This window comes from Streptosporangium nondiastaticum (assembly GCF_003011965.1).
Taxonomy (GTDB): Bacteria; Actinomycetota; Actinomycetes; order Streptomycetales; family Streptomycetaceae; genus Streptomyces; species Streptomyces nondiastaticus.
In genome coordinates, this window is sequence record NZ_PXWG01000048.1 from 1 (window position 1) to 45430 (window position 45430).

A 45430-nucleotide genomic window follows, 5' to 3' on the forward strand; every position below is an offset into this window, starting at 1 on the left:
CCCCGGCCCCGGACCGCCCCGCCGCACCCACCCGTACCCTGGTCTGGTGCAGGAACGACACGACGCCCCCCTCGCCCCCCTGACCACCTTCAGGCTCGGCGGCCCCGCCCGCCGCCTGATCACGGCCACCACCGACGCCGAGGTGATCGCCGCGGTCCGCGAGGCCGACGAGACCGGAACCCCCCTGCTGATCATCGGCGGCGGCAGCAACCTCGTCATCTCCGACAAGGGCTTCGACGGCACCGCCCTGCGCATCGCGACCACCGGCTTCACCCTCGACGGCACCGCCCTCGAACTGGCCGCCGGCGAGAACTGGTCCGACGCCGTCGCCCGCACCGTCGAAGCCGGCCTCGCCGGCATCGAGTGCCTCGCCGGCATCCCCGGCTCCGCCGGCGCCACGCCCATCCAGAACGTCGGCGCGTACGGCCAGGACGTCGCCCAGACGATCACCGAAGTGGTCGCGTACGACCGCCGCACCGGCGAGACGGTGACGCTCACCAACGCCGAGTGCGCCTTCTCGTACCGCCACAGCCGCTTCAAGGCGGACCCCGCCCGCTACGTCGTCCTCCGCGTCCGCTTCGAGCTGGAGGACGCGGACGGCCTGTCGGCGCCCATCCGCTACCCCGAGACGGCCCGCGCCCTCGGCGTCGAGGCGGGCGACCGGGTCCCCGCGGACCAGGCCCGCGAGACGGTCCTCAAGCTGCGCGCCGGCAAGGGCATGGTCCTCGACGCGGAGGACCACGACACGTGGTCGGCGGGCTCGTTCTTCTGCAACCCGATCCTGACCGAGGCGGAGCACGCGGCGTTCCTGGCCCGCGTCGCGGACCGCCTCGGCGCGGACGTGACGCCGCCCGCCTACCCGGCGGGGGAGGGCCTCATGAAGACGTCCGCGGCCTGGCTGATCGACAAGGCGGGGTTCACGAAGGGCTACGGGGCGGGGCCGGCGCGGATCAGCACGAAGCACACGCTTGCGCTCACGAACCGGGGTTCGGCTACGACCGAGGATCTTCTCGCTCTGGCCCGCGAGGTGCGGGCGGGTGTCCATGAGGCGTTCGGGGTGACCCTGGTGAACGAGCCGGTCACGGTCGGGGTGGCGCTGTAAGCAGGGGCCTTTCCCCACCCCGCCCCTTCCCGTAACCGGGGGCGAGCCCCCGGGCCCCCGTATCGCGCTGAACGCGCTCGGCCTCAAACGCCGGCCGGGCTGGATGGTTGCTGGAACGGGCCGGCAACCCCGGACGGCACCACCGTGGACGGCGAGCGCCTCAGGCGGCGCCCAGCCACCCGTCGATCCCCGCCAGCAACCCCGCCCGGACGGGCTCCGGCGCGGCCGACCCCCGTACCGACTGCCGCGCCAGCTCCGCCAGCTCGGCGTCCGTGAAGCCGTGGTGCTCGCGCACCAGCTCGTACTGCGCGGCGAGCCGCGAGCCGAAGAGCAGGGGGTCGTCCGCGCCGAGCGCTATCGGCACGCCGGCGTCCCACAGGGTCCGCAGCGGCACGTCGCCGGGCTTCTCGTAGACGCCGAGGGCGACGTTGGACGACGGGCAGACCTCGCAGGTCACGCCCCGCTCCGCGAGCTTCCGCAGCAGCCGCGGGTCTTCGGCGGCCCGCACCCCGTGGCCGACGCGCGACGCGTGCAGGTCGTCCATGCAGTCCCGGACGCTGCTCGGGCCCGAGAGCTCACCGCCGTGGGGCGCGGCCAGCAGCCCGCCCTCCCGCGCGATCTCGAACGCGCGGTCGAAGTCGCGCGCGAGGCCGCGCCGCTCGTCGTTGGAGAGCCCGAAGCCGACCACGCCGCGGTCGGCGTACCGCACGGCCAGCCGGGCCAGCGTCCGGGCGTCCAGGGGGTGTTTCATGCGGTTCGCGGCGACGAGCACCCGCATGCCCAGCCCGGTCTCCTTCGACGCGCTCTCGACCGCGTCCAGGATGATTTCCAGGGCGGGGATGAGGCCGCCCAGCCGCGGCGCGTAGGACGTCGGGTCGACCTGGATCTCCAGCCACCCGGAGCCGTCCCGGACGTCCTCCTCCGCGGCTTCCCGCACCAGCCGCTGGATGTCCTCGGGCGACCGCAGGCACGAGCGCGCGATGTCGTAGAGCCGCTGGAACCGGAACCAGCCCCGCTCGTCCGTGGCCCGCAGCTTCGGCGGCTCGCCGCTGCTCAGCGCTTCCGGGAGGTGCACCCCGTACTTGTCGGCGAGCTCCAGCAGGGTGGAAGGCCGCATCGAACCGGTGAAGTGCAGGTGCAGATGGGCTTTCGGCAGCAGACGGACGTTACGAACACTCTCCATTCGCAGATCCTGCCGCATGCACCCGGCGTACCGGAAGGGACTTTCCCTTAACGGGCGCCGCACCGAAAACGAATACGGGCCCCCGGCACAAGCCGGGGGCCCGTCATGGAGCGGGCGCTCAGTCGCGCGCCTCCGCCAGCAGCTTCTGGATCCGCGAGACGCCCTCGACCAGGTCCTCGTCGCCCAGCGCGTAGGACAGCCGCAGGTACCCCGGCGTGCCGAAGGCCTCGCCCGGCACCACCGCGACCTCGACCTCTTCCAGGATCAGCGCGGCGAGCTCGACGGACGTGGCGGGCCGCTTGCCGCGGATCTCCTTGCCGAGCAGCTCCTTGACCGACGGGTAGGCGTAGAACGCGCCCTCCGGCTCGGGGCAGAGCACGCCGTCGATCTCGTTGAGCATGCGCACGATCGTGCGGCGCCGCCGGTCGAAGGCGGTCTTCATCTCGTCGACGGCGGAGAGGTCGCCGGAGACGGCCGCGATCGCCGCCCGCTGTGCGACGTTGGACACATTCGACGTGGCGTGCGACTGCAGGTTCGTCGCGGCCTTGATCACGTCCTGGGGGGCGATGACCCACCCGACGCGCCAGCCGGTCATCGCGTACGTCTTGGCGACGCCGTTGACGACGATGCACTTGTCACGCAGCTCCGGCACGACCACCGGCAGGGACGAGAACTCGGCGTCGCCGTAGACCAGGTGCTCGTAGATCTCGTCCGTCAGCACCCACAGCCCGTGCTCCGCGGCCCAGCGGCCCACCGCCTCGACCTGCTCGCGCGAGTACACCGCACCGGTCGGGTTCGACGGCGAGACGAAGAGCAGCACCTTCGTCCGCTCGGTGCGGGCGGCCTCCAGCTGCTCGACCGACACCCGGTAGCCCGTGGTCTCGTCGGCCACGACCTCCACCGGCACGCCGCCCGCGAGGCGGATCGACTCGGGGTAGGTGGTCCAGTACGGGGCGGGGACGATGACCTCGTCGCCCGGGTCGAGGATCGCGGCGAAGGCCTCGTAGATGGCCTGCTTGCCGCCGTTGGTGACCAGCACCTGCGAGGCCTCGACCTGGTAGCCGGAGTCGCGCAGCGTCTTCGCGGCGATCGCGGCCTTCAGCTCGGGGAGGCCGCCGGCGGGCGTGTAGCGGTGGTTCTTCGGGTCGCGGCAGGCCTCCACCGCGGCCTCGACGATGTAGTCGGGGGTGGGGAAGTCGGGCTCGCCGGCGCCGAAGCCGATCACCGGGCGCCCGGCGGCCTTGAGGGCCTTGGCCTTGGCGTCGACGGCGAGGGTCGCGGACTCGGAGATCGCTCCGATGCGGGTCGACACCCGGCGCTCGGTGGGGGACTGGACGGTGGGCTCGGAAGGAGTCGCAGCGGTCATGGGGGCATCGTTGCAGACGTGGGACGAAGCGGGCACACCCGTTTCACGGGCGGTTCGCGCGTGCCCCGGCCGAGCCGTGACCGAGCCCCGGCAATGCCCCGGAATGCAACGTTCCGACCCCGCTCCGGACCCGCCCCGGCACAAGCTGTTCGACGCACGCCCCCGGAGCACGTACACTCATCCACCGTTGGCCCTCACCGGCCGCGATCCGGCTCCGCACACACCGTGCGCACGCCCGGATGCGGTACGTTGGGGAAACCACAAAGGGTCGTAGCTCAATTGGTAGAGCACTGGTCTCCAAAACCAGCGGTTGGGGGTTCAAGTCCCTTCGGCCCTGCTACACGCATCGTCACCAGGGTGCGTGCGTGCGTACGTAGAGAAATGCACCGCCGTGCGGCTCAACCGGGCGCGGCACGGCTCACGACCCGGATTCAGGTGAGGACGTAGTGACGGAAGCCCTTGGCTCCACCGCGACGCCTGAGAGCGGTCGTCCCGAGGACGAGGTGGCCGCCAGGAAGGGCCGCCGTGGCGGGAAGCGCGGGAAGAAGGGCCCCTTCGGCCGCCTCGCGCTCTTCTACCGTCAGATCGTCGCAGAGCTCCGCAAGGTCGTCTGGCCCACCCGGGGCCAGCTGTCGACGTACACCACCGTGGTGATCGTCTTTGTCGTCATCGTCATTGGCCTGGTCACCGTGATTGACTATGGGTTCACCAACGCCGTCAAGTACGTCTTCGGCTGAATCCGCGGGTAGGGCGGCTGCCGTGAGGCGAGCCGCCCCTTTCGCACGTTCCACCCCTTGTAGCCAGGAAGAAGCAGCCACGTGTCTGACCCGAACCTGAACGACGCCGCCGAGAAGGCCGCTGAGGCGGCAGAGGCCGACGTGGATGCCACTGTCTCGGCCGAGGTCGAGGGCGACGACACCGCGCAGGAGATCGTCGAGGGCGCCGACGCCGCCGACGAGCTCGACGCCGAGGAAGCCGCCGCCGGCGAGCCGGCCGAGGAGGCCGCCCTCCACGTCGAGTCCGACGAGGCCGCCGAGGACGAGGACGCCGAGGAAGCCGCCGAGGAGGCCGCCGCGGAGGAGCCCGCCGCCGACCCGATCGAGGCCCTCCGCGAGGAGCTCCGCGGCCTGCCCGGCGAGTGGTACGTCATCCACACCTACGCCGGTTACGAGAACCGCGTGAAGACCAACCTCGAGCAGCGCGCCGTCTCGCTCAACGTCGAGGACTACATCTTCCAGGCCGAGGTGCCGCAGGAGGAGGTCGTCCAGATCAAGAACGGCGACCGCCGCACCGTCCGCCAGAACAAGCTCCCGGGCTACGTCCTGGTGCGCATGGACCTGACGAACGAGTCCTGGGGCGTCGTCCGCAACACCCCGGGCGTCACCGGCTTCGTCGGCAACGCCTACGACCCGTACCCGCTGACGCTGGACGAGATCGTCAAGATGCTCGCCCCGGAGGCCGAGGAGAAGGCCGCCCGCGAGGCCGCCGAGGCCGAGGGCAAGCCGGCGCCGCAGCGCAAGGTCGAGGTCCAGGTCCTGGACTTCGAGGTCGGCGACTCGGTCACCGTCACCGACGGCCCGTTCGCCACCCTGCAGGCCACGATCAACGAGATCAACGCCGACTCGAAGAAGGTCAAGGGCCTCGTCGAGATCTTCGGCCGCGAGACCCCGGTCGAGCTCAGCTTCGACCAGATCCAGAAGAACTGACACCTTCTGGCACACAAGCCACCGAACAGGTCAGACCCGCTCGTACAGGGGTCTGACCTCTCGGTTTTTGGCCCGGCCACGTTACCCGTTATCGTGGTGCGGTATGCCTGCGCGCACTGTGCGCATGGCAAAAAAACTCTCACTAGGACCCGGAGAGAGCAATGCCTCCCAAGAAGAAGAAGGTCACGGGGCTTATCAAGCTCCAGATCAGCGCCGGTGCCGCGAACCCGGCTCCGCCGGTCGGCCCCGCGCTGGGCCAGCACGGCGTCAACATCATGGAGTTCTGCAAGGCCTACAACGCCGCGACCGAGTCGCAGCGTGGCATGGTCGTGCCGGTGGAGATCACGGTCTACGAGGACCGTTCCTTCACCTTCGTGACCAAGACTCCGCCGGCCGCGAAGCTGATCCTCAAGGCCGCGGGCGTGGAGAAGGGCTCCGGCGAGCCGCACAAGACCAAGGTCGCCAAGATCACCGAGGCGCAGGTCCGCGAGATCGCCACCACCAAGATGCCCGACCTGAACGCCAACGACCTGGACGCCGCCGCGAAGATCATCGCCGGCACCGCCCGCTCCATGGGCATCACGGTCGAGGGCTGATCAGCCACCCCCCAGCAGTACCCGTGGAAGGGCCGGCGCGGCCCGTACCACGACTCCAATCCTGAGGAGAAGCAGTGAAGCGCAGCAAGACTCTTCGCAACGTGGACGCGAAGATCGACCGGGAGCGTCTGTACGCCCCGCTCGAGGCCGTCCGCCTGGCGAAGGAGACGTCCTCCGTGAAGTTCGACGCGACCGTCGAGGTTGCCTTCCGCCTGGGTGTCGACCCGCGCAAGGCCGACCAGATGGTCCGTGGCACCGTGAACCTTCCGCACGGCACCGGTAAGACCGCCCGGGTCCTGGTCTTCGCGACCGGCGACCGTGCCGAGGCCGCGCGTGCCGCGGGTGCCGACATCGTCGGCGCCGACGAGCTCATCGACGAGGTCGCGAAGGGCCGCCTGGACTTCGACGCCGTCGTCGCCACCCCGGACCTCATGGGCAAGGTCGGCCGCCTCGGCCGCGTGCTCGGTCCGCGTGGTCTGATGCCGAACCCGAAGACCGGCACCGTCACCCCGGACACGGCCAAGGCCGTGACCGACATCAAGGGCGGCAAGATCGAGTTCCGCGTCGACAAGCACTCGAACCTGCACTTCATCATCGGCAAGGTCTCCTTCGACGAGGCCAAGCTGGTGGAGAACTACGCCGCTGCGCTTGAGGAGATCACCCGTCTCAAGCCGTCCGCCGCGAAGGGCCGCTACATCAAGAAGGCGACCCTGACCACCACGATGGGCGCCGGCATCCCGCTGGACAGCAACCGCACCCGCAACCTCCTGGTGGAGGACGAGACCGTCTGATCCTGACCGGATCCGACGCCTCGGCGCGTTAGCGAACGAGCAGGCCCCGCATCTCCTGGCGAGATGCGGGGCCTGCTCGTTTTTTGACGCGGCTCGCTTCTGACGCGGCTCGTTTTTGACGCAGCCCGTACGCGTCCCGTACGCCCCCGGCCCCGCCCTCCGCCCGGCCCGTGAACTAACGTTCACATTGATCGCTTTTGAGTAGAGGGGGGCAAGACACATGCACGAGTCCACCTGGAAGCGCCTGAGCCTGTCGGTGACGGCCGTGGCCCTGCTGGCGGGCGTCGCGGCCTGCGGGGGCGGCGAGAAGGGCGACAAGGCCGCCTCGGGGGCCTCCGCGAAGGCGGAGAAGCAGCCCGCGGCCGGCGTGTCGGTCGAGGCCGTCAACGCGGCCTTCAAGAAGACGCAGGCCGCGAAGTCGGCCAAGTTCGAGATGACCATGAAGATGCCGGGCCTCGGGGACCAGCCCCTGACCGTCCGGTCGTCCGGCGTCATGAGCTGGGACCCCACCGCCGTGGACCAGCGCATGACCGGGCTGCCCGGCAAGGACGGCGCTCCCGCCGAGTCCCACTCCCTCACGATCGGCACCGCCACGTACACCGACATGGGTGAGGAGGGTGCCGCCAAGAACGACGGCAAGCGCTGGATGAAGGTCGACCTCGCCGCCATGGCGAAGGAGTCCGGCAACGACTCCAAGGGGCTCCAGCAGCTCCTGGGAGGCGGCCAGGGCCAGAGCCAGGACCCGGCCAAGCAGATGGCGCTCCTCAAGGCCTCGCCGAACGTCAAGCTGGTCGGCGAGGAGACGGTCGGCGGCAAGAAGGCCCAGCACTACAAGGGCACGCTCACCGCGGAGGAGGCCGTGAAGTCCAACCAGAGCCTCGACGGCCTCGGGGAGAAGGACCGGCAGGAGCTGCTGGACACCATCAAGCAGGCCGGCATCACCCAGTACGACATGGACGTCTGGCTCGACTCCGGCGACCTCCCCGTGAAGCTGGTCATGAACATGGACACGGCCAAGGGCCGGATGGAGATCAGCGAGACGCTGACCGACTACGGCACGCCCGTCAGCGTCCAGGCGCCCCCGGCGGACCAGACCGTCGATCTGCTGGAGAGGCTCAAGAAGATGAAGGAGACCGGCGACACCCCGTCGCTGCCCTCCTGACCTGCGCGGATGCGGTCGCCCGGGGGTCGATTTGCTTCCGGGCGCCCCGTTCACGTACCTTCTTCCAGAAGCCAAAGACCGCTGGTCGTTGCTGTGCCTCCATCCGGAGGTGTGGTGGCCGAAGGATCCGCTAGCTGCGGGCGACCTGCGCAGGTGATTTGAGGAAGCACTCCCGCGACGACTTCGGGTCGAAGCGGTCGAGTTACGCCCCGAGCGCCTGCGCCGGGGCGTTTCGTTTTGCCCAGGTCCCTTCGCGCGAGCGGTCCGAATCACCCGGAAGGAGGCCGAGGCTCATGGCGACGTCCGCCAAGGCTGCTGCGGTTGCCGAGCTGACGGACAAGTTCCGTAGCTCGAATGCCGCTGTGCTGACCGAGTACCGCGGTCTCACCGTGGCGCAGCTCAAGACGCTGCGCCGTTCGCTCGGTGAGAACGCCCAGTACGCCGTGGTGAAGAACACGCTGACCCAGATCGCGGCCCGTGAGGCCGGGATCACGCTGGAGGACCAGCTCTTCGCTGGCCCGACGGCCGTTGCCTTCGTCACCGGTGACCCGGTGGAGTCGGCGAAGGGTCTCCGTGACTTCGCCAAGGAGAACCCGAACCTCATCATCAAGGGCGGTGTCCTTGATGGCAAGGCGCTCTCCGCTGATGAGATCAAGAAGCTTGCGGACCTCGAGTCCCGCGAGGTTCTGCTCAGCAAGCTGGCCGGTGCCATGAAGGGCAAGCAGTCCCAGGCTGCCTCGCTCTTCCAGGCGCTGCCGACGAAGCTCGTCCGCACTGCGGACGCGCTGCGCGCCAAGCTCGCCGAGCAGGGCGGTGCCGAGTAATTCGGCTCGCGCATTGACCGGTGCCGCCTGGCACCGGTCGCAGCGGGCCGTACGCCCGCCGACATGTACATCCCGGCACCTGCCGATTTAGTGGAAGGACCGCCATCATGGCGAAGCTGACCAAGGACGAGCTGCTCGCGCAGTTCGAGGAGATGACCCTCATCGAGCTGGCCGAGTTCGTCTCCGCCTTCGAGGAGAAGTTCGACGTCACCGCCGCCGCCGCTGCGCCGGTCGTCATGGCCGGCGGCGTCGCCGGTGGCGCCGCTGAGGCCGTCGAGGAGAAGGACGAGTTCGACGTCATCCTCACCGCCGCCGGTGACAAGAAGATCCAGGTCATCAAGGTCGTGCGTGAGCTGACCTCCCTGGGTCTGAAGGAGGCCAAGGACCTCGTCGACGGCACCCCGAAGCCGGTCCTCGAGAAGGTCGCCAAGGACGCCGCGGAGAAGGCCGCCGAGGCCCTCAAGGGCGCCGGCGCCTCCGTCGAGGTCAAGTAACCTCTTGGTCATGCGCCTACCGGCGCGTGGCCTCGCGAGTCGTCTGACTCTTTCCGCCGGCGGCTGCCGGTAGCCAACGGGCGATCACCCATGCGGGTGGTCGCCCGTCGGCGTTTCCCCGGACGGCTGCGCGGAGCACGTCCCCGGGGCGAGTATGGTGATCTTCGTTGCCCTCCCGGACGGGCCGTGGGCCTTGACGAACGCGACGGGGCGCGCAATTCTCAGGACGCGTCGCCACATCGGTCCACCGTCCGAGGCATGGATCGAAGGCGAAGAGGGAAGTCTTGCGTCAGGCGATGCCTGCAGGCGTCCGCCGCACGGCGAGGGACAACAGGATCCCGGAGGGAGAGATTGGTATCGCACCGGTCTCCGCACATCCGCTCTGGACATCAGTGGGCCAAGTGGCTACACTGACCCTTTGCGCTGCCTGTTAGCTGCTCCCTGCCCGTCACCAGGGGCATGCCCACTATCGAGCACAGCCGATGGAAACCCGCTGACCTGGGATTTCTTTCGATGCACGGAGTGGGGCCGGTACGCGCGTAGTGAGTCCGAGCCCTCGGAAGGACCCCCTCTTGGCCGCCTCGCGCAACGCCTCGACTGCCAATACGAACAACGGCGCCAGCACCGCCCCGCTGCGCATCTCTTTTGCGAAGATCAAGGAGCCCCTCGAGGTTCCGAACCTCCTCGCGCTGCAGACCGAGAGCTTCGACTGGCTGCTCGGCAACGCCGCCTGGAAGGCTCGCGTCGAGGCTGCGCTGGAGTCCGGTCAGGACGTCCCCACCAAGTCCGGTCTGGAGGAGATCTTCGAGGAGATCTCCCCGATCGAGGACTTCTCCGGGTCGATGTCGCTGACCTTCCGCGACCACCGTTTCGAGCCCCCGAAGAACTCGATCGACGAGTGCAAGGAGCGCGACTTCACGTACGCGGCCCCGCTCTTCGTCACGGCCGAGTTCACCAACAACGAGACCGGTGAGATCAAGTCTCAGACGGTCTTCATGGGCGACTTCCCGCTCATGACCAACAAGGGCACCTTCTGCATCAACGGCACCGAGCGTGTCGTCGTCTCGCAGCTGGTCCGCTCGCCCGGCGTCTACTTCGACTCCGCCATCGACAAGACGTCCGACAAGGACATCTTCACGGCCAAGATCATCCCGTCCCGGGGTGCCTGGCTGGAGATGGAGGTCGACAAGCGCGACATGGTCGGCGTCCGCATCGACCGCAAGCGCAAGCAGTCCGTCACCGTCCTCCTGAAGGCCCTCGGCTGGACCACCGAGCAGATCCTTGAGGAGTTCGGCGAGTACGAGTCCATGCGCGCCACCCTGGAGAAGGACCACACCCAGGGCCAGGACGACGCGCTGCTCGACATCTACCGCAAGCTGCGTCCGGGCGAGCCGCCGACCCGTGAGGCCGCGCAGACGCTGCTCGAGAACCTCTACTTCAACCCGAAGCGCTACGACCTCGCGAAGGTCGGCCGCTACAAGGTCAACAAGAAGCTGGGCGCGGACGCCCCGCTCGACGCCGGCGTGCTCACGGTCGACGACGTCATCGCGACGATCAAGTACCTGGTCAAGCTGCACGCGGGCGAGCAGGAGACGGTCGGCGAGAACGGCACCTCGATCGTCGTCGAGACCGACGACATCGACCACTTCGGCAACCGTCGTCTGCGCAACGTCGGCGAGCTCATCCAGAACCAGGTCCGCACGGGTCTGGCTCGTATGGAGCGCGTCGTCCGCGAGCGGATGACCACCCAGGACGTCGAGGCGATCACGCCGCAGACCCTGATCAACATCCGGCCGGTCGTCGCCTCCATCAAGGAGTTCTTCGGCACCAGCCAGCTGTCCCAGTTCATGGACCAGACCAACCCGCTGTCGGGTCTGACCCACAAGCGCCGTCTGTCGGCGCTGGGTCCGGGCGGTCTCTCCCGTGAGCGGGCCGGCTTCGAGGTCCGAGACGTCCACCCGTCGCACTACGGCCGCATGTGCCCGATCGAGACGCCCGAAGGCCCGAACATCGGTCTGATCGGCTCGCTCGCCTCCTACGGCCGCGTCAACGCGTTCGGCTTCGTCGAGACCCCGTACCGCAAGGTCGTCGAGGGCGTCGTCACCGACGACGTCGACTACCTGACTGCTGACGAGGAAGACCGCTTCGTCATCGCCCAGGCGAACGCCCCCCTCACCGAGGACATGCGCTTCGCCGAGTCCCGCGTGCTGGTCCGCCGCCGTGGCGGCGAGATCGACTACATCGCCGGCGACGACGTCGACTACATGGACGTCTCCCCGCGCCAGATGGTGTCGGTCGCGACCGCCATGATCCCGTTCCTCGAGCACGACGACGCCAACCGCGCGCTCATGGGATCGAACATGATGCGCCAGGCCGTTCCGCTGATCAAGGCGGAGGCCCCGCTGGTCGGCACCGGCATGGAGTACCGCTGTGCGGTCGACGCCGGTGACGTCATCAAGGCGGAGAAGGACGGTGTCGTCCAGGAGGTCTCCGCCGACTACGTCACGGTGGCCAACGACGACGGCACGTACAACACGTACCGCGTCGCCAAGTTCTCCCGCTCCAACCAGGGCACGTCCTTCAACCAGAAGGTCGTCGTCGACGAGGGCGCCCGCGTCGTCGCCGGCCAGGTGCTCGCCGACGGCCCGTCCACGGACGAGGGCGAGATGGCCCTCGGCAAGAACCTGCTCGTGGCGTTCATGCCGTGGGAGGGTCACAACTACGAGGACGCGATCATCCTGTCGCAGCGCCTCGTCCAGGACGACGTCCTCTCCTCGATCCACATCGAGGAGCACGAGGTCGACGCCCGAGACACCAAGCTCGGCCCGGAGGAGATCACCCGGGACATCCCGAACGTCTCCGAGGAGGTCCTCGCCGACCTCGACGAGCGCGGCATCATCCGCATCGGTGCCGAGGTCGTCGCCGGCGACATCCTGGTCGGCAAGGTCACCCCGAAGGGTGAGACCGAGCTGACCCCGGAGGAGCGCCTGCTCCGCGCGATCTTCGGTGAGAAGGCCCGTGAGGTCCGTGACACCTCGCTGAAGGTCCCGCACGGCGAGATCGGCAAGGTCATCGGCGTCCGCGTCTTCGACCGCGAGGAGGGCGACGAGCTTCCCCCGGGCGTGAACCAGCTGGTCCGCGTCTACGTCGCCCAGAAGCGCAAGATCACCGACGGTGACAAGCTCGCCGGCCGTCACGGCAACAAGGGTGTCATCTCCAAGATCCTTCCGGTCGAGGACATGCCGTTCCTCGAGGACGGCACCCCGGTCGACATCATCCTCAACCCGCTCGGTGTCCCGTCCCGAATGAACCCGGGACAGGTCCTCGAGATCCACCTCGGCTGGCTCGCCAGCCGCGGCTGGAAGGTCGAGGGCGACGAGGACTGGATGAAGCGTCTGCAGGCCATCGGCGCCGACGACGTCGCGCCTGGCACCAACGTCGCCACCCCGGTCTTCGACGGCGCCCGCGAGGACGAGATCGCCGGCCTCTTCGAGTCCACGATCCCGAACCGCGACGGCGAGCGCATGGTGCTCCCCTCCGGCAAGGCCCGGATGTTCGACGGCCGCTCCGGCGAGCCGTTCCCGGACCCGATCTCCGTCGGGTACATGTACATCCTCAAGCTGCACCACCTGGTCGACGACAAGCTGCACGCCCGTTCGACCGGCCCGTACTCCATGATCACCCAGCAGCCGCTGGGTGGTAAGGCTCAGTTCGGTGGCCAGCGCTTCGGTGAGATGGAGGTGTGGGCGCTGGAGGCATACGGCGCCGCGTACGCCCTCCAGGAGCTGCTGACCATCAAGTCCGACGACGTGACCGGCCGCGTGAAGGTCTACGAGGCCATCGTCAAGGGCGAGAACATCCCCGAGCCCGGCATTCCCGAGTCCTTCAAGGTGCTCATCAAGGAAATGCAGTCCCTCTGCCTCAACGTGGAGGTGCTGTCCTCGGACGGCATGTCCATCGAGATGCGCGACACGGACGAGGACGTCTTCCGCGCTGCGGAAGAGCTCGGTATCGACCTGTCCCGGCGCGAGCCGAGCAGCGTCGAAGAGGTCTGACGGGTCTGACGGGGGGCTCGCCAAGAGCCCCCCGTCGTCCCCGGACCCCCTCAGACCACTGATGAAGACACGACCCTGAAAGAGGGATTGACGAACAGTGCTCGACGTCAACTTCTTCGACGAGCTGCGGATCGGCCTGGCGACCGCGGACGACATCCGAACCTGGTCCCACGGCGAGGTCAAGAAGCCGGAGACCATCAACTACCGCACCCTGAAGCCCGAAAAGGACGGACTCTTCTGCGAGAAGATCTTCGGTCCGACCCGGGACTGGGAGTGCTACTGCGGCAAGTACAAGCGTGTCCGCTTCAAGGGCATCATCTGTGAGCGCTGTGGCGTCGAGGTCACCCGCGCCAAGGTGCGCCGTGAGCGGATGGGCCACATCGAGCTGGCCGCTCCCGTCACCCACATCTGGTACTTCAAGGGCGTCCCGTCGCGTCTGGGCTACCTGCTCGACCTCGCCCCGAAGGACCTCGAGAAGGTCATCTACTTCGCCGCCTACATGATCACGTGGGTGGACGAGGAGCGCCGCACGCGCGACCTGCCCTCGCTGGAGGCCCACGTCTCCGTCGAGCGCCAGCAGATCGAGCAGCGCCGCGACGCCGACCTGGAGGCCCGCGCCAAGAAGCTCGAGGCCGACCTGGCCGAGCTCGAGGCCGAGGGTGCCAAGGCCGACGTGCGCCGCAAGGTGCGCGAGGGCGCCGAGCGTGAGATGAAGCAGCTGCGCGACCGCGCGCAGCGCGAGATCGACCGCCTCGACGAGGTCTGGAACCGCTTCAAGAACCTCAAGGTCCAGGACCTCGAGGGCGACGAGCTGCTCTACCGCGAGCTGCGCGACCGCTTCGGCACCTACTTCATGGGTGCGATGGGCGCCGCCGCGCTGCAGAAGCGCCTGGAGTCCTTCGACCTCGACGAGGAGGCCGAGCGCCTCCGCGAGATCATCCGGACCGGCAAGGGCCAGAAGAAGACCCGTGCGCTCAAGCGCCTCAAGGTCGTCTCCGCCTTCCTGCAGACCCGCAACAGCCCCAGCGGCATGGTGCTGGACTGCATCCCCGTGATCCCGCCGGACCTGCGTCCGATGGTGCAGCTGGACGGTGGCCGCTTCGCGACCTCCGACCTGAACGACCTGTACCGCCGTGTGATCAACCGCAACAACCGTCTGAAGCGTCTGCTCGACCTCGGTGCCCCCGAGATCATCGTGAACAACGAGAAGCGGATGCTCCAGGAGGCGGTCGACGCCCTCTTCGACAACGGCCGTCGCGGTCGCCCGGTCACGGGCCCCGGCAACCGTCCGCTGAAGTCCCTCAGCGACATGCTGAAGGGTAAGCAGGGTCGATTCCGTCAGAACCTGCTCGGTAAGCGCGTCGACTACTCGGCCCGTTCCGTCATCGTCGTCGGTCCGCAGCTGAAGCTGCACCAGTGCGGTCTGCCCAAGGCCATGGCGCTGGAGCTCTTCAAGCCGTTCGTGATGAAGCGCCTGGTCGACCTGAACCACGCGCAGAACATCAAGTCGGCCAAGCGCATGGTCGAGCGCGGCCGCACCGTCGTGTACGACGTCCTCGAAGAGGTCATCGCCGAGCACCCGGTGCTGCTGAACCGTGCGCCCACCCTGCACCGCCTCGGCATCCAGGCCTTCGAGCCGCAGCTGGTCGAGGGCAAGGCCATCCAGATCCACCCGCTCGTCTGCACCGCGTTCAACGCGGACTTCGACGGTGACCAGATGGCCGTCCACCTGCCGCTCTCCGCGGAGGCGCAGGCCGAGGCCCGCATCCTGATGCTGTCCTCGAACAACATCCTCAAGCCGGCCGACGGCCGTCCGGTCACCATGCCGACCCAGGACATGGTGCTGGGCCTGTTCTTCCTCACCACCGACGAGGAAGAGCGCAAGGTCATCGGCGAGGGCCGGTCCTTCGGCTCGGTCGCCGAGGCGATCATGGCGTTCGACGCCCGTGAGCTCTCGCTCCAGGCGAAGGTCGACATCCGCTTCCCGATCGGCACCGTTCCCCCGCGCGGCTGGGTTCCCCCGGTCGAAGAGGGGGATGACGACGGCGTCGGGGCTGCTGAGTGGCAGCAGGGCGACAGCTTCCGCCTGCGCACCACCCTGGGCCGCGCGCTCTTCAACGAGCTGCTGCCCGAGGACTACCCGTTCGTGGACTACTCGGTGGGCAAGAAGCAGCTCTCCGAGATCGTCAACGACCTGGCCGAGCGTTACCCCAAGGTCATCGTGGCGGCGACGCTCGACAACCTGAAGGCGGCCGGCTTCCACTGGGCGACCCGTTCCGGCGTCACCGTGGCCATCTCCGACGTCGTCGTTCCCGAGGCGAAGAAGGAGATCGTCAAGGGCTACGAGGCGCAGGACGAGAAGGTCCAGAAGCAGTACGAGCGCGGTCTGATCACCAAGGACGAGCGCACGCAGGAGCTCATCGCGATCTGGACCAAGGCGACCAACGAGGTTGCCGAGGCGATGAACGCGAACTTCCCCAAGACGAACCCCATCTTCATGATGGTTGACTCGGGTGCCCGAGGAAACATGATGCAGATGCGGCAGATCGCCGGTATGCGTGGTCTGGTGTCGAACGCGAAGAACGAGACCATTCCGCGACCCATTAAGGCGTCGTTCCGTGAGGGTCTCTCCGTGCTGGAGTACTTCATCTCCACCCACGGTGCCCGTAAGGGTCTCGCGGACACCGCCCTCCGTACCGCCGACTCGGGTTACCTGACCCGTCGTCTGGTGGACGTCTCGCAGGACGTCATCATCCGCGAGGAGGACTGCGGCACCGAGCGCGGCCTCAAGCTGCAGATCGCGTCCCGCGGTGCCGACGGCGTGCTGCGCAAGGCCGAGGACGTCGAGACCAGCGTCTACGCCCGCATGCTGGCCGAGGACGTCGTCATCGACGGCAAGGTCATCGCGCCGGCCAACGTCGACCTCGGTGACGTGCTCATCGACCAGCTCGTCGCCAACGGCGTCGAGACGGTCAAGACCCGTTCGGTCCTCACCTGTGAGTCCGCGGTCGGCACCTGTGCCTTCTGCTACGGCCGCTCGCTGGCGACCGGCAAGCTGGTGGACATCGGTGAGGCGGTCGGCATCATCGCCGCCCAGTCCATCGGTGAGCCCGGTACCCAGCTGACGATGCGTACCTTCCACACCGGTGGTGTGGCCGGTGACGACATCACCCAGGGTCTGCCCCGTGTCGTCGAGCTCTTCGAGGCCCGTACGCCCAAGGGTGTCGCCCCGATCTCCGAGGCCGCCGGCCGCGTGCGGATCGAGGAGACCGAGAAGACCAAGAAGATCGTCGTCACTCCGGACGACGGCTCCGAGGAGACCGCCTACGCGATCTCCAAGCGTGCCCGTCTGCTGGTCAGCGAGGGCGAGCACGTCGAGGTGGGCCAGAAGCTCACCGTGGGTGCCACCAACCCGCACGACGTGCTGCGCATCCTGGGCCAGCGCGCCGTCCAGGTCCACCTGGTCGGCGAGGTCCAGAAGGTCTACAACTCGCAGGGCGTGTCGATCCACGACAAGCACATCGAGATCATCATCCGGCAGATGCTGCGCCGCGTGACGATCATCGAGTCCGGCGACGCGGAGCTGCTGCCGGGCGAGCTCGTGGAGCGCTCGCGCTTCGAGGGCGAGAACCGTCGTGTGGTCACCGAGGGCGGTCACCCCGCCTCCGGCCGTCCGCAGCTGATGGGTATCACCAAGGCCTCGCTGGCGACGGAGTCCTGGCTGTCGGCCGCCTCCTTCCAGGAGACGACCCGAGTCCTGACGGATGCGGCGATCAACGCCAAGTCCGACAGCCTCATCGGCCTCAAGGAGAACGTCATCATCGGTAAGCTCATCCCGGCCGGTACGGGCCTGTCCCGCTACCGCAACATCCGGGTGGAGCCCACCGAGGAGGCCAAGGCCGCGATGTACTCGGCCGTCGGTTACGACGACATCGACTACTCGCCCTTCGGCACCGGCTCCGGCCAGGCGGTCCCGCTGGAGGACTACGACTACGGTCCGTACAACCAGTAAGTCGCAAGCGGTACGTTCACAGGGCGGTCACCCCACCGGGGTGGCCGCCCTGCGGCGTACCGGGGGAGCGCCGGCCGCGTGATTTCACCCATACGCGCGACACCAACCGCCCGCAGCCCCGGCGAATCGTGACATATGCAGCACATCGGGGTGTCCTCCGCGTGTGCATTTGTTTTGACCGCAGCCCATGCGCTAGGTAGGCTCTGACCTTGTGCCTGGGGTGTCCCTGGGCTCTCGTGCGTGCCCACAGTCCGTGCGGGAGACCGGACCTCTCGGATCTTCTCGGTCCGAAGCGGTCGAAGACACCGAAATCTGCGCCCTTTCCGTTCTCGGCAGGGGTCTGCAGCATTCGACACGCCCGACCGCGTGGGTCGGCGGGTTCCCAGGTTAGTTTTATCGAGATCACAGAAACCGGAGAAACGGTGCCTACGATCCAGCAGCTGGTCCGGAAGGGCCGGCAGGACAAGGTCGAGAAGAACAAGACGCCCGCACTCGAGGGTTCGCCCCAGCGCCGCGGCGTCTGCACGCGTGTGTTCACGACCACCCCGAAGAAGCCGAACTCGGCGCTCCGTAAGGTCGCGCGTGTGCGCCTGACCTCCGGCATCGAGGTCACCGCTTACATTCCGGGTGAGGGCCACAACCTGCAGGAGCACTCCATCGTGCTCGTCCGCGGTGGCCGTGTGAAGGACCTGCCGGGTGTTCGCTACAAGATCATCCGCGGTTCCCTCGACACGCAGGGCGTCAAGAACCGTAAGCAGGCTCGCAGCCGCTACGGCGCCAAGAAGGAGAAGTAAGAATGCCTCGTAAGGGCCCCGCCCCGAAGCGCCCGGTCATCATCGACCCGGTTTACGGCTCCCCTCTGGTGACGTCGCTGATCAACAAGATCCTCCTGCACGGCAAGCGCTCCACCGCTGAGCGCATCGTGTACGGCGCCATGGAGGGTCTGCGCGAGAAGACCGGCAACGACCCGGTCATCACCCTCAAGCGCGCTCTCGAGAACGTCAAGCCGGCTCTCGAGGTCAAGTCCCGCCGCGTCGGTGGCGCCACCTACCAGGTGCCGGTCGAGGTCCGTCCGGGCCGCGCCTCCACCCTGGCGCTGCGCTGGCTGGTCGGTTACTCCCGCGCCCGTCGCGAGAAGACCATGACCGAGCGCCTCATGAACGAGCTGCTGGACGCCTCGAACGGTCTCGGCGCCTCGGTCAAGAAGCGTGAGGACACGCACAAGATGGCCGAGTCCAACAAGGCCTTCGCGCACTACCGCTGGTAGTCGCTACCCCCATCGAGAACCGAGAGAAGACTGAGCCATATGGCCACCACTTCGCTTGACCTGGCCAAGGTCCGCAACATCGGGATCATGGCCCACATCGACGCGGGCAAGACGACCACCACCGAGCGGATCCTGTTCTACACCGGTGTTTCGTACAAGATCGGTGAGGTCCACGATGGCGCTGCCACCATGGACTGGATGGAGCAGGAGCAGGAGCGTGGCATCACGATCACGTCCGCTGCCACCACCTGCCACTGGCCGCTGAACAACGTCGACCACACCATCAACATCATCGACACCCCGGGTCACGTCGACTTCACCGTCGAGGTGGAGCGCTCCCTGCGCGTGCTCGACGGTGCCGTGACGGTGTTCGACGGCGTTGCCGGTGTCGAGCCCCAGTCCGAGACCGTTTGGCGTCAGGCGGACCGCTACGGCGTGCCGCGCATCTGCTTCGTCAACAAGCTCGACCGTACGGGTGCCGAGTTCCACCGCTGTGTCGACATGATCGTCGACCGCCTGGGCGCGGTTCCGCTGGTCATGCAGCTGCCGATCGGCACCGAGGCCGACTTCAAGGGCGTGGTCGACCTCGTCCAGATGAAGGCGCTGGTCTGGTCCGCCGAGGCCGCCAAGGGCGAGATGTACGACGTCGTCGACATCCCGGACACCCACATCGAGGCTGCCGAGGAATGGCGCGGCAAGCTCCTCGAGGGCGTTGCCGAGAACGACGAAGAGATGATGGAGCTCTTCCTCGAGGGCCAGGAGCCCACCGAGGAGCAGCTGATGGCGGCCATCCGCCGCATCACCCTCGCGTCGAAGGGCGGCGGCGACTCCGTCACCGTCACCCCGGTGTTCTGTGGTACCGCGTTCAAGAACAAGGGCGTGCAGCCCCTGCTCGACGCCGTGGTCCGCTACCTGCCGTCGCCGCTGGACATCGAGGCCGTCGAGGGCCACGCGGTCAACGACGCCGACGAGGTCGTGAAGCGCAAGCCGTCCGACGACGAGCCGTTCGCCGGCCTTGCCTTCAAGATCATGAGCGACCCGCACCTCGGCAAGCTCACCTTCGTCCGGGTTTACTCGGGCCGCATGACGGCGGGCACCCAGGTGCAGAACTCCGTCAAGGGCAAGAAGGAGCGCATCGGCAAGATCTACCGGATGCACGCGAACAAGCGTGAGGAGATCGAGTCGGTGGGTGCCGGTGACATCGTCGCCGTCATGGGTCTGAAGCAGACCACCACCGGTGAGACCCTCTGCGACGCGTCCAACCCGGTGATCCTCGAGTCGATGGACTTCCCGGCTCCGGTCATCCAGGTCGCCATTGAGCCCAAGTCCAAGGGCGACCAGGAGAAGCTGGGTGTCGCCATCCAGCGCCTCGCCGAGGAGGACCCGTCCTTCCAGGTCCACACGGACGAGGAGACGGGCCAGACCATCATCGCGGGTATGGGCGAGCTGCACCTCGACGTGCTGGTCGACCGTATGAAGCGTGAGTTCAAGGTCGAGGCCAACGTCGGCAAGCCGCAGGTCGCGTACCGCGAGACGATCCGCAAGGCCGTCGAGCGTATCGACTACACGCACAAGAAGCAGACTGGTGGTTCCGGCCAGTTCGCGAAGGTGCAGATCGCGATCGAGCCCCTCGAGGGCGACGGTTACGAGTTCGAGAACAAGGTCACCGGTGGCCGCATCCCGCGGGAGTACATCCCGTCCGTGGACGCGGGTTGCCAGGAGGCCATGGAGTTCGGTGTTCTGGCCGGCTACCCGCTGACCGGCGTCAAGGTGACGCTGCTCGACGGTGCCTTCCACGACGTCGACTCCTCGGAGCTCGCGTTCAAGATCGCCGGCTCCATGGCGTTCAAGGAGGGTGCTCGCAAGGCGTCGCCGGCTCTTCTGGAGCCGATGATGTCGGTCGAGGTCACCACCCCCGAGGACTACATGGGTGACGTCATCGGTGACATCAACTCCCGCCGTGGCCAGATCCAGGCCATGGAGGACCGTCACGGCGCCAAGCTCGTCAAGGGCCTGGTTCCGCTGTCGGAGATGTTCGGCTACGTCGGCGACCTCCGCAGCAAGACTTCGGGTCGCGCAAGCTACTCGATGCAGTTCGACTCCTACGCCGAGGTTCCGCGGAACGTCGCCGAGGAGATCATCGCGAAGGCCAAGGGCGAGTAACGAGCTCCGTCTCCACAGACGAGGCTCACGCCTTAGGCTTGACACCGGCTGTCGGGGCATACCACCGCAAAACTGGCGGTGTGCCCCGGCGGGCGGCTCCCCAGCAAAGATCCCTGGCGCCGACCCAATCCAGGCGTACAGAACCACTCCACAGGAGGACCCCAGTGGCGAAGGCGAAGTTCGAGCGGACTAAGCCGCACGTCAACATCGGCACCATCGGTCACGTCGACCACGGTAAGACCACTCTTACCGCGGCGATCACCAAGGTGCTGCACGACGCGTACCCGGAGCTGAACCCCTTCACGCCGTTCGACGAGATCGACAAGGCGCCCGAAGAGCGTCAGCGTGGTATCACCATCTCGATCGCGCACGTCGAGTACCAGACCGAGTCGCGTCACTACGCCCACGTCGACTGCCCGGGTCACGCGGACTACATCAAGAACATGATCACCGGTGCCGCCCAGATGGACGGCGCGATCCTCGTGGTCGCCGCGACCGACGGTCCGATGCCGCAGACCAAGGAGCACGTGCTCCTGGCCCGCCAGTCCGGCGTTCCGTACATCGTCGTCGCCCTGAACAAGGCCGACATGGTGGACGACGAGGAGATCCTGGAGCTCGTCGAGCTCGAGGTCCGTGAGCTCCTCAACGAGTACGAGTTCAACGGCGACGACGCTCCGGTCGTCCGCGTCTCCGCGCTGAAGGCGCTGGAGGGCGACAAGGAGTGGGGCGAGAAGCTCCTCGGCCTGATGAAGGCCGTCGACGAGAACATCCCGCAGCCCGAGCGTGACGTCGACAAGCCGTTCCTGATGCCGATCGAGGACGTCTTCACGATCACCGGTCGTGGCACCGTCGTCACCGGTCGTATCGAGCGTGGTGTCCTCAAGGTCAACGAGACCGTCGACATCATCGGCATCAAGACCGAGAAGACCACCACCACGGTCACCGGCATCGAGATGTTCCGCAAGCTGCTCGACGAGGGCCAGGCCGGTGAGAACGTCGGTCTGCTCCTCCGTGGCATCAAGCGCGAGGACGTCGAGCGCGGCCAGTGCATCATCAAGCCGGGTTCGGTCACCCCGCACACCGAGTTCGAGGCCACGGCCTACATCCTGTCGAAGGACGAGGGTGGCCGTCACACCCCGTTCTTCAACAACTACCGTCCGCAGTTCTACTTCCGTACGACTGACGTGACCGGTGTTGTGACCCTCAAGGAGGGCACGGAGATGGTCATGCCCGGCGACAACGCCGAGATGTCCGTTTCCCTCATCCAGCCCGTCGCGATGGAGGAGGGCCTGCGCTTCACCATCCGTGAGGGTGGCCGCACCGTCGGCGCCGGCCAGGTCACCAAGATCAACAAGTAAGTTCTCTCTTACTTGAGGGTCTGAAAGACCTGAGAAGGCCCGCACATCTTCGGATGTGCGGGCCTTCTCGCATTTTCACCCGGGCCCACGTTTTCACTCGGGCGCACGTTTTCACCCGGAAGGGTGAACGGGCGTACGTCAGGTGTGGGGGATTTCCGGGCGCCAGAGCCAGGGGCGCGCGTCCGGGCTCATCCCGGCGACGCACAGCTGGTGACCCGCGTCGGTGGTCATGGCGGAGGTGCCCACGGGCACCAGCTCGGCGTCCGAGTGGACCGTCTCGGAGTCCCCGGAGGCGTCGGTGAGCTGTATCTCGCCGTTCACCGCCCGCCCGAGCACCATGACGGCGTCCTTGCCGCCCCGGGCGGCCAGCGTGTGGGCGGCGAGCGGCCCGTAACCCGCGAAGTCCTGCAGCTCGGTGGTGCGGACGTCCCCCGTGCCGTCGGACCCCGGCGTGAAGGTGCCGACCGTCGGCCGGACGGCGGCGGGGGAGCGGTAGACGAGCGTCAGGGCGCCCTCCGGGCCGAGTGCCGCACCAGGAAGCCCGCCCGGCTGCGGCAGGCCCTTCAGGGGCGCGTACTGGACCGGCTTGCCGGGCTCCTCCTGCGTCCAGTGGTGGACGGTGTCGCGCCCGGTGCCGAAGACGTGGACGCGCTTGTTCTCGTCGAGGACGGCGACCAGGCCGTCCTGGATCTCCTGCCCGTGCAGGCTCTGCCACTTCCCCCAGGTGCCGTCGGCCTCGCGCACCCGGCTGGAGACGCCCTTGCCCGCGTTGCGGACGAAGAGGTGCACGCGCCCGTCGGGCGCCGCGACGGCGGCGGGCATGCCGACGCGGCGGCCGCGGTCGGGGCGGTGCTCGGGGTTGCCGAGGCCCTGCCAGGCCTTGAAGGCGCCGCCGGGGGAGCGCTCCTCCAGGACGACGATCTCGCGGGTGTCGGGGCGGCCCTGGCCCGTGAGGGCCGAGAACCGCAGGGCGAACAGCAGCCGGCGCCCCTGGGAGTCCTGGACGGAGGCCAGGGCGGGCGCGAGCGGGCCGCCGCCCAGGTTCTGCGGGTCGCTCCAGCGGCCGCTGCCGGGCCGGGTCTCCTGCCAGCGCACGGCCTGGGTGCCCAGCACGCCGAAGGCCTCCAGCCGGCCGTCCTTGCCGGTGCCGGGGGCAGGAGAGACCGTGGGGCCCTCGTAGCGGTAGTGGGTGGAGCGGATCCAGCCCTTGCGGTTCTTCATCGGGCGGTCGCCGCCCTGGCCGTAGTCGCCGCAGCCACTGGGATTGCCGCACTCCCACGAGGGGTCGCCGCCGTACGCCTCGACCAGCCGGTGCTTCTGCTCGATCACCTCGGGCGGCAGGTTGTGCGGCCAGCGCTGGTTGTAGTAGCCGCGGAAGGACGTGGTCACGAAGCGGGGCGGGTGGCCCTGGCGCTTGGTGGCGTCGGCCACCCACTGCGAGAGCGCCTTCCAGGTGAAGAGCGCGGTCGGGGTGTGGTCGCGGTGGTCGGAGCAGGCCCCGTAGTCGTTGTCCTTGGGGTGGGTGGCGTCGTGGACCTGGTAGTCGGGGTCCGGGTCCATGGTGTGGATCACCGTGGGCCGGAACCGGTCCATGATCGTGGCCAGAGTGTCCACCAGCGTGCCGTGCCGGTACGTGCTGGAGGTCGTGCACGGCGAGCCGGTGGCGACGAGCGACTGCATCTCGCCCTCCGGCCGCTCCCACAGCAGGGGCAGCCGCATGTCTCCCGCCGAGAGCATGGCGATGTTGAGGAAGATCAGCTGGGCCCTGCGGTCGCCGTTGGCGAGCTCGTTGGTCTCGGCCTTGACGCCGTTGCCCAGGTCCAGGACGGACTTCTTCCAGCCCGTGAACTTGTCCAGGCCGATCATCTCGGCGTACGCCTGGCGCAGGCCCTGGTGGCGGGCGGAGGAGTAGGCGGCCTTGTCGGGCTTGCTCTTGGGCATGCCCTCGATCCAGTTCTGCCCGACGGCCTCGCCGGCCGTGACGTAGACCGAGACGACGGGGACCCCCGCCCGCACGATGTGCTCGGCGTCCGGGTTCATGAAGTACAGGTCGTCGTCGGGGTGCGCCATGACCTGCAGCAGCAGGGCGTCGCCGGCGTTGCTGAACGACTGCGTGGCGCTGGGGTCCACCGCTCTTATGGGGTTGGGGGAGGCCTTGGGCTTCTTCTTGCCGCCCTCCCCGCTGCACCCCGCCGCGAGGGCCGCGGTCGTGGCGGCCAGCCCGGCGAGGGCGGTCCGGCGGGATATCACCATGCGCTGTGAGATGTTCAACTACATGACTCCGTCCCGTTGTGCAGCACGCAGTTCCCTGCCCCTGCTGCCCCAGCGTGATAGGGGACGATCGAGGGGGCGCGGCGGTTGCCCAGGCCTCGGCAAACCCCGGCAAAAGCCGGTTTTCCCGGCCCCGCGGCGACGTTCGCCGAGCGACCCGGGGGACCGAAGCGGCGGTCGAGGTGTAAGAGCCATAGTGTCCCGTATGTCGGCGGGGTGGTTTGACAACTGAGCCGCCCGGGGTACGGTCTTTGGCTTCGATTGGCGCGCCCTCGGCCGCATATGGCACACTGTTCAGGTTGCTCGGTTGAGTGCCGATGCTGCGCGCCTCCCGCCGGGAGGACTGGAAGCGAGTCCCGCAGTACTCGTCACCCCTTCTCAGGGGTGGAAGTACGGGAATCTTCCGGGAAGTGTCAGCGGGGCCCCAGCCAGGCACTCGGTGGGTGTCTTTCCCCCACAACCCCCTTCACCAGGGATTTTCCTTAGGGAAAGCTGCTGGAAGGGGCGCGACACGCCCGACCGCGTGGGTCGGAGGTGGAGTGGGGAAGGACCGCGTTCCGGAAGCGATTCCGGGGCGCAGCCGGCCGAGTCCCAGAGCGTTACGAGAGACAGGACTACGAAGTAGCCATGGCGGGACAGAAGATCCGCATCCGGCTCAAGGCCTACGACCACGAGGTCATCGACTCCTCGGCGAAGAAGATCGTCGAGACGGTGACCCGCACTGGTGCGTCGGTCGCGGGCCCGGTGCCGCTGCCCACTGAGAAGAACGTGTACTGCGTCATCAAGTCGCCGCACAAGTACAAGGACTCGCGCGAGCACTTCGAGATGCGCACGCACAAGCGCCTCATCGACATCCTCGACCCCACGCCGAAGACGGTTGACTCGCTCATGCGTCTCGACCTGCCGGCGGGCGTCGACATCGAGATCAAGCTCTGAGGTGACGCGCGAGATGGCTAAGCAGATCAAGGGCGTCCTGGGCGAGAAGCTCGGCATGACGCAGGTCTGGGACGAGAACAACCGTGTCGTCCCGGTCACCGTTGTCAAGGCCGGCCCCTGCGTCGTGACGCAGGTCCGCACCAACGACGCCGACGGCTACGAGTCGGTCCAGATCGCCTTCGGCGAGATCGACCCGCGCAAGGTGAACAAGCCCCTCAAGGGCCACTTCGCCAAGGCCGACGTGACCCCCCGCCGCCACCTGGTGGAGATCCGCACCTCCGACGCCGCCGAGTACACCCTCGGCCAGGAGATCACCGCGGACGTGTTCGAGGCCGGCGTCAAGGTTGACGTCACGGGCAAGAGCAAGGGCAAGGGCTTCGCCGGTGTCATGAAGCGCCACAACTTCCGTGGCCTCGGCGCCGGGCACGGCACCCAGCGCAAGCACCGCTCCCCCGGTTCCATCGGTGGCTGTGCCACCCCGGGCCGTGTGTTCAAGGGCCTCCGCATGGCGGGCCGCATGGGCAACGAGCGGGTCACCACCCAGAACCTGACCGTCCACGCCGTTGACGCGGAGAAGGGCCTGCTCCTGATCAAGGGTGCGGTTCCTGGTCCGAACGGCGGCCTCGTCCTGGTCCGTACCGCGGCCAAGGGGGCCTGAGGTAACCGATGAGCACCATTGACATCCTTTCGCCGGCAGGCGACAAGGCCGGGACCGTCGAGCTCCCCGCGGAGATCTTCGACGCGAAGGTCAGCGTTCCGCTGATCCACCAGGTCGTCGTCGCGCAGCTGGCCGCTGCCCGTCAGGGCACGCACAAGACCAAGACCCGTGGCGAGGTCCGCGGCGGTGGCAAGAAGCCGTACCGCCAGAAGGGCACCGGTCGCGCCCGTCAGGGTTCGACCCGCGCGCCGCAGTTCGCCGGTGGTGGCGTCGTGCACGGTCCCGTGCCGCGTGACTACTCGCAGCGCACCCCGAAGAAGATGAAGGCCGCCGCCCTCCGCGGTGCCCTCTCGGACCGCGCTCGTCACTCCCGCATCCACGTCGTCTCCGACGTGGTCGAGGGTGCGGCGTCCACCAAGGCCGCCAAGAGCCTGTTCGGCAAGATCAGCGAGCGGAAGAACCTGCTCCTGGTCGTCGAGCGCTCCAACGAGGCCGCGTGGCTGTCCGCCCGCAACCTGCCCCAGGTTCACATCCTGGAGCCGGGCCAGCTGAACACGTACGACGTGCTCGTCTCCGACGACGTGGTCTTCACCCAGGCCGCCTTCGAGTCCTTCGTGTCTGGCCCCAAGGCCGTTGAGACCGAAGGGAGCGAGGCCTGATGACTGAGGCCGTCGTCACCAGCAAGACGTTCTCGGACCCGCGCGACCTCCTGGTCAAGCCGGTTGTCTCCGAGAAGAGCTACGCGCTGCTGGACGAGAACAAGTACACGTTCATCGTCGACCCGCGCGCCAACAAGACCCAGATCAAGCAGGCCGTCGAGGCGGTCTTCTCGGTCAAGGTCACCGGGGTCAACACGATCAACCGCCAGGGCAAGCGCAAGCGCACCCGCACCGGTTTCGGCAAGCGTGCCAACACCAAGCGCGCCATCGTGACCCTCGCCGAGGGCGACCGTATCGACATCTTCGGCGGTCCGACCGCCTAAGGGCGGTCTGGATCGTCCGGAATCGGACGAGGACTGAGAAATGGGTATCCGCAAGTACAAGCCGACGACCCCGGGCCGTCGTGGCTCCAGCGTCGCCGACTTTGTCGAGATCACGCGGTCCACGCCGGAGAAGTCGCTGGTCCGCCCCCTGCACAGCAAGGGCGGCCGTAACAACACCGGTCGTGTGACCGTCCGTCACCAGGGTGGTGGCCACAAGCGCGCCTACCGTGTGATCGACTTCCGTCGCCACGACAAGGACGGCGTGCCGGCCAAGGTCGCTCACATCGAGTACGACCCGAACCGCACCGCTCGCATCGCGCTGCTGCACTACGCAGACGGCGAGAAGCGCTACATCATCGCCCCGGCGAAGCTGAACCAGGGCGACCGGATTGAGAACGGCCCGACGGCCGACATCAAGCCGGGCAACAACCTCCCGCTCCGCAACATCCCGGTCGGTACCACGATCCACGCGATCGAGCTCCGTCCCGGTGGTGGCGCCAAGTTCGCCCGCTCTGCCGGTTCCTCCGTGCAGCTGCTGGCGAAGGAGGGCCAGTACGCCCACCTGCGCATGCCGTCCGGCGAGGTCCGCCTGGTCGACGTCCGCTGCCGCGCCACGGTCGGCGAGGTCGGCAACGCCGAGCAGTCGAACATCAACTGGGGCAAGGCCGGCCGCATGCGCTGGAAGGGCGTTCGCCCGACCGTCCGCGGTGTCGCGATGAACCCGGTTGACCACCCGCACGGTGGTGGTGAGGGCAAGACCTCCGGTGGTCGCCACCCGGTCTCCCCGTGGGGTCAGAAGGAGGGTCGTACTCGTTCTCCCAAGAAGGCGAGCAACAAGTACATCGTCCGCCGCCGCAAGACGAACAAGAAGCGCTAGGAGCGGGTTTAGATGCCGCGTAGTCTCAAGAAGGGACCCTTCGTCGACGGACACCTCATCAAGAAGGTGGACGCTCAGAACGAGGCTGGTACCAAGAACGTCATCAAGACCTGGTCCCGTCGCTCCATGATCGTGCCGGCCATGCTCGGCCACACGCTCGCGGTGCACAACGGCAAGACGCACGTCCCGGTGTTCGTCACCGAGTCGATGGTCGGCCACAAGCTCGGCGAGTTCTCGCCGACCCGCACCTTCCGCGGCCACGTCAAGGACGACCGCAAGTCGAAGCGCCGCTAAGCGGGGTGCGAACGACTATGACTGACACCGAAGGGACAACCATGGAAGCCAGGGCCCAGGCGCGGTACATCCGCGTCACGCCCATGAAGGCCCGCCGCGTGGTGGACCTCATCCGTGGCATGGACGCCACGGAGGCTCAGGCGGTCCTGCGTTTCGCCCCGCAGGCCGCGAGCGTGCCGGTGGGCAAGGTGCTGGACAGCGCCATTGCCAACGCCGCGCACAACTACGACCACACGGACGCCTCCTCGCTGTACATCAGCGAGGCGTACGTCGACGAGGGCCCGACCCTGAAGCGGTTCCGTCCGCGTGCCCAGGGCCGTGCCTACCGGATCCGCAAGCGGACCAGCCACATCACCGTGGTCGTCAGCAGCAAGGAAGGAACCCGGTAATGGGCCAGAAGGTTAACCCGCACGGGTTCCGGCTCGGCATCACCACGGACTTCAAGTCCCGCTGGTACGCCGACAAGCTGTACAAGGACTACGTCAAGGAAGACGTTGCCATTCGTCGCATGATGACGAAGGGCATGGAGCGCGCCGGTATCTCGAAGGTTGAGATCGAGCGCACCCGCGACCGCGTCCGCGTTGACATCCACACCGCCCGCCCGGGCATCGTCATCGGCCGCCGTGGCGCCGAGGCCGACCGCATCCGTGGCGAGCTGGAGAAGCTGACCGGCAAGCAGGTCCAGCTGAACATCCTCGAGGTCAAGAACCCCGAGGTCGACGCTCAGCTGGTGGCCCAGGCCGTCGCCGAGCAGCTGTCCTCCCGCGTCTCCTTCCGTCGCGCCATGCGCAAGAGCATGCAGTCGACGATGAAGGCCGGCGCCAAGGGCATCAAGATCCAGTGCGGTGGCCGTCTCGGCGGCGCCGAGATGTCCCGCTCGGAGTTCTACCGCGAGGGCCGTGTGCCCCTGCACACGCTCCGCGCGAACGTCGACTACGGCTTCTTCGAGGCCAAGACCACCTTCGGCCGCATCGGCGTGAAGGTCTGGATCTACAAGGGCGACGTCAAGAACATCGCCGAGGTCCGCGCCGAGAACGCCGCTGCGCGTGCGGGCAACCGCCCGTCCCGTGGCGCCGGCGAGCGCCCGGCCCGTGGTGGCCGTGGCGGCGAGCGTGGCGGCCGCGGCCGCAAGCCGCAGCAGAGCGCCGCTGCCGAGGCCCCCAAGGCCGAGGCCGCTGCCGCTGCTCCGGCTGAGTCCACCGGAACGGAGGCCTGACCGACATGCTGATCCCTCGCAGGGTCAAGCACCGCAAGCAGCACCACCCCAAGCGGAACGGCATGGCCAAGGGTGGCACCGAGCTCGCCTTCGGTGAGTACGGCATCCAGGCCCTGACCCCGGCCTACGTGACGAACCGTCAGATCGAGTCCGCTCGTATCGCCATGACGCGTCACATCAAGCGTGGCGGCAAGGTGTGGATCAACATCTACCCGGACCGTCCGCTGACGAAGAAGCCGGCCGAAACCCGCATGGGTTCCGGTAAGGGTTCTCCGGAGTGGTGGATCGCGAACGTCAAGCCCGGTCGGGTGATGTTCGAGCTGTCTTTCCCGAACGAGAAGGTTGCTCGTGAGGCGCTGACCCGCGCCGCCCACAAGCTTCCGATGAAGTGCCGCATTGTTCGGCGCGAGGCAGGTGAGTCGTGATGGCCGCTGGTATCAAGGCGACCGAGCTGCGCGAGCTCAACGACGAGGACCTCGTCGCGAAGCTCCGTGAGGCCAAGGAAGAGCTGTTCAACCTCCGCTTCCAGGCGGCCACGGGGCAGCTCGAGAACCACGGTCGGCTCAAGTCCGTCCGTAAGGACATCGCCCGGATCTACACCCTGATGCGCGAGCGTGAGCTGGGCATCGAGACGGTGGAGAGCGCCTGATGAGCGAGAAGAATGTGACTGAGACGAACGAGCGCGGCTTCCGCAAGACCCGTGAGGGTCTCGTCGTCAGCGACAAGATGGACAAGACCGTCGTCGTCGCCGTCGAGGACCGCGTCAAGCACGCGCTGTACGGCAAGGTCATCCGCCGTACGAACAAGCTCAAGGCGCACGACGAGCAGAACGCTGCCGGTGTCGGCGACCGCGTCCTCCTGATGGAGACCCGGCCGCTGTCCGCCACCAAGCGCTGGCGCGTCGTCGAGATCCTCGAGAAGGCCAAGTAAGTAATTCCCGCAAGGGAATTACCCATGCAATCTGTCTGAGGGGTTTCCCTCGGATAAGTTCCGCCAGGCTCGGCAGGGGCTCTTCGGAGCCCCTGCCGGGAACCGGCAGACGATCAGGAGATAGACGTGATCCAGCAGGAGTCGCGACTTCGGGTCGCCGACAACACTGGTGCCAAGGAGATCCTTTGCATCCGTGTTCTCGGTGGTTCGGGTCGCCGCTACGCGGGCATCGGTGACGTCATCGTCGCCACCGTCAAGGACGCGATCCCCGGTGGCAACGTGAAGAAGGGTGACGTCGTCAAGGCCGTCATCGTTCGCACCGTCAAGGAGCGCCGCCGTCCGGATGGCTCGTACATCCGTTTCGACGAGAACGCCGCTGTCGTTCTCAAGAACGACGGTGACCCCCGCGGCACCCGTATCTTCGGCCCCGTGGGCCGAGAGCTGCGCGAGAAGAAGTTCATGAAGATCGTCTCGCTCGCGCCGGAGGTGCTGTAACCGATGAAGATCAAGAAGGGCGACCTGGTCCAGGTCATCACCGGTAAGGACAAGGGCAAGCAGGGCAAGGTCATCCAGGCCTTCCCGGCTGAGGACCGTGTTCTCGTCGAGGGTGTCAACCGGGTCAAGAAGCACACCAAGGCCGGCCAGACCGCTCGCGGTTCCAAGACCGGCGGCATCGTGACGACCGAGGCCCCCGTCCACGTGAGCAACGTTCAGCTCGTCGTGGAGAAGGACGGCAAGAAGGTCGTCACCCGCGTCGGTTACCGCTTCGACGACAACGGCAACAAGATCCGCGTTGCCAAGCGCACCGGTGAGGACATCTGATGACTGCCACCACCAACGCGCCGCGTCTCAAGCTGCGCTACCGCGAAGAGATCGTCGGCAAGCTGCGTGAGGAGTTCTCCTACGAGAACGTCATGCAGGTTCCCGGCCTCACCAAGATCGTGGTCAACATGGGTGTGGGCGACGCCGCCCGCGACTCCAAGCTGATCGAGGGCGCCATCCGCGACCTCACCACGATCACCGGCCAGAAGCCCGCCGTCACCAAGGCTCGCAAGTCCATCGCGCAGTTCAAGCTGCGTGAGGGCCAGCCGATCGGCGCCCACGTCACCCTCCGTGGTGACCGCATGTGGGAGTTCCTGGACCGCACCCTGTCGCTCGCGCTGCCGCGCATCCGCGACTTCCGTGGTCTGTCCCCGAAGCAGTTCGACGGTCGGGGCAACTACACCTTCGGTCTCACGGAGCAGGTCATGTTCCACGAGATCGACCAGGACAAGATCGACCGCGTCCGGGGTATGGACATCACCGTGGTGACCACGGCGACCAACGACGACGAGGGCCGCGCCCTCCTTCGTCACCTCGGCTTCCCGTTCAAGGAGGCGTAAGCGAGATGGCGAAGAAGTCTCTGATTGCCAAGGCTGCTCGCAAGCCGAAGTTCGGTGTGCGCGCGTACACCCGCTGCCAGCGCTGCGGCCGCCCGCACTCCGTGTACCGCAAGTTCGGCCTCTGCCGCGTGTGCCTTCGTGAGATGGCTCACCGTGGCGAGCTGCCGGGCGTGACCAAGAGCTCCTGGTAACAACCCACTTGGGTTGACCAGGACTCTCGGTAAGCATCAAGGATGGCGGTCGCCCGGCCCGATCAACTCCGGTGAGCTTCGCGCTCGCGTAGAGTTGAAGGGTTGGGTGCCCGCCGCCCATGACCGTCTTACTACGCCGTAGGTCCCCGCGCCGCACCCGCCCCGACCCTGTTCGGGGAGAGGGATGGCGCACATAGGAAACCCCGGCGAGAGAGGCCGAAGGCCAAACATGACCATGACCGATCCGATCGCAGACATGCTGACCCGTCTGCGGAACGCGAACTCGGCTTACCACGACTCCGTGGCCATGCCCCACAGCAAGATCAAGGCGCACATCGCCGAGATCCTGCAGCAGGAGGGCTACATCGCCGGCTGGAAGGTCGAGGACGCCGAGGTCGGCAAGAGCCTCGTCATCGACCTGAAGTTCGGTCCGAACCGCGAGCGCTCGATCGCCGGGATCAAGCGCATCTCGAAGCCGGGCCTGCGTGTCTACGCAAAGTCCACCAACCTGCCGAAGGTCCTCGGCGGCCTGGGCGTGGCGATCATCTCCACGTCCCACGGTCTCCTGACCGGTCAGCAGGCCAGCAAGAAGGGCGTGGGTGGGGAAGTCCTCGCCTACGTCTGGTAACCAGGGAACGGAGGAATAGCCAATGTCGCGTATTGGACGGCTGCCCATCCAGGTTCCCGCTGGTGTGGACGTCACCATCGATGGCCGTACGGTGCACGTGAAGGGCCCCAAGGGTTCCCTCACGCACGCCGTTGCCGCGCCCATCGAGATCGCTAAGGCCGAGGACGGCACCCTTGTCGTCACTCGTCCGAACGACGAGCGTCAGAACAAGGCCCTGCACGGCCTGTCCCGCACGCTGGTGGCGAACATGATCACCGGCGTGACCGCGGGCTACAGCAAGGCTCTCGAGATCAGCGGTGTCGGTTACCGCGTCCAGGCCAAGGGCTCCAACCTGGAGTTCTCCCTGGGCTACAGCCACCCGATCCTGATCGAGGCCCCCGAGGGCATCACCTTCAAGGTCGAGTCGCCCACCAAGCTCAGCGTCGAGGGCATCGACAAGCAGAAGGTCGGCGAGGTTGCCGCCAACATCCGCAAGCTTCGCAAGCCCGACCCCTACAAGGCCAAGGGCGTGAAGTATGCGGGTGAGGTCATCCGCCGCAAGGTCGGAAAGGCTGGTAAGTAAGCCATGGCATACGGTGTGAAGATCGCCAAGGGCGACGCGTACAAGCGCGCTGCCAAGGCGCGCCGCCACATCCGCATCCGCAAGAACCTGTCGGGTACGGCCGAGCGCCCGCGTCTCGTCGTGACGCGCTCGAACCGTGGCATCACCGCGCAGGTCATCGACGACCTCAAGGGTCACACCCTGGCGTCGGCGTCCCACCTGGACGCTTCGATCCGCGGTGGCGAGGGCGACAAGAGCGCCCAGGCCAAGAAGGTCGGCGCCCTGGTCGCCGAGCGTGCCAAGGCCGCCGGTGTCGAGGCCGTCGTGTTCGACCGCGGTGGCAACCAGTACGCCGGGCGCATTGCCGCTCTGGCTGACGCCGCCCGCGAAGCCGGGCTGAAGTTCTAAGCCCCGGTTCCGGAGCTAGCGGACGTAACAGAGAGAGGTAAATCCAATGGCTGGACCCCAGCGCCGCGGAAGCGGTGCCGGTGGCGGCGAGCGGCGGGACCGGAAGGGTCGCGACGGTGGCGCTGCCGCCGAGAAGACCGCGTACGTTGAGCGCGTAGTCGCGATCAACCGCGTCGCCAAGGTTGTCAAGGGTGGTCGTCGCTTCAGCTTCACCGCGCTCGTCGTGGTGGGTGACGGTGACGGCACCGTGGGTGTCGGTTACGGCAAGGCCAAGGAAGTTCCGGCTGCCATCGCCAAGGGCGTGGAAGAGGCCAAGAAGAACTTCTTCAAGGTCCCCCGTATCCAGGGCACCATCCCGCACCCGATCCAGGGCGAGAAGGCCGCGGGCGTCGTCCTGCTCAAGCCGGCTTCCCCCGGTACCGGTGTTATCGCCGGTGGCCCGGTGCGTGCCGTGCTCGAGTGCGCCGGCGTTCACGACATCCTGTCGAAGTCGCTCGGTTCTTCGAACCCGATCAACATCGTGCACGCCACGGTGACGGCCCTCCAGGGACTCTCCCGTCCCGAGGAGATCGCCGCCCGTCGTGGCCTGCCGCTGGAGGACGTGGCTCCCGCCGCTCTGCTGCGGGCGCGTGCAGGGGTGGGTGCGTAATGGCTCGCCTCAAGGTCACGCAGGTCAAGTCCTACATCGGCAGCAAGCAGAACCACCGCGACACCCTTCGTTCGCTTGGTCTCAAGCGCATGAACGATGTGGTTGTCAAGGAGGACCGCCCCGAGATCCGCGGCATGGTGCACACCGTCCGCCACCTCGTGACGGTCGAGGAGGTCGACTGACATGGCGGAGCAGAACCCGCTGAAGGTCCACAACCTCCGTCCCGCCCCGGGCGCCAAGACCGCCAAGACCCGTGTTGGTCGTGGTGAGGCGTCGAAGGGTAAGACGGCCGGTCGTGGTACCAAGGGCACGAAGGCCCGTTACCAGGTTCCGCAGCGCTTCGAGGGTGGGCAGATGCCCCTCCACATGCGCCTGCCGAAGCTCAAGGGCTTCAAGAACCCGTTCCGCACCGAGTTCCAGGTCGTGAACCTGGACAAGCTGGCCGCGCTCTACCCGCAGGGTGGCGAGGTCACGGTGGCCGACCTGGTCGCCAAGGGTGCGGTTCGCAAGAACCAGCTCGTCAAGGTCCTGGGCCAGGGCGAGGTCTCCGTGGCGCTGCAGGTGACGGTCGACGCCGTCTCCGCCTCCGCCAAGGAGAAGATCGCCGCTGCCGGCGGCACCGTCACCGAGCTCGTCTGAGCTCGTTGAACTCACAACCGGGGATGTCCCAAAAGGGGCATCCCCGGTTGGTCGTTCCAAGGGGGGCACGGTCGCCGGTAAGGTGGCGTGCACTGTTAACCTCCGCGCGGGCTGTGTCCGCGCGGATTTTGACTGATAAGTATTCGTCGATCCTCAAGACCGTCACCTCTCGCGTGGCAACGTGAGAGGCGCAGGAGGCACCGTGCTCACCGCGTTCGCCCGGGCGTTCAAGACGCCCGACCTGCGCAAGAAGCTGCTGTTCACGCTGGGCATCATGGTGCTCTTCCGGCTCGGTGCTCATGTACCGGTGCCGGGCGTCGACTACCGCAATGTCCAGATGTGCATGGACCAGACCAAGAGTGGTCAGGGCCTCTTCGGCCTCGTGAACATGTTCAGTGGTGGCGCGCTGCTGCAGATCACGATCTTTGCGCTCGGGATCATGCCGTACATCACGGCGAGCATCATCCTGCAGCTCCTGACCGTCGTCATTCCACGGCTGGAAGCCCTCAAGAAGGAGGGTCAGTCGGGGCAGGCAAAGATCACGCAGTACACGCGTTATCTGACCGTGGCTCTTGCCGTCCTCCAGGGCACCGGCCTGGTGGCCACTGCGCGCAGCGGTGCCTTGTTCGGGGGCTGCACCGTCGGGAACCAGATCGTTCCCAACCAGTCGATCTTCACCACCGTCGTCATGGTCGTCACCATGACCGCGGGCACCTGCCTGATCATGTGGCTCGGTGAGCTCATCACCGACCGCGGCATCGGCAACGGCATGTCGATCCTGATGTTCACCTCCATCGCCGCCGGCTTCCCGACCGCCCTCTGGGCGATCAAGCTGCAGGGCAACCTGATGGGCGGCTGGCTGGAGTTCTCGCTGGTCATCCTCTGCGGCCTGGCGATGGTCGCGCTCGTGGTCTTCGTCGAGCAGGCCCAGCGCCGGATCCCCGTGCAGTACGCCAAGCGCATGATCGGCCGCCGTTCCTACGGCGGCACGTCCACCTACATCCCGCTCAAGGTGAACCAGGCGGGTGTGATTCCCGTCATCTTCGCCTCGTCGCTGCTCTACATCCCGGCGCTGCTCGTGCAGTTCACCGGGTCCAAGGCGGACTGGGCGGAGTGGATCCAGCGCAACCTGGTCAAGGGTGACCACCCGATCTACATGGTCACGTACTTCCTGCTGATCGTTTTCTTCGCGTTCTTCTACGTCGCCATCTCCTTCAACCCCGAAGAAGTTGCCGACAACATGAAGAAGTATGGTGGGTTCATCCCGGGCATCCGGGCGGGTCGTCCCACCGCGGAGTACCTGAGCTACGTGCTGAACCGCATCACGTGGCCGGGCTCTCTCTACCTGGGGCTGATCGCCCTGGTGCCCACGGTGGCACTGGTCACACTCAACGCAAACCAGAACTTCCCGTTCGGGGGAACCAGCATCCTGATCATCGTGGGTGTCGGTCTGGAGACTGTGAAGCAGATCGAGAGCCAGCTTCAGCAGCGCAACTACGAAGGGTTCCTCCGCTGATGCGAATCGTCCTCGTCGGGCCGCCCGGCGCCGGCAAGGGTACGCAGGCCGCGTACCTCGCCAAGAACCTCGCGATCCCGCACATCTCGACGGGCGACCTCTTCCGGGCGAACATCAGCCAGGGCACGCCCCTGGGCCAGAAGGCCCAGGAGTACATGCGGGCCGGCCAGCTCGTGCCGGACGAGGTCACCATCGGCATGGCCAAGGACCGCATGGACCAGGCGGACGCCGCCGACGGCTTCCTGCTGGACGGCTTCCCGCGCAACCTGGCCCAGGCCGAGGCACTGGACGCCATCCTCAAGGCCGACGACCTCAAGCTGGACGCCGTCCTGGACCTGGAGGTCCCGGAGGACGAGGTCGTCAAGCGGATCGCCGGTCGCCGGATGTGCCGCAAGGACAGCTCGCACATCTTCCACGCGATCTACAACCCGCCGGCCGTGGAGGGCGTCTGCGACACCTGCGGTGGCGAGCTGTACCAGCGCGAGGACGACAGCGAGGAGACCGTCCGCCGCCGGCTGGAGGTCTACCACAGCGAGACCGAGCCGATCATCGACTACTACAAGGCCCAGGGCCTCGTGGTGACGATCTCGGCCCTCGGCAAGGTCGACGAGGTCACGAAGCGGGCGATGGCCGCGCTGGAGCGCGACGCCGCCTGACATGGCCAGTGACTACGGCCGCGGTGCCCTTCGGGGCACCGCGGCCGTAGTGTTTGTTTGAGTATTCAGGACCGCAAGACCCAGGAAGGCATCCCATGGTCGAGATCAAGACCGCCGAGCAGATCGCGAAGATGCGCGAGGCGGGGCTGGTCGTCGCCGCCATCCACGCGGCCACCCGGGAGGCGGCCGTGCCGGGTGCCACGACCAAGGACCTGGACGAGGTCGCCCGCAAGGTGATCGCCGAGCACGGCGCGAAGTCGAACTTCCTCGGGTACGGCGGCTTCCCCGCCACCATCTGCACCTCGGTGAACGAGGTCGTCGTCCACGGCATCCCGGACGAGAAGACGGTCCTCAAGGACGGCGACATCATCTCGATCGACGCCGGCGCCATCGTGGACGGCTGGCACGGCGACGCGGCCTTCACGGCCTTCGTGGGCACCGGTCACGCTCCGGAGCTGATCGAGCTCTCCCGGGTGACCGAGGAGTCCATGTGGGCCGGCATCGCCGCCGTGAAGAACGGCAACCGCCTGGTGGACATCTCCAAGGCCATCGAGGGCTACATCCGCCGCCAGCCCCGCCCGGCGACCGGCAAGTACGGGATCATCGAGGACTACGGCGGCCACGGCATCGGCTCCGAGATGCACATGGACCCGCACCTGCTGAACTACGTCTCCCGCAAGCGCGGCAAGGGCCCCAAGCTCGTCCCGGGCTTCTGCATCGCCATCGAGCCCATGGTGAGCCTCGGCACGGCCCGCACGCACGTCCTGGAGGACGACTGGACGGTCCTCACGGACGACATGTCCTGGTCCTCCCACTGGGAGCACTCCGTCGCCCTGACGGAGGAAGGCCCGCTGGTCCTGACGGCGGTCGACGGCGGCAGGGCGAAGCTGGCGGAATACGGCGTCACGGCGGCCCCGGACCCCCTGGCGTGAGCGCCGCTTAAGGATCACTGCGGCCGGGCAGTCACCCCTGGATTAGTCTTTCGGGTTGCCCTGACGTAGACTGACGCGTCGGCTCTCGTGTATCCGCATGCCTTCGTACCGATGGCACGCACATACGAGAGTTGATCAAGGTAGCCGATTCGAAAGGCGAAGCGTGGCCAAGAAGCAAGGTGCCATCGAGATCGAGGGCACCGTGATCGAGTCTCTGCCGAACGCGATGTTCAAGGTGGAGCTCCAGAACGGTCACAAGGTCCTCGCGCACATCAGCGGCAAGATGCGTATGCACTACATCCGCATCCTTCCGGATGACCGGGTCGTCGTGGAGCTCTCTCCCTACGACCTGACGCGTGGCCGGATCGTCTACCGCTACAAGTAGATCTTGTCGACGCCCCATGTCCATGGGGTGACGGCACTGACCCGGAGAACCTCACACCCATGAAGGTCAAGCCGAGCGTCAAGAAGATCTGCGACAAGTGCAAGGTGATCCGCCGCCACGGCCGGGTCATGGTCATCTGCGACAACCTGCGCCACAAGCAGCGCCAGGGCTGACGCAGAACCTGCACTCCGCAGTTTCTTCGCGCGACGCGAGCAAAAAACGTACATACGCAGAGCCCGTCCGGTGTTCGATCACCGGCGACACCTCCGGCGGGGGCCGGGGACCCGGGACGTACCTAGTACGGCGACCGGGAGCGGCTCTGTGTCAGACCCCCGAGAACATCTGGAGCCATTGAATGGCACGCGTTTCCGGTGTTGACATCCCGCGCGAAAAGCGCGTGGAGATCGCACTCACCTACGTCTTCGGTATCGGCCGTACCCAGTCGCAGACGATCCTCGCCGCGACCGGTGTGAACCCGAACACCCGCGTTCGTGACCTGGTCGAGGAGGACCTGGTCAAGATCCGCGAGTACGTGGACGCCAACCTCAAGACCGAGGGTGACCTCCGTCGCGAGATCCAGGCCGACATCCGCCGCAAGGTCGAGATCGGCTGCTACCAGGGTCTGCGTCACCGCCGTGGCCTGCCCGTTCACGGTCAGCGCACCAGCACGAACGCCCGTACCCGCAAGGGCCCGCGTCGCGCCATCGCCGGCAAGAAGAAGCCGGGCAAGAAGTAGTCCGCAGCGGACGCCGCGGATCTTCGGGGGGCGACCCCCGAGGCCTCCGCACTCCAGCGGTCTTCGCTGTAGGACCGACCACCTCCCTCCATCAGGAGTAAGACATGCCCCCCAAGGGTCGTCAGGGCGCTGCCAAGAAGGTGCGCCGCAAGGAAAAGAAGAACGTCGCTCACGGCCACGCGCACATCAAGAGCACGTTCAACAACACCATCGTTTCGATCACCGACCCCACGGGCAACGTGATCTCCTGGGCCTCCGCCGGCCACGTCGGCTTCAAGGGCTCGCGCAAGTCCACCCCCTTCGCCGCGCAGATGGCCGCCGAGTCGGCCGCCCGCCGCGCGCAGGAGCACGGCATGCGCAAGGTTGACGTCTTCGTCAAGGGCCCGGGTTCCGGTCGCGAGACCGCCATCCGTTCGCTCCAGGCGACGGGCCTCGAGGTCGGCTCCATCCAGGACGTCACCCCGACGCCGCACAACGGCTGCCGTCCCCCCAAGCGCCGCCGCGTCTGACGCTGCGCTGAGCTTGGTGGTGCGGCTCCCGGCTGGGGGTGTGGGGGTCATCCCCCACATGTCGCAGTACGGCTGCCGTCCCCCCAAGCGCCGCCGCGTCTGATCCACCGGGCCGCGAGGCCCGCTGATCAACGCGCCGCTTCGTACGGCACACGGGCGGTACGGCTCCTCGGGGCCGTATCGCCCGTACCCTTGTAGTACCTCAGGGCATCAAATAGTGGGTGTCCATGACTGAAGGATTCATCGCATGCTGATCGCTCAGCGTCCCTCGCTGACCGAAGAGGTCGTCGACGAGTTCCGCTCGCGGTTCGTGATCGAGCCGCTCGAGCCGGGCTTCGGCTACACCCTCGGCAACTCCCTGCGCCGTACGCTCCTCTCCTCGATCCCGGGTGCGGCGGTCACGTCCATCCGCATCGACGGTGTCCTGCACGAGTTCACCACCGTGCCGGGCGTCAAGGAGGACGTCACCGACCTCATCCTGAACATCAAGCAGCTGGTCGTCTCCTCGGAGCACGACGAGCCGGTCGTGATGTACCTGCGCAAGCAGGGCCCGGGTCTGGTCACCGCCGCCGACATCGCCCCGCCGGCCGGCGTCGAGGTGCACAACCCCGACCTGGTCCTGGCGACCCTGAACGCCAAGGGCAAGCTGGAGATGGAGCTGACCGTCGAGCGCGGTCGCGGCTACGTCTCCGCCGTCCAGAACAAGCAGGTGGGCCAGGAGATCGGCCGCATCCCGGTCGACTCCATCTACTCGCCGGTCCTCAAGGTCACCTACAAGGTCGAGGCGACCCGAGTCGAGCAGCGCACCGACTTCGACAAGCTGATCGTCGACGTCGAGACCAAGCAGGCCATGCGCCCGCGCGACGCCATGGCGTCCGCCGGTAAGACCCTGGTCGAGCTGTTCGGTCTGGCCCGCGAGCTCAACATCGACGCCGAGGGCATCGACATGGGCCCGTCCCCGACGGACGCCGCCCTGGCCGCTGACCTGGCGCTGCCGATCGAGGAGCTCGAGCTCACCGTTCGCTCGTACAACTGCCTCAAGCGCGAGGGCATCCACTCCGTGGGTGAGCTCGTCGCCCGCTCCGAGGCCGACCTGCTCGACATCCGCAACTTCGGTGCGAAGTCGATCGACGAGGTCAAGGCGAAGCTGGCCGGCATGGGCCTGGCCCTCAAGGACAGCCCGCCCGGATTCGACCCCACCGCTGCCGCGGACGCCTTTGGTGCGGACGACGACGCGGACGCCGGGTTCGTGGAGACCGAGCAGTACTGACGGTCTTCGGCTGCGGGCCGGCTTCGGCTGGTCGCGCAGTTCCCCGCGCCCCTTACGGGGCGCGGGTCTCCGACGGGCAACCGCTCGCTCGGATACTGACTCCGGTACCTGACACGGCCGGGGCAGACACCTAGGAGAAACACCATGCCGCGTCCCACCAAGGGTGCCCGTCTGGGCGGCGGTGCCGCGCACGAGAAGCTGATGCTGGCGAACCTCGCCAAGTCGCTCTTCGAGCACGGCCGCATCACGACGACCGAGGCCAAGGCCCGCCGCCTGCGTCCGGTCGCCGAGCGCCTGATCACCAAGGCGAAGAAGGGCGACATCCACAACCGTCGCCAGGTGCTGCAGACGATCACGGACAAGGGCATCGTGCACGTGCTCTTCACCGAGATCGCGCCGCGCTTCGCCGAGCGTCCGGGTGGCTACACCCGCATCACCAAGATCGGCAACCGTCGTGGCGACAACGCCCCGATGGCCGTGATCGAGCTCGTCGAGGGCGAGATCGCCAAGAAGGCGACCGTCGCCGAGGCCGAGGCCGCCACCAAGCGTGCGGTCAAGGAGTCCGAGGCTGCCGCCGAGGCTCCGGCCGAGGAGTCGAAGGACGCCTGACGACGCTGATGCGTGTCAGTGACGGGCCCGCCCCTTTCCGGGGGCGGGCCCGTCCCGCATTTCTTGAGAGGAACTCTCGGTGAGTGACGAGGTGGCACCCGGTTTCGTGCGGGTGCGGCTGGACCTGTCGTACGACGGCAAGGACTTCTCCGGCTGGGCCAAGCAGCGCGAGGGCCGGCGCACGGTGCAGGGTGAGATCGAAAGCGCCATCCGGACCGTGACCCGGTCCAAGGAGACGTACGAGCTGACGGTCGCCGGCCGTACCGACGCCGGGGTGCACGCGCGGGGCCAGGTCGCGCACGTCGACCTGCCGGCCGAGGTGTGGGCCGAGCACGAGGAGAAGCTGCTGCGGCGGCTGGCCGGCCGGCTGCCCCACGACGTACGGGTGTGGAAGGTCGCCGAGGCGCCGGCCGGGTTCAACGCGCGCTTCTCCGCGATCTGGCGGCGCTACGCCTACCGGGTGACGGACCATCACGGCGGCGTCGATCCGCTGCTGCGGGGTCATGTGCTGTGGCACGACTGGCCGTTGGACGTGGCCGCGATGAACGAGGCCGCCGGGCACCTGGTCGGTGAGCACGACTTCGCCGCGTACTGCAAGAAGCGCGAGGGCGCCACGACCATCCGGACGCTCCAGCAGCTCAGTTGGGAGCGGGGCGCGGACGGGATCATCACCGCGACCGTGCGGGCGGACGCCTTCTGCCACAACATGGTGCGGTCGCTGGTGGGCGCGCTGCTGTTCGTCGGGGACGGGCACCGGCCGGTGGAGTGGCCCGGGCAGGTGCTTGCCGCGCGGGTGCGCGATTCTGCGGTGCATGTTGTGCGGCCGCACGGGCTCACCCTGGAGGAGGTCGGGTACCCGGTCGACTCCGAGCTCGCGGCGCGGAACATCGCGGCGCGGAACAAGAGGTCGCTGCCCGGCGAGGGTTGCTGCTAGAGATCGGGGCTCTGCCCCGGACCCCGGTCCTCAATCGCCGGACGGCTCTGTTGTTACCAGGGCCGTCCGGCGATGGGGTTTTCAGGCCGGGCAGCTGATCGCCAGGTCGCTGTTGACCGTGAAATACGGCTTGATGCCGTCGACCTTCGGGTACAGGTCCGTCTTGTTGCGATCGACGATGTCGCCGATGAGGCGGGCCACCTTGACCGGCTCGCCGTCCGGGGTGAGGCGCAGGGCCAGGTCCCAGACGGTGTTCTCCTCGCCCGTGCCGCGGGCGTGCCGCAGCTCGGCGTAGGGGATGGTGACCCGGAAGGTCGTGCTGTCGACGGCGGTGACCTCGGCGGTCACCCGGTCGGCGGTCTCGGCGCGCGGGGTGGCGACGAGGACCGGCTCGGTGCCGTCGGCGAACTCGGCGCCGTGCAGGGTGCCTTCGACGGTGAGGGCCGACTCGTCCTGGCGGATGGTGCGGGCCTCGGCGTGGACGGGGCGGTTCCAGGCGCGCAGGGCGAGGAAGCCGTCGACCGTCGGGTAGGGCACCCACCAGGTGAAGGGGGCGCCGGGCAGCGGCTCCAGCTCGACGAGGCCGCGGCCTTCGGCGAGGTGGGAGACGACGCGGCGGCGGGCGCCGTCGTCGCCGCGGACGACGTGGAGGTCCCAGCGGCCCTCGCCCAGGCGGAGCTGCTTGCGGTCGAGGACGGCGGTGTAGGGGGCCTTGGGGCCGGTCGGTGCCGTGAGGGGCACGTTGACGGGCTTGCCCTCCTTGCGGCGGGTGACCGTGAGGGAGAGCTTCTCGCCGGAGAGGCCCTTGCGGTCGACCGCGACGTGGATGTTGCCGTCGGCGTCGACGCGGCAGGAGGCGGTGCAGCGCAGCGGCTTGCGGACGATCTCCTTGATCGCGGCCTTCACCGGCGGGGTGGAGGGCTTGGCGACGCCGCGGCGCAGCGGGCGCAGCAGCTTGCCGGCCGTGCGGCGCAGCATCTTGGAGAGGGGGACCGGCGCGGGCTTGCGCTCGGCCGTCGCCGCGCCGGAGCCCGCGGGGGCGGACGCCGGGGCGGAGCCGTCGCGGGGCCCGCCGAGGCTCTCGATGAGTTCCTCGTAGCGGCGGGCGATGGCGTCGGGGTGGTAGCGCTCGGCGGAGACGAGGGCGTTCTTGCCCATGGTGTGCCGCAGCTCGTCGTCCTCGATGAGCTTGAGGAGGCCCTTGGCGATGGCGTCGCTGTCGAGGTTGGTGACGAGGAGGCCGTCGTGGCCGTCCTTGATGATCTCGCCGGGGCCGTGCGGGCAGTCGGTGGCGACGACGGGGACGCCGCAGTTCATGGCCTCCACGATCGTCATGCCGAAGGACTCCTCGCGGGAGGTGACGGCGGCGATGGAGCCCTTGGCCCACTCGGTCTCGATGGGGGAGTGGGCGCCCATGAGGGTGATGTGGTCGGCGAGGCCGAGCTGGTCGATCTGCTCGCGGAGCTTGGCCTGCTGGGGGCCGCGGCCGTAGATGCGCAGCTTCCAGTCGGGGCGGGTGGCGGCGACGGTGGCCCAGGCCTTGACGAGGAGGTCGTAGCGCTTGACGGGGATGAGGCGGCCGGCGGCGACGACGAGCTTGGCGTTGCCGTCGGAGGGCTCGACCTCGGAGGCGGGGACGCCGTTGGGCAGCGCGATGAGCTTGGTCTTGACGTCCGGGAACTGCTCGCGGTGGGTCGCGGCGTCGGCGTCGGAGACGGCGGTGTGCGCGTCGAGGTGCGGGATGGCGCGGTCCTGGGCGGCGCGGATGTTCGGCTCGTGGGTGCCGTAGATCCGGTGCTCCTGGCCGATCCGCAGGTAGCGGTCCTGTCCGAACTCGGCCAGGTACATGACGAGGCCGGGGCGGGTGGCGATGACGACGTCGGCGTCGGTGCGGGCGAGGTGCTCGGCGACGCGCTTGTCGGTCAGGGCGCTGAAGTGGGCGCCCTTGGCCTCGACGGAGGGGATGTGGGCGCTGTCCTGCTCCAGCAGGGGGTTGTCCCGGTCGGCTCCGGTCTCGGCGCGGGTGTCGATCAGGTGGACCAGCTTCACCTTGCGGTGCAGGGGGAGCTTGGGCGTGCCGCCCGTCCTGTGGATCGACACGATCTCCACGTCGTGCCGGGCGGCGAGCGCACTGGCGACGTTGAACGTGGAGCGGATCGTGCCGCCGATGCCGTAGGCGTTCTGCAAAAGGAAAGAGATCTTCATGGCGGTGTGTGCGCGGCGCGAGCGGGCGGCGCGTCCGTCCTTCCCCCTGGCCTGGGTGTACGGGTCTCCCCTCGGCCGGACGCCTCGCTGGTCCGGTCCGATCCGTCGGTTAAGACCGTTGGGAGGGATTTCGGTTGCCTGTGCAGGCTACATTGTGGCTTGAGTCACATCGTTCACGTCAAGGGTGAGATCGTTCTCCGGGTCGAAGACGGGGCGCACGGCGACGGTGCCGCGCACGGGGTGTTCGAGGGTGCGCGCCGGGTGGACGTCGGTGCGCTTGCGGTCGACGCCGTCGCCGGTGAGACGCCCGAGCGGGACGTGCGGTTCCGCGGGTGCGGGGCGCAGGGCGAGCCGCCACACATCGTGTGCGGTGCCGCGGCGGGCGAAGAGCAGGTCGTACGGGACGGTGCAGCGCAGCTGCCGCTCGCCGAGGGCGGTGACCGGCACGTCCACGTCGTAGGAGCCGTCCTCGGGTGAGACGAGGACGAGGCGCGAGGCGGGCGTGAGGGGTGCCGCGGTGCCGTGCAGGGTGGCGGTCACGGTGAGGGAGGCCTCGCCGATGGTGATCGCGTCGAGTTCGGCGTGGGCGGGGCGGCGCCAGGTGCGCAGGGTGAGGGAGCCGGCGGCGGTGACGTAGGGCACCCACGCCGTGACGTGGCCGGCGGCGTCGCTGCCCAGGGGCAGGGTCAGCAGGCGGGCCTGTTCGACGAGGTCGGCGGCGACGCGGGCGCGCTTGCCGTCGTCGGCGCGCTCGACGAAGAAGTCCCAGCGGCCCTCGGCGAGCGTGGTGCCGGCCCGGTCGAGGACGGCGGTGAGCGGGCCCTTGCCGGTCGCGGGGCGGGTGAGGGGGAGCTCGATGCGCTCGCCCTCGCCGGTGCCGTCGGTGCCCTGGGAGAGGTTGTAGGTCTTGTGGCCGCCGCGCTCGCCGTCCTGCAGCTGGTAGCCGTCGCCGCCCTTGGTGGTGGAGAGCTGGACGGTGCCGCTGTAGGTGCTGGTG

At 67.7% G+C, this 45430-nt stretch carries 50 protein-coding genes and 1 tRNA gene; 46 read left to right on the top strand and 5 right to left on the bottom strand.

Annotated elements, in window-relative coordinates; translation table 11 throughout:
- Nucleotides 1-43 precede the first annotated feature (43 nt).
- Nucleotides 44-1102: a UDP-N-acetylmuramate dehydrogenase gene (locus B7P34_RS18680; protein WP_106677928.1), complete on the top strand. Its 1059-nt coding sequence runs from the start codon at nucleotides 44-46 to the stop codon at nucleotides 1100-1102.
- 160 nt (nucleotides 1103-1262) lie between these two features.
- Here B7P34_RS18680 and B7P34_RS18685 read toward each other — a convergent pair whose 3' ends face one another.
- Both B7P34_RS18685 and B7P34_RS18690 read right to left on the bottom strand, forming a co-directional pair.
- Entirely contained in the window at nucleotides 1263-2285 is a 1023-nt protein-coding gene (locus tag B7P34_RS18685) for an adenosine deaminase (RefSeq protein WP_189382884.1), read from the bottom strand.
- A gap of 118 nt (nucleotides 2286-2403) precedes the next feature.
- Nucleotides 2404-3651, bottom strand: a complete 1248-nt coding sequence (locus tag B7P34_RS18690) for a pyridoxal phosphate-dependent aminotransferase (RefSeq protein ID WP_106677932.1) — start codon at nucleotides 3649-3651, stop codon at nucleotides 2404-2406.
- Between the two features lie 264 nt (nucleotides 3652-3915).
- On the opposite strand from B7P34_RS18690, the gene B7P34_RS18695 reads away from it, so the two are divergent.
- From B7P34_RS18695 to tuf, 14 genes are all read left to right on the top strand, one after another.
- Nucleotides 3916-3988, top strand: a tRNA-Trp gene (locus tag B7P34_RS18695).
- A 109-nt stretch (nucleotides 3989-4097) separates the two neighbouring features.
- Nucleotides 4098-4388, top strand: a complete 291-nt coding sequence (gene secE, locus B7P34_RS18700; RefSeq protein WP_106677933.1) for a preprotein translocase subunit SecE — start codon at nucleotides 4098-4100, stop codon at nucleotides 4386-4388.
- 81 nt (nucleotides 4389-4469) lie between these two features.
- Nucleotides 4470-5357: a transcription termination/antitermination protein NusG gene (nusG, locus tag B7P34_RS18705; protein ID WP_106677935.1), complete on the top strand. Its 888-nt coding sequence runs from the start codon at nucleotides 4470-4472 to the stop codon at nucleotides 5355-5357.
- Nucleotides 5358-5518: 161 nt separating this feature from the next.
- Nucleotides 5519-5953, top strand: coding sequence for a 50S ribosomal protein L11 (gene rplK, locus B7P34_RS18710; RefSeq protein WP_030368427.1), 435 nt, complete (start codon nucleotides 5519-5521; stop codon nucleotides 5951-5953).
- A gap of 74 nt (nucleotides 5954-6027) precedes the next feature.
- On the top strand, nucleotides 6028-6744 hold the full coding sequence (gene rplA, locus B7P34_RS18715) for a 50S ribosomal protein L1 (protein WP_106677937.1): 717 nt from the start codon (nucleotides 6028-6030) through the stop codon (nucleotides 6742-6744).
- 220 nt (nucleotides 6745-6964) lie between these two features.
- Nucleotides 6965-7906 (top strand): hypothetical protein, encoded by a 942-nt coding sequence (locus B7P34_RS18720; protein ID WP_106677939.1) that lies wholly within the window; start codon nucleotides 6965-6967, stop codon nucleotides 7904-7906.
- A gap of 293 nt (nucleotides 7907-8199) precedes the next feature.
- Nucleotides 8200-8730: a 50S ribosomal protein L10 gene (gene rplJ / locus B7P34_RS18725; RefSeq protein ID WP_058046835.1), complete on the top strand. Its 531-nt coding sequence runs from the start codon at nucleotides 8200-8202 to the stop codon at nucleotides 8728-8730.
- Between the two features lie 107 nt (nucleotides 8731-8837).
- A complete protein-coding gene (gene rplL, locus B7P34_RS18730) occupies nucleotides 8838-9224 on the top strand; it encodes a 50S ribosomal protein L7/L12 (RefSeq protein WP_106677941.1) in 387 nt (128 codons plus the stop codon).
- Between the two features lie 572 nt (nucleotides 9225-9796).
- Nucleotides 9797-13279, top strand: a complete 3483-nt coding sequence (rpoB, locus tag B7P34_RS18740; RefSeq protein ID WP_106677942.1) for a DNA-directed RNA polymerase subunit beta — start codon at nucleotides 9797-9799, stop codon at nucleotides 13277-13279.
- A 97-nt stretch (nucleotides 13280-13376) separates the two neighbouring features.
- Nucleotides 13377-17291 carry a DNA-directed RNA polymerase subunit beta' gene (locus tag B7P34_RS18745; protein ID WP_106677943.1) on the top strand — a complete coding sequence of 1305 codons (3915 nt, stop codon included), beginning with the start codon at nucleotides 13377-13379 and terminating at the stop codon, nucleotides 17289-17291.
- A gap of 422 nt (nucleotides 17292-17713) precedes the next feature.
- Nucleotides 17714-18085, top strand: a complete 372-nt coding sequence (rpsL, locus tag B7P34_RS18750; protein ID WP_003948652.1) for a 30S ribosomal protein S12 — start codon at nucleotides 17714-17716, stop codon at nucleotides 18083-18085.
- A gap of 2 nt (nucleotides 18086-18087) precedes the next feature.
- Complete coding sequence (gene rpsG / locus B7P34_RS18755; protein ID WP_004950419.1) at nucleotides 18088-18558, top strand: 30S ribosomal protein S7; 471 nt, start codon at nucleotides 18088-18090, stop codon at nucleotides 18556-18558.
- 39 nt (nucleotides 18559-18597) lie between these two features.
- Complete coding sequence (gene fusA, locus B7P34_RS18760) at nucleotides 18598-20721, top strand: elongation factor G (protein ID WP_106677944.1); 2124 nt, start codon at nucleotides 18598-18600, stop codon at nucleotides 20719-20721.
- A gap of 164 nt (nucleotides 20722-20885) precedes the next feature.
- On the top strand, nucleotides 20886-22079 hold the full coding sequence (tuf, locus tag B7P34_RS18765; RefSeq protein WP_106677946.1) for an elongation factor Tu: 1194 nt from the start codon (nucleotides 20886-20888) through the stop codon (nucleotides 22077-22079).
- A gap of 138 nt (nucleotides 22080-22217) precedes the next feature.
- Here tuf and B7P34_RS18770 read toward each other — a convergent pair whose 3' ends face one another.
- Nucleotides 22218-24350, bottom strand: a complete 2133-nt coding sequence (locus tag B7P34_RS18770; RefSeq protein ID WP_223267986.1) for a PIG-L family deacetylase — start codon at nucleotides 24348-24350, stop codon at nucleotides 22218-22220.
- Between the two features lie 627 nt (nucleotides 24351-24977).
- On the opposite strand from B7P34_RS18770, the gene rpsJ reads away from it, so the two are divergent.
- From rpsJ to truA, 31 genes are all read left to right on the top strand, one after another.
- Nucleotides 24978-25286: a 30S ribosomal protein S10 gene (gene rpsJ / locus B7P34_RS18775; protein ID WP_003948644.1), complete on the top strand. Its 309-nt coding sequence runs from the start codon at nucleotides 24978-24980 to the stop codon at nucleotides 25284-25286.
- A gap of 13 nt (nucleotides 25287-25299) precedes the next feature.
- Entirely contained in the window at nucleotides 25300-25944 is a 645-nt protein-coding gene (rplC, locus tag B7P34_RS18780; RefSeq protein ID WP_004950432.1) for a 50S ribosomal protein L3, read from the top strand.
- An 8-nt stretch (nucleotides 25945-25952) separates the two neighbouring features.
- Nucleotides 25953-26603 (top strand): 50S ribosomal protein L4, encoded by a 651-nt coding sequence (gene rplD / locus B7P34_RS18785; RefSeq protein WP_058046828.1) that lies wholly within the window; start codon nucleotides 25953-25955, stop codon nucleotides 26601-26603.
- Nucleotides 26603-26926, top strand: a complete 324-nt coding sequence (rplW, locus tag B7P34_RS18790) for a 50S ribosomal protein L23 (RefSeq protein ID WP_106677948.1) — start codon at nucleotides 26603-26605, stop codon at nucleotides 26924-26926. The genes rplD and rplW overlap by 1 nt, the downstream gene beginning before the upstream one ends.
- A 40-nt stretch (nucleotides 26927-26966) precedes the next feature.
- Nucleotides 26967-27803 (top strand): 50S ribosomal protein L2, encoded by an 837-nt coding sequence (rplB, locus tag B7P34_RS18795; RefSeq protein ID WP_106677950.1) that lies wholly within the window; start codon nucleotides 26967-26969, stop codon nucleotides 27801-27803.
- Nucleotides 27804-27815: 12 nt separating this feature from the next.
- Nucleotides 27816-28097 carry a 30S ribosomal protein S19 gene (rpsS, locus tag B7P34_RS18800; RefSeq protein WP_004950443.1) on the top strand — a complete coding sequence of 94 codons (282 nt, stop codon included), beginning with the start codon at nucleotides 27816-27818 and terminating at the stop codon, nucleotides 28095-28097.
- 41 nt (nucleotides 28098-28138) lie between these two features.
- Nucleotides 28139-28486 carry a 50S ribosomal protein L22 gene (gene rplV / locus B7P34_RS18805; protein WP_030685471.1) on the top strand — a complete coding sequence of 116 codons (348 nt, stop codon included), beginning with the start codon at nucleotides 28139-28141 and terminating at the stop codon, nucleotides 28484-28486.
- Nucleotides 28486-29313, top strand: coding sequence for a 30S ribosomal protein S3 (gene rpsC, locus B7P34_RS18810; RefSeq protein WP_106677951.1), 828 nt, complete (start codon nucleotides 28486-28488; stop codon nucleotides 29311-29313). The genes rplV and rpsC overlap by 1 nt, the downstream gene beginning before the upstream one ends.
- A gap of 5 nt (nucleotides 29314-29318) precedes the next feature.
- Complete coding sequence (gene rplP, locus B7P34_RS18815) at nucleotides 29319-29738, top strand: 50S ribosomal protein L16 (RefSeq protein WP_106677952.1); 420 nt, start codon at nucleotides 29319-29321, stop codon at nucleotides 29736-29738.
- The gene (rpmC, locus tag B7P34_RS18820) at nucleotides 29738-29962 is read left to right on the top strand and encodes a 50S ribosomal protein L29 (protein ID WP_030368408.1); all 225 of its coding nucleotides are present in this window, start codon (nucleotides 29738-29740) and stop codon (nucleotides 29960-29962) included. Before rplP ends, rpmC begins: the two co-directional genes overlap by 1 nt.
- The gene (gene rpsQ, locus B7P34_RS18825; protein ID WP_019888756.1) at nucleotides 29962-30243 is read left to right on the top strand and encodes a 30S ribosomal protein S17; all 282 of its coding nucleotides are present in this window, start codon (nucleotides 29962-29964) and stop codon (nucleotides 30241-30243) included. The genes rpmC and rpsQ overlap by 1 nt, the downstream gene beginning before the upstream one ends.
- A 126-nt stretch (nucleotides 30244-30369) precedes the next feature.
- Entirely contained in the window at nucleotides 30370-30738 is a 369-nt protein-coding gene (gene rplN, locus B7P34_RS18830; RefSeq protein ID WP_099199421.1) for a 50S ribosomal protein L14, read from the top strand.
- Nucleotides 30739-30741: 3 nt separating this feature from the next.
- Nucleotides 30742-31065: a 50S ribosomal protein L24 gene (gene rplX, locus B7P34_RS18835; RefSeq protein ID WP_106677954.1), complete on the top strand. Its 324-nt coding sequence runs from the start codon at nucleotides 30742-30744 to the stop codon at nucleotides 31063-31065.
- Nucleotides 31065-31625: a 50S ribosomal protein L5 gene (gene rplE, locus B7P34_RS18840; protein ID WP_030368404.1), complete on the top strand. Its 561-nt coding sequence runs from the start codon at nucleotides 31065-31067 to the stop codon at nucleotides 31623-31625. The genes rplX and rplE overlap by 1 nt, the downstream gene beginning before the upstream one ends.
- 5 nt (nucleotides 31626-31630) lie before the next feature.
- Nucleotides 31631-31816: a type Z 30S ribosomal protein S14 gene (locus B7P34_RS18845; protein ID WP_030368403.1), complete on the top strand. Its 186-nt coding sequence runs from the start codon at nucleotides 31631-31633 to the stop codon at nucleotides 31814-31816.
- 229 nt (nucleotides 31817-32045) lie between these two features.
- On the top strand, nucleotides 32046-32444 hold the full coding sequence (gene rpsH, locus B7P34_RS18855; RefSeq protein ID WP_058046822.1) for a 30S ribosomal protein S8: 399 nt from the start codon (nucleotides 32046-32048) through the stop codon (nucleotides 32442-32444).
- Nucleotides 32445-32466: 22 nt separating this feature from the next.
- Entirely contained in the window at nucleotides 32467-33006 is a 540-nt protein-coding gene (gene rplF, locus B7P34_RS18860; protein WP_106677955.1) for a 50S ribosomal protein L6, read from the top strand.
- Nucleotides 33007-33009: 3 nt separating this feature from the next.
- The gene (gene rplR / locus B7P34_RS18865) at nucleotides 33010-33393 is read left to right on the top strand and encodes a 50S ribosomal protein L18 (protein ID WP_086567285.1); all 384 of its coding nucleotides are present in this window, start codon (nucleotides 33010-33012) and stop codon (nucleotides 33391-33393) included.
- A gap of 46 nt (nucleotides 33394-33439) precedes the next feature.
- Entirely contained in the window at nucleotides 33440-34042 is a 603-nt protein-coding gene (gene rpsE / locus B7P34_RS18870) for a 30S ribosomal protein S5 (RefSeq protein WP_106677957.1), read from the top strand.
- Nucleotides 34042-34224, top strand: coding sequence for a 50S ribosomal protein L30 (rpmD, locus tag B7P34_RS18875; RefSeq protein WP_086567281.1), 183 nt, complete (start codon nucleotides 34042-34044; stop codon nucleotides 34222-34224). Before rpsE ends, rpmD begins: the two co-directional genes overlap by 1 nt.
- Nucleotide 34225: 1 nt before the next feature.
- Nucleotides 34226-34681 carry a 50S ribosomal protein L15 gene (gene rplO, locus B7P34_RS18880; RefSeq protein WP_106677958.1) on the top strand — a complete coding sequence of 152 codons (456 nt, stop codon included), beginning with the start codon at nucleotides 34226-34228 and terminating at the stop codon, nucleotides 34679-34681.
- Nucleotides 34682-34955: 274 nt separating this feature from the next.
- Nucleotides 34956-36197 (top strand): preprotein translocase subunit SecY, encoded by a 1242-nt coding sequence (gene secY, locus B7P34_RS18885; protein WP_435693970.1) that lies wholly within the window; start codon nucleotides 34956-34958, stop codon nucleotides 36195-36197.
- Nucleotides 36197-36853 carry an adenylate kinase gene (locus tag B7P34_RS18890; RefSeq protein WP_106677961.1) on the top strand — a complete coding sequence of 219 codons (657 nt, stop codon included), beginning with the start codon at nucleotides 36197-36199 and terminating at the stop codon, nucleotides 36851-36853. Before secY ends, B7P34_RS18890 begins: the two co-directional genes overlap by 1 nt.
- Nucleotides 36854-36948: 95 nt before the next feature.
- Nucleotides 36949-37785, top strand: coding sequence for a type I methionyl aminopeptidase (gene map, locus B7P34_RS18895; protein ID WP_106677962.1), 837 nt, complete (start codon nucleotides 36949-36951; stop codon nucleotides 37783-37785).
- Nucleotides 37786-37948: 163 nt separating this feature from the next.
- Nucleotides 37949-38170 (top strand): translation initiation factor IF-1, encoded by a 222-nt coding sequence (infA, locus tag B7P34_RS18900; protein ID WP_003956442.1) that lies wholly within the window; start codon nucleotides 37949-37951, stop codon nucleotides 38168-38170.
- Nucleotides 38171-38229: 59 nt separating this feature from the next.
- Nucleotides 38230-38343, top strand: a complete 114-nt coding sequence (rpmJ, locus tag B7P34_RS18905) for a 50S ribosomal protein L36 (protein WP_003956441.1) — start codon at nucleotides 38230-38232, stop codon at nucleotides 38341-38343.
- A 182-nt stretch (nucleotides 38344-38525) separates the two neighbouring features.
- A complete protein-coding gene (gene rpsM, locus B7P34_RS18910) occupies nucleotides 38526-38906 on the top strand; it encodes a 30S ribosomal protein S13 (RefSeq protein ID WP_106677964.1) in 381 nt (126 codons plus the stop codon).
- A 104-nt stretch (nucleotides 38907-39010) separates the two neighbouring features.
- Nucleotides 39011-39415: a 30S ribosomal protein S11 gene (rpsK, locus tag B7P34_RS18915; protein WP_003948617.1), complete on the top strand. Its 405-nt coding sequence runs from the start codon at nucleotides 39011-39013 to the stop codon at nucleotides 39413-39415.
- A 247-nt stretch (nucleotides 39416-39662) separates the two neighbouring features.
- Nucleotides 39663-40685 (top strand): DNA-directed RNA polymerase subunit alpha, encoded by a 1023-nt coding sequence (locus tag B7P34_RS18920; RefSeq protein ID WP_004946635.1) that lies wholly within the window; start codon nucleotides 39663-39665, stop codon nucleotides 40683-40685.
- A 144-nt stretch (nucleotides 40686-40829) separates the two neighbouring features.
- Nucleotides 40830-41294 (top strand): 50S ribosomal protein L17, encoded by a 465-nt coding sequence (gene rplQ / locus B7P34_RS18925; protein WP_030368392.1) that lies wholly within the window; start codon nucleotides 40830-40832, stop codon nucleotides 41292-41294.
- Between the two features lie 79 nt (nucleotides 41295-41373).
- Entirely contained in the window at nucleotides 41374-42228 is an 855-nt protein-coding gene (gene truA, locus B7P34_RS18930) for a tRNA pseudouridine(38-40) synthase TruA (RefSeq protein ID WP_106677965.1), read from the top strand.
- Between the two features lie 81 nt (nucleotides 42229-42309).
- Here the strand turns inward: truA and B7P34_RS39415 are convergent, their stop codons facing one another.
- Entirely contained in the window at nucleotides 42310-44433 is a 2124-nt protein-coding gene (locus tag B7P34_RS39415; protein ID WP_106677967.1) for a glycosyltransferase family 4 protein, read from the bottom strand.
- A gap of 147 nt (nucleotides 44434-44580) precedes the next feature.
- A partial coding sequence (locus tag B7P34_RS37545) for a hypothetical protein (protein WP_223267987.1) occupies nucleotides 44581-45430 on the bottom strand: 850 nt, incomplete at its 5' end.

Coding starts and splice junctions, on each gene's coding strand:
- B7P34_RS18685 (WP_189382884.1), bottom strand. CDS start 2,285: ATGGAGAGTGTTCGTAACGTCCGTCTGCTGCCGAAAGCCCATCTGCAC.
- B7P34_RS18690 (WP_106677932.1), bottom strand. CDS start 3,651: ATGACCGCTGCGACTCCTTCCGAGCCCACCGTCCAGTCCCCCACCGAG.
- rplK (WP_030368427.1), top strand. CDS start 5,519: ATGCCTCCCAAGAAGAAGAAGGTCACGGGGCTTATCAAGCTCCAGATC.
- B7P34_RS18720 (WP_106677939.1), top strand. CDS start 6,965: ATGCACGAGTCCACCTGGAAGCGCCTGAGCCTGTCGGTGACGGCCGTG.
- rplJ (WP_058046835.1), top strand. CDS start 8,200: ATGGCGACGTCCGCCAAGGCTGCTGCGGTTGCCGAGCTGACGGACAAG.
- rplL (WP_106677941.1), top strand. CDS start 8,838: ATGGCGAAGCTGACCAAGGACGAGCTGCTCGCGCAGTTCGAGGAGATG.
- rpsG (WP_004950419.1), top strand. CDS start 18,088: ATGCCTCGTAAGGGCCCCGCCCCGAAGCGCCCGGTCATCATCGACCCG.
- fusA (WP_106677944.1), top strand. CDS start 18,598: ATGGCCACCACTTCGCTTGACCTGGCCAAGGTCCGCAACATCGGGATC.
- rpsJ (WP_003948644.1), top strand. CDS start 24,978: ATGGCGGGACAGAAGATCCGCATCCGGCTCAAGGCCTACGACCACGAG.
- rplC (WP_004950432.1), top strand. CDS start 25,300: ATGGCTAAGCAGATCAAGGGCGTCCTGGGCGAGAAGCTCGGCATGACG.
- rplD (WP_058046828.1), top strand. CDS start 25,953: ATGAGCACCATTGACATCCTTTCGCCGGCAGGCGACAAGGCCGGGACC.
- rplW (WP_106677948.1), top strand. CDS start 26,603: ATGACTGAGGCCGTCGTCACCAGCAAGACGTTCTCGGACCCGCGCGAC.
- rplB (WP_106677950.1), top strand. CDS start 26,967: ATGGGTATCCGCAAGTACAAGCCGACGACCCCGGGCCGTCGTGGCTCC.
- rpsS (WP_004950443.1), top strand. CDS start 27,816: ATGCCGCGTAGTCTCAAGAAGGGACCCTTCGTCGACGGACACCTCATC.
- rplV (WP_030685471.1), top strand. CDS start 28,139: ATGGAAGCCAGGGCCCAGGCGCGGTACATCCGCGTCACGCCCATGAAG.
- rpsC (WP_106677951.1), top strand. CDS start 28,486: ATGGGCCAGAAGGTTAACCCGCACGGGTTCCGGCTCGGCATCACCACG.
- rplP (WP_106677952.1), top strand. CDS start 29,319: ATGCTGATCCCTCGCAGGGTCAAGCACCGCAAGCAGCACCACCCCAAG.
- rpmC (WP_030368408.1), top strand. CDS start 29,738: ATGGCCGCTGGTATCAAGGCGACCGAGCTGCGCGAGCTCAACGACGAG.
- rpsQ (WP_019888756.1), top strand. CDS start 29,962: ATGAGCGAGAAGAATGTGACTGAGACGAACGAGCGCGGCTTCCGCAAG.
- rplX (WP_106677954.1), top strand. CDS start 30,742: ATGAAGATCAAGAAGGGCGACCTGGTCCAGGTCATCACCGGTAAGGAC.
- rplE (WP_030368404.1), top strand. CDS start 31,065: ATGACTGCCACCACCAACGCGCCGCGTCTCAAGCTGCGCTACCGCGAA.
- B7P34_RS18845 (WP_030368403.1), top strand. CDS start 31,631: ATGGCGAAGAAGTCTCTGATTGCCAAGGCTGCTCGCAAGCCGAAGTTC.
- rpsH (WP_058046822.1), top strand. CDS start 32,046: ATGACCATGACCGATCCGATCGCAGACATGCTGACCCGTCTGCGGAAC.
- rplF (WP_106677955.1), top strand. CDS start 32,467: ATGTCGCGTATTGGACGGCTGCCCATCCAGGTTCCCGCTGGTGTGGAC.
- rplR (WP_086567285.1), top strand. CDS start 33,010: ATGGCATACGGTGTGAAGATCGCCAAGGGCGACGCGTACAAGCGCGCT.
- rpsE (WP_106677957.1), top strand. CDS start 33,440: ATGGCTGGACCCCAGCGCCGCGGAAGCGGTGCCGGTGGCGGCGAGCGG.
- rpmD (WP_086567281.1), top strand. CDS start 34,042: ATGGCTCGCCTCAAGGTCACGCAGGTCAAGTCCTACATCGGCAGCAAG.
- rplO (WP_106677958.1), top strand. CDS start 34,226: ATGGCGGAGCAGAACCCGCTGAAGGTCCACAACCTCCGTCCCGCCCCG.
- secY (WP_435693970.1), top strand. CDS start 34,956: ATGGTGCTCTTCCGGCTCGGTGCTCATGTACCGGTGCCGGGCGTCGAC.
- B7P34_RS18890 (WP_106677961.1), top strand. CDS start 36,197: ATGCGAATCGTCCTCGTCGGGCCGCCCGGCGCCGGCAAGGGTACGCAG.
- map (WP_106677962.1), top strand. CDS start 36,949: ATGGTCGAGATCAAGACCGCCGAGCAGATCGCGAAGATGCGCGAGGCG.
- rpmJ (WP_003956441.1), top strand. CDS start 38,230: ATGAAGGTCAAGCCGAGCGTCAAGAAGATCTGCGACAAGTGCAAGGTG.
- rpsM (WP_106677964.1), top strand. CDS start 38,526: ATGGCACGCGTTTCCGGTGTTGACATCCCGCGCGAAAAGCGCGTGGAG.
- rpsK (WP_003948617.1), top strand. CDS start 39,011: ATGCCCCCCAAGGGTCGTCAGGGCGCTGCCAAGAAGGTGCGCCGCAAG.
- B7P34_RS18920 (WP_004946635.1), top strand. CDS start 39,663: ATGCTGATCGCTCAGCGTCCCTCGCTGACCGAAGAGGTCGTCGACGAG.
- rplQ (WP_030368392.1), top strand. CDS start 40,830: ATGCCGCGTCCCACCAAGGGTGCCCGTCTGGGCGGCGGTGCCGCGCAC.
- B7P34_RS39415 (WP_106677967.1), bottom strand. CDS start 44,433: ATGAAGATCTCTTTCCTTTTGCAGAACGCCTACGGCATCGGCGGCACG.